The sequence below is a fragment of the Limimaricola cinnabarinus genome, from assembly GCF_047631075.1.
Lineage (GTDB): Bacteria > Pseudomonadota > Alphaproteobacteria > Rhodobacterales > Rhodobacteraceae > Limimaricola > Limimaricola cinnabarinus.
Genome location: NZ_JBLHYX010000024.1, coordinates 1 through 41,770, shown reverse-complemented (window position 1 = coordinate 41,770; position 41,770 = coordinate 1). Strand labels below are relative to the sequence as shown.

The window sequence follows — 41,770 nt, the reverse complement described above, 5'->3', positions numbered from 1 at the left end:
CTCTATAACCAGCAGCTTCCTCAATCAGCCTTGGGAAGCAAGACGCCCTTGCAGGCGATGAAGGACTGGCACAATCTCAAGCCAAAGCTGTTCAAGAAACAACCATACTACCTGCCGGGATGTGACACTTGAGCACCAAGCTATGGCAGGAGGTTGCTGCTTTAGCTTTCCCTGAGGACTCAAATTGGAGATGAGTTATTTCGCGCTGCAAAACCTCATCCCTTGGACTGGTTGCTGACTGCTGTGTCGCCACCTGATTGTTGAAACAAGATTGACAGGCAACTGCGAGCGTCGCGCCTATGCGCACCGCTCGCAGATGTAGAACCAAGGGAAAACATACTCGTGAGTGACTGGTCTTGCCCCCGTTTCACCGGACACTCAGGCGGTTGCGGTTTGAGTTGAGATGAATTCGCGGGGCGAGCTCATCTTCAGCCCTGAGTGTGGGTGATGGCTGTTGTAGTCCTCGAACCAGTCGGCGAGCAACTCGAGGACAGTAACGGCATCCGGCAGCGGCGTGACATGGACGTAGTCGCGCTTCAGCGTCTTCACGAAGGCCTCCGCGATGCCATTGCTCTGCGGGCTTTTTACCGGCGTGTAGCAGGGCTTCAGGCCCAACTGCCGGGCGAAGATGCGGGTGTCCTTGGCGACGTAGGGCGAGCCGTTGTCGCTGAGCATCTCGAGAGGGTGAGGCGTGCGGTAGCTCCCGAAACGGGCCTCGACGGCCTCCAGCATCATGTCGCGGATGTCCGAGCCGCTGATGCCGGCGTTCACCACGGCCCGCCAGGCGATGATCTCCCGGTCATGCGCGTCGATGATGAAGGCCCCTCGGACGACATCGCCGTTCCAGCAGGTGAACTCGAAGCCGTCCGAGCACCAGCGTATGTTCGAGCGCAGGGTGATGACCTTGCCCTCATGCGTCTGCTCCGGCCGGTCGGTGTATCTGCGCGCCAGCAGTAGGTCGTGCGCCTGCATGATGCGGTAGACCCGTTTGTGGTTCACAGGCGCGGCGCCATCGGCCCGAAGCCGTCGGTTCAGAACCGCCGCGATGCGCCTGTAGCCGTAGGTCAGTCGTGCTGCCACGAGCGCCGAGATCAGCGGAAGCACCACCGCGTCTTGCGCTTTGTGATAGCGCCGACGCGGCTTCGCACTCCCGTTCAGCCGGGCATTCAGGTTCGAGTGGGAGACGCCCAGCGTCTCGGCCACGGCCTTCACCGGGAACCGCCTTTCGGCTGCGACTGCGCGAGCCAGATCGGCTTTTTTGAGCGCGACTTGTCCAAGGCTTCCTTGAGGATCTCGACCTCGAGCGCCTTGCGCCCGAGCTGCCGCTCCAACTCGCGGATGCGCTCCTTCATCTGCCGGACGGCGCGGTTGCTGGTGACGTCGTCATCTCCGGACACGGCCACGGCTCCCCCATCCAGCATCAGGCGCCGCCAACGATACAGCAGGTTCGCCGCCACGCCATTGCGGCGCGCGACCACCGAGATGCTGGCGCCATCTTCCAGCGTCTCCTCGACAATCCGAAGCTTCTCGGCCGAGGACCAGCGGCGCCTGCGGCCGCCATCGGTGATGATCTCGTAGTCAGACATAAGCACGTGCTTAGGCATATGCCTAAGCCTCCATGGTTATGCCTGAGTGTCCGGTCGAAACGGGGCCAGTTCAATGACCACCTAAGCAGGGGTGGCCCATGGCGACTGGCACCGCCTTGGCCGAATGGCTTCAGTTGTCCCTCCGGGTCGCGACAGCTGGATGCTTTCCCGAGTTTCACAAATCGATGCCAAGGCGTCTGCCAGTAGGTTTACCGCAACACGCTCGCGATCGACAGCGTCGTTCAGGATCTTTGTGTCGATCATGTAGTTCGGCGCCGCCGACGAGACCTGCTCCCGGTTATAGGGATTTAAGTGGCAAAGAAGGGTGTCGGTGACAGCCGGCTTGACCCCAAGTTGTCCCAAGATGGTCGCCGCGGTCCGCCGGAGATCATGGCGATGCCAATCAGAAGTTCCGCTGGCGCAATTGATGGCGCCCTGTGTCCGATTCCAGTTGCAGAGAGGGCCATTGCCCGAGGACGGAAAGACGAGGTTTTCCGGTCCGCCGTTCATGAAGCTCGGAAGTGTCAGCAAAAGGTCAATTGCCGCGTCTGACAACGGAACCGTCACTTTACGGCGCTGCACGGGGGCATGGGAGCCGGACTGTCGTTTGGTTTTCACAAACTTCGTCCAAGTGCGAGCGGACAAGTTAATATCCTTGCAACAGGCGTCGGTAACCTCTTCGCGACGGGACAATGTAAGGAACAAGAAGCGGAATGCCACAGGACCGTAGTCATCATGGGCGTCGAGCTTCTCGCGCAGCCCTGCCGGAGCTGGATAGACCAAGAGAGGCATAACACGGGTGAGTTCATCCTGAGTAAGCACCCGGTCCCGCTTCCCTTCCAAGGTCGGATCATCGATCGACGGATCGTGGATGAGGCCCAGGTCCGGCAGCTCCAGCTTCGCATCGCGTCCGGCGCCTTCTTTCCGGAAACGGCCGCGTCCAGTGGCCCAGTCGAATACCGGCCGGAGATAGGTCAGGGCCCGCGCCGCCGAGCCATTGGCGCTGGTTTTGCCCTTCCGTGGCCGCAGCGGCTTATAGCCGTTCACTGCTTTCGCGAGATCCGACAGACTGACCTTGTTCAGTGGCCTTTTCAGAAGCGCGTTAAAGACGTTCTCGATGGCAGCCCGTGCTTCCGTCTTCTTGCGACCACGGCGACTCTCGGCGCGCCAGACCGACTTGGTGAGGGCAAAGATCGGTTCGACCTCATCAAGCAGGTCGGCCAGAGTCAGGCTCCGCGCTTCGACCAGCGCCTTGGCGAGACGGGCCTGCTCCCGGGGGTCATGGCCGCGCCGAATGTCGGCAAGATGGTTCATCGCAATCGCGCGCGCGTCTTTCAGCGAAATGGCGGGGTAGGTCCCGATCGTGATCTGCACCTTGTCGCCTACGGCGGTGCGGGTGTGTAGAGTGAAGGTCTTCTTATTCTTCGGCGTCACCCGCATCACCAACCCGGTGATCCTGAGGTCCCGAATCTCGACACGCTTGCCAGAGGCGTTCTTGTAGCCGCGGACGAAGACATCGGTAAAATCGCGGGGGGCGGTGTCATTGTCGGTTGTCATGGTCGTGCTCCTCGTTGTTAGCGAGGAGGAAGTCGGTCCGTGTGAATTCGCCGGGAAGGAATTTCCTTTGGGGTGGCGCTGGGGTGGCGAAATCGCTGCGCTGGGATGCGATTTTCCGAGGTCGGATGAGGCCGGATGAGACACAGGGTGCGGCGGCCATATAATTGGAAACAGGAAGTATTTCCGTCTTGCAGCGTCTCACCCTATATTATTGAGTAGCGCGCCGTCGAACCGATTTTGCTGCATCATAATCCGCGTGTCGGGGGTTCAAGTCCCTCCTCCGCTACCAAGCCCCCCTTCAAACGACATTCTGGGCCGCAAAGTTGCCATGCTGCGAAGTCCGGCGTTCCGTGCCGCATCGGGTCGCGCCGTCTTGCGTTCCGCCCTGACGGGATGGTTATCTCGACCTGACCTCCGCTCGGGCAACATGCCCCGACCCGGAGCGCGGCATGCCTGATGCGTGTCCACCTTAGCCGATGGAGCCCGCCGATGACCAAGCTTTCGAACTCGCTCGCGCAGGCGGACATCGCCACCGCTCTGCACCCCTACACCAACGCCCGCCGCCACGAGGAGCGCGGCCCGCTGGTGATCTCACGCGGCGAGGGGATCCATGTCTATGACGAAGTGGGCAAGCAGTACATCGAGGGGTTGTCAGGGCTGTGGTCCGTGGGCGTCGGCTTCTCCGAGCCGCGGCTCGTCGAGGCGGCGCATAAACAGATGCAGGCCCTGCCCTATTACCACAGCTTTGCGCACAAAGCCCATGAGCCGTCGATCCGGCTGGCCGAGAAGCTCGTCGAGATGACGCCCGAGGGACTCGACCGGGTATTCTTTACCTCGTCCGGTTCGGAGGCCAACGACACCGTCGTGAAGATGGTCTGGTTCATGAACAATGCGCTGGGGCGGCCCGAGAAGAAGAAGTTCCTCGCCCGGACCAAGGGCTATCACGGCATCACCGTGGCTTCGGGTTCGCTCACCGGGCTGCCCTACAACCACATGCACTTCGACCTTCCGGCGATCCCGGTCATGCATCTGACCTGCCCGCATCACTACCGCTTTGGTCAGGAGGACGAGAGCGAAGCCGACTTCACCGCGCGGCTCCTCAAGGAAGCCGAGGAGGTGATCGAGCGAGAGGGGCCCGAGACCATCGCCGCCTTCATCGGTGAGCCGCTGATGGCCGCGGGCGGCGTCATGCCGCCCCCCGAAGGCTACTGGCCCGGCATCGAGGCACTGTGCCGCAAGCACGACATCCTGCTGGTCTCCGACGAGGTGATCTGCGGCTTCGGACGGTTGGGGTCGTCCTTCGGCTGCGTGCATTACGGCTTCACGCCCGACATCATGGTGACCTCCAAGCAGCTCACCTCCTCCTACATGCCGCTGGCCGCGATCGTGTTTTCGGAGAAGGTCTATGATGCCATCGCCGACAACACCGCGCGGATCGGCACCTTCGGTCATGGCTTCACCGCCTCGGGACATCCGGTGGCGACGGCCGTGGGGCTTGAGAACCTGCATATCATCGAGGAACGCGACCTGATCGGCAACGCGGCCCGCATGGGCGCGCGGATGCAGGACGGGCTCAGGGCCTATGCCGATCACCCGCTGGTGGGCGAGGTGCGTGGCGCAGGGCTGATCGCGGGGTTGGAGCTGGTGGCGGACAAGGCGACGAAGCGGCCCTTCGACCCGGTGGGCCGGGTCGGCCTCATGGCCTTCGAGACCGGCCATGAAGAGGGTCTGATCTGCCGCAACGTGGGCGACACACTGGCGCTTTGCCCGCCGATGATCGTGACCGAGACCGACGTCGACGAGATCGTCGCGCGGATGGGCCGTATCCTCGACCGGACCGCCGAGCGGCTGGCGCGCGAAGGCTGAGCCGGAGCCCAGCCCGCTTGCAAATCGGGTGCCGCCCGAGGCCATCATAGGATGGCCGGGCGGCAGCCGTTCGGCACCGCCCCGCAAGACAGCCCGTCAAACGAAGGCCATGGCGCCTTCATTCATGAAGGTGATGTCGGCAAGGTCGTCCACGAACTTCACGAAGATCTCGTCCCTGTCGCCCGCCAGCTCGATCTTGAGATGATTGCCGGTCGTGCGCGCCCCGGCGATCCGGGCGCCGCCAAGGTCGATCACGTCGAGGCCGACCTCGTAGTCGATGATCATCTCCCGCTCGCGCATGCCGTTCGAGGTTTCGGTCCCGAAAACGAAGCGATCCGCGCCGGCACCGCCCGTCACCTTGTCGAGCCGCCCCGCTCCGCTGGCGATCAGGTCACGCCCGTCGGTGCCCGACAGCTTGTCGTTCCTGTCGCTGCCGCCCGCCACGATGTTGAAGGTCGGCGCGAGATCGAGCCCGACCAGGATCGGATCGTGATCCGAGGCGCGGAAGGCGTTGGCCTCGTAGAGGTCGTTGCCGGAGGGCTCCTCTTCGAAGCTGCGCTCGCTGGGGTCGCGGATATCGTCATTGTAGTCGAACAGCGGCACCTCGTCGGCGTTGATGTGCCAAGCTGTCGCGCCCGTGACCTGCGTGGCGAGGCCGGTGTTGGCCATCGCGTAATCAAGCGTGCCGAGCTGCCCGTCGAAGAGATAGCTGTAGGCGGCATCGCCCGCGCGGGCCGCAAGCAGGTCGACAAAATCGTCGGAGGTGCCGGCCATGCCGTCGGCCCCCTGACGGATCGTCTCGATCGGGTCCTCCATCGCATAGGAGTTCAGATCGCCCAGGATCAGCTGATCGGCGTCGCCCGAGCCGGTCGGATCGGTGGCGAGCCAATCGACGAGAGCAGCGGCGGCATCGGTGCGGATCTGGTCGTTGTTGCCCGCGCCATCCCCCGAGGCGGCGTCGCCCTCGAAGATCGACCCCTTGGACTTCAGGTGATTGACGGTGGCGGTGAAAATGCCGGTGGTTTCGATTTCCTCGAAGGTCTGCGCCAGAGCGGGCCGGTTCGCCCCGTCGCGGAACCGCGCGTCGACGGATTCGTCGAGGATCGCATAATCGCCGACGGGCCGCACCTTGGTCTGGTCGTAGATCAGCGCCACCTTGATCGCGTCGGTGCCGATCAGCCCGGTATCGACATAGGCATAGGTCTCGGTACCCAGACGGGCGTTGACCGCCTCGACCAGCGCGGCGGTGGCCGCCCCGTCGTCGTTCTCGATCTCGATCAGGCCCACGACCTGCGCGTCGAGCTTGACCAGCGCCTCGACGATCTTGTCGGTCTGCCGTTCCAGCTCTGCGGCACTGTCGGCGCCGCGCGGGTCGAGGCCGGTGGCGGTGGTGTTCGATCCGTCGTCGAGCGTGGTGAAGTAGTTCAGTACGTTGAACGACGCGGCCTTGAGAGAGCCGCCGACATCCTCGGGCGTCTCGCTGCGTTCGTTGACGGGGGTGAAGGTCACCGGGTCGGCCTCGGTCGGGCGCAGGCGCCACGCATCGGTGCCGAACTGGCCTGCATAGGACCAGTGCAGCACGCCGTTGAGGTCGGTGACCACGTCGCCGCCGCGGAAGAAGTCTTCGCCTTGGGTGCCGGTCGAGAAGCCGCCCGGTTGCGGATGGAAGATCTCGCCATCCGGCGTCGCCGCGTTCTGGGTGTTGTTGCCGTCGTCGAGGATGATACGCCGGGTGGCGAGCTCGTCGAGATAGGCTTGATAGCCTGCCTCGTCCGGGGCGTTGAGTTGGGTATATTGGTACGGGCGCGCGCCTTCGTAGAGGGTGACCTGCCCGTATCGCGCCAGCTCGAAATACTCCGAGACGACCATCTCCTGAGCGAAGCCGATCTTCATGCCCTCGAACTGCTCCAGCGCGGTCAGCTCCTCGTTCCCGCCAAACTGCGCGCGGTCTATGACCGGCACGTCGATAAGATCGAGGTTGTTGCCGTCGTCGAGCGTTTCGATGGTTGCTCCGCCATCCTCGGCCCGGATCTGGGTCATGCCGAAGTTCTCGCTCACCGTGCCGGTGACCGACACGCTGTAGCCTTCGGCGACGGTGAACCCGCCGGGCGCATAGACGAAGATGCCTTCGGAGGAACGCAGGTCGCCGTCGCTGTCGGCGGCCTCTTCCTGCACGAAGAAGCCGCGCAGATCAGGGAAGGTCGCGGTGACGATGCCCTCGATCCGCACCTCCTCGCCATCGAGCGGCGAGGAGCCTTCATCCCCGAACCGGTTCATGATCTGGGTATCCGGGGTGCCCTGAATGGTCGAGATGAACACCAGCTCGGCCTTTTCGGGCTCGGGCGGCGGTGGCGTGCCGAGCGTGGTTCCGGTCAGTTGGATGTTGTCGAAGCGGTTGTTGCCCGAGGGCGAGGTCGCCCCATCGAGGGTGAAGCGAATGATCGCATCCGAGGCCCCGTCGAGCAGGGTGCTCGCGTCCGCCGTCTCGATCGCCCAACTGCTGGTCAGGGTGCCGCTGTCGGCGAATATCTCGGTAAAGGTCACGCCGCCATCGGTCGAGACCGAGACGATGCGGCTGTCGAAGCCCGAGGAGCTGCCCCGGTTGGCCCAAGTGATGTCGACATTGCTCCAGTCGCCGAGATCGGCGTGGATATCAAAATACGCCTCGTTGTTAGCCTCGCCCGTGACGGTCAGCGATCCACCGGGAAACGCGCCATCGGGCCGGTTCAGTCCGGTGCCGCCGAACGAGCCCCAGTTGTTCGAGGAGGAGGTCGCGAAGTTGTCGCCCGCAAGGGCCGTCACATCGAGATAGGCCCCGTAGCCAGCCACTTCGGGCAGATCGCCGATGTCGGGATCGGGCGAACCGATCAGCACGCCTTCGCCCGCGCTTGCCACCGGAAACAGCGCATCGATGCCCAAAAGCTGTGGCACGATGCCCGACATCGGCTCGGCGGGATCAAGAAACCCGTCGTCGAAACCGTTGTTGTCCAGCATGTGGCCGTATCGCGACCGCGCGTCGGCATCGTCCAAGGTCGCGTTCAGCAGATCGCCGTCATCGTCGCTGTTGTTGAAGCTCCACCAGGCCAGAAGGGTCTGTTCGCTCATGTCTCGGTTCTCCGTGAACATCTCGGACCCTGCGCGGTCCCTCGATAGGGGCGAGTAAAGGGGCGGGAGTCCGGTGCGGCAAGAAAACTCGCTTGGCACTTACTCGACGTCAGCCCGAGAAAGGTGCAAGCTTGGAAGGGGAATTTCCGGGCGGCACTGTGCTTTGAACAGCCGGATAGGACGAGGAAACCCAAGGACATTCCGGGGTGGATTGCCCCCAAGGCGCTTCTGCCCGTGGTGTATCCCCGGGCTGCCATTACGTTTGGCCAAACAAGCTGAGGAACGGCGAGGTCCCAGAACCTGACGGAGGAAGAACGACTGCCCGGCCATTAACCTCATAGCCATGTTTTTCAGCGAAAATCTTACGATTCCATGCAACAGTTCAGGGTTTTTCTCGAGCGCCGGTAGCCCCCGATACGATATCACCGGAGTATGCGTCGGTGCGGGACACCGCAGCCTTGGAATCACAGCGAGGATCCCGTCATGCGTTACCGCAACATGCGCTACCCTGCGGACAGCGAATGCCGCGTCGAATTGAACGGGTCGGTCAACCGCGCCCGCCTCGTGGACATCAGCCCTTCGGGCGCCCGCCTTAAGGGCCTGCCGGCGCTTCAAAGCAACAGCCGGATCATCATTTGTCACACTTACCGGCGTATCGCCGCGCAGGTCATCTGGTCGAATGATCGCTATACCGGCGTGCGCTTCTCGATGCCGCTCGGCACGCAGGAGGTCAACGATATCAGGGGCGTCGTGGCCTCTGGGGGCTTTGGCTCCCAAGGGAACCATGGCTTCCGTGAGATGACCTGACCACTGGCGGCCAAGCCGGTTTCATTGACTTCGCACGATCAGATATTGCCGTTCAGCCCTCGGGCTGAAACGGCGATTTTGCGCATGGCGATTGCACCCGGATTGGCGACAAAAGCACCATTTGCGCCATTATTCCGTCGAACTCCCCGGTCAATCCGAAACGAGGTAATCGGGGATTAAGATCATGTTCATGTCGCTCGTGCAGGGGCTGCTGCACACTCAGACCGAGTTCTTGGTGATGGCAGCCTTCGTCTGCACGGCCATGGCCGTGACGCTGGTGATCCTGATGCGCAACGTCGCCGTCACCGAAGGGCGGGCGCGGCTCGCCCCCCTCGCGTGGATCACAGTCGTGGCGGGTCTTGGCGTCTGGACTACGCATTTCATCGCCATGGTCGGATATCGCCCCGCAGCCTCGGTAAGCTATGCGCCCGGCACCACGGCGATTTCGGCGTTGGTCGGTATCTTGTTCGTCGGCCTGCCGCTGGCGGCGGCCTGCCTTCTGCGGCGGCGTTGGTCGCGGGCGGTGTTGGGCGCCGTGGCCGGGGCCGGCGTCGGGGCGATGCATTTCACCGGCATGATGGCGATGCAAAGCCCGATGCATCACCAGTCGGACACCACGCTCGTGGCGATCCTTCTGGGGATGGTGTTCTTCGCACCCGCCATGGCCGTCAGGGGGGTAAGCCGGCGCGCGAGATGGCTGCGCGGCACGGCCTTCGTGGCCGGTGTCTGCTCTTTGCACTTCACCGCCATGTCCGGGCTCTCGGTGATGGTCATCGGCCGGGGCGTCTTTGGTATCGACCGTCAAATCCTGTCGATTTTCACCGGCCTTGCCGCCTTGGGGCTGTGCTATGCGGCGATGACCGCAATGGCGAACCGCCATCGCCTCATGACTGCGCAAAAGGCGATCGAACGCAAGGAAGCCTCCTTTCTCGCGGCGCTGCAGAACATGTCCAACGCGCTGATCATGATCGACGCCGACCGGGTGATCACCGCGATCAACGAGCGCAGCTACGAGCTTTTCGCCATTGAGGAATCCGATGTCGGGGCGGGCGACACGCTCGACCATCTGCTCGATGCCATCGGACGCCAGCGCAACTGGGAGAGCGAACGCCTCGCCTCAACGATCGAGACCCATCTCAAGCGCCTGAGCAAGAACGCCATGCTGCGCGACGAGGAAGAGTTCGCCAACGGTAAGGTTCTGTGCATCTCTAGCCGCAAGGTGCCCGGAGGCGAGGTCGTGATCACCTTCGACGACTTCACCGAGCACCGCGCCGCGCAGGCCAAGATCGCGCATATGGCCTTTCACGACGCGCTCACCGGTCTGCCAAACCGCCGCAGCTTTCGCGACCACATGGCCACGCTCAACCCGGCGCGGCACCAGCGCGCGCTGCTGATGATCGACCTCGATCACTTCAAGGTGGTCAACGACACGCTGGGCCATCCCGTGGGGGACGGTCTTCTGGTACAGGTCGCGCGCCGCCTGCTCGACGCCGCCGGCTCCTCTGCCACGGTGTTCCGGCTGGGCGGCGACGAACTCGTGGCCGTCCTCAATGGCGCGGGCGAGGTCGAGGCGTTGGAAACCGGACGGAACATCATTGAAAGCATCGGCGCGCCCTACGACGTGGATGGCCACACCATCACCATCGGCTGCAGCATCGGCGCGAGCCTGACCGGCGACGGCATCGGCGCCTCCGAAGCGCTGCAGCGCGCCGATCTTGGCCTCTACCGGGCCAAGAACCTCGGCCGGAATCGCATCCAGTTCTACGAAGACGGCATGATGGAGCAGGCCCTTGAGCGTCGCCAGATGGAGAGCGATCTCGCGCAGGCGCTGAAATGCGAAGAGTTCGAACTCGACTACCAGCCGATCTTCCGCCTGTCCGACCGCTCGATCCTCGGCTTCGAGGCGCTGATCCGCTGGCGCCACCCGGTGCGCGGGCTCATCTCTCCGGCAGATTTCATCCCGCTGAGCGAAGAAAACGGCATGATCATTCAGATCGGTGAATGGGTGATCAACGAGGCCTGTCGCCAGCTTTCGGAATGGTCCACGGACATCCATATCGCGATCAATGTCTCGCCGCTGCAGATGCGCCTTCCGTCGATCGTCGAAGTGGTGCGCAAGGCACTGGAGCGGCATGGGCTGGCGGCCACGCGCCTGACGCTCGAGTTGACCGAGACTGCGTTGGTGCGCGACGGCGCGCATCTGGCGCGCAACCTGATCGCGCTGCGCAGCATGGGCGTGAAGATCGCGATGGATGATTTCGGGACCGGCTACTCCTCCTTCACACATCTGCGCGATTTCGAACTCGACCAGATCAAGATCGATCGCAGCTTCATCAACGTGTCGCAGACCGACCACAAGGCCTGGGCGGTGGCGCAGGCGGTGACGAACATGGCCCGCGAATTGTCGGTCGGCGCGGTGGGCGAAGGGGTGGAGACCTCCGAGCAGATCACGCGGTTGATGCAGCTCGGTTGCGACGTGGCGCAGGGCTTCCACCTGGGCAGGCCCGTCAATGGCGAAAAGGCGAGCCGCCTGCTCGCCGATGCGCAGGCGGCCGCGCGCGAGGTCTTTCTGGGCAAGGAAAACGTCGCGGCCGAGTGACGCCGGGGCGGCACGAGCAAGCGGTCCGGGTGACGGAGCCGGACCGATCTGGCATCATGGGACCATCCCGCCGGATGCTCCGTCTGGGCCTGATTGCGACGGGTTGAAAAAGGCCTCGCACCATCGGTCTCCTTGAGATCACGAGGCCGATCAGGTGTCGTCGATGGCCGTTCCGGCATGGCTTTCAGGCGGGGTCGAGGTCTGCTTCGCCGTTCGGTTTGCCCTGCGCACAATACAGTGCATGAAGCGTCTCCAGCACGGCGGCCACCTCGCGGCCCTTCACGCCGTAATAGATCGTTTGCCCGTCGCGCCGCCCGTCGACCAAGCCGGCCTCCTTGAGGCGTTTGAGCTGCTGCGACATGGTCGGCTGCGACATCCCACAGGCCTGTGCCAGATCCCCCACGGACCGTTCGCCATCAAGCAGCCGACATAGGATCTGCAGCCGCGCTTCCGAAGCCAGCATGCCCATCAGCGCCGCCGCGCCCGCGATGTCGCCGTCGAGGAAGTCGTCGGTGATTTTCATATGCGGCCCATTGAATATTCACAAAAGCAAATATATTGATGTTCTGAAACAAGACAAGCCCGCTGGCGTTGGGCGATGTATCACGGAGTCGAGAGATGGAAACCTCATTCACCCCATGGCTGTCGCTTGGCGGCGGCATGATGATCGGGGCCTCGGCGGTGCTGCTGATGGCCACCAATGGTCGCATCGCCGGGATCAGCGGTCTGACCTCGCGCCTCTTCGCGCGTTCCACCGACGGCGAGGCGCGCGGCGTCTCGGCGCTGTTCGTGGTGGGCCTGCTGCTGGCCGCGCCGATCTGGCTGCTGGTCTCGGGCGAATGGCCGCAGCAATGGGTGCCGTCGAGCCCGGCGCTGATGGCGGTCGCGGGCCTGCTGGTGGGCTTCGGCGCCACCTATGGCAATGGGTGCACCTCGGGCCACGGCGTCTGCGGTATCTCGCGCGGCTCGATGCGCTCGATCGTGGCAACGGCGACCTTCATGGCGGCGGCCTTCGTGACCGTCTTCATTACCCGCCATGTGATCGGAGGCTGAGATGAAACAGATCTTCGCACTTTTGTCGGGCCTGATCTTCGGCTTCGGTCTGATCGTCTCGGGCATGTCCGACCCGGCCAAGGTGCTGAACTTCCTCGACGTGTTCGGCACGTGGGATCCGAGCCTCGCCTTCGTCATGGGCGGCGCCATCGCGGTGACAGCACCGGGCTTTGCCTGGCTCACCCGCAGCCGCTCGCGTCCCTTTTTCGATACCGAGTTCCGAATTCCAGACCGAACCGACCTCGACCCCAAGCTCATGGCCGGCGCGGTGCTGTTCGGCACCGGTTGGGGGCTCGGCGGCTTCTGCCCCGGCCCGGCGCTGACCGCGCTGCCGATCATGGCGACCGGCACGCTGATCTTCGTGCCCTTCATGCTGGCGGGCATGTGGCTCGCCCGGCACACACCCGATCTCTCCCTGCCCTTTAGCAAAGGAGCCACTCAATGACCGATCCCCTGAAGAGCCGCGTCGTGCGCCATTCGCCTTCGACCGGCGAAGGCAGCCCCGATGTCTGGGGCATCTACGAGCCCGACACTGGGTCGATCCAGTACATCTGCGCCGACCCCAAGACCCGTCAGGCGGCGCTGATCGACGTGGTGTGGAACTTCGACCCCAAGAACTACCGCTTTTCGACCGAGAGCATGGACCAGGTGCTCGACATCGTGCGCGAGCATGACCTGAAGGTGCAGTGGGTGCTCGACACCCACCCCCACGCCGACCACGTCATGGCCTCGGCCCACCTCAAGGAGCGGACCGGTGCCCCCAACGCGATCGGCGCGCTGGTGCCCGAAATCGCCAATATGTGGGCGGATCTCTACAACCTGCCCGAGGCCTTCGCGCCCTCCCGCGATTTCGACCACCTGTTCGAGGAGAGCGAGACCTTCAAGATCGGTGAACTGGACGCGAAGGTCATGCTCTCGCCCGGTCACACGCTGGGTTCGATCACCTATGTCTGCGGCGACGCGGCCTTCGTGCATGACACGCTGATGCAGCCTGATGCTGGTACCTCGCGCTCGGATTTTCCGGGGGGCGGCACCGCCGAACTGTGGGACTCGATCCAAGCCATCCTCGCGCTGCCCGGCAACACCCGCCTCAACGTCGGCCACGACTACGGCACCAAGGAGCGCAAGGAGCCGATGTGGGAGGCCACGGTCGACGAGCACCGGGCGCACAACATCCACGTCAAGGACGGCACCGAGCGCGAAGCCTTCATCGAACGTCGGCAAAAGCGCGACAAGACACTGGCGCTGCCGAACCGCATCCTCGCGGCGTTGCAGATCAACCTGCGCGGCGGTCGGCTGCCCGCGGCCGAGGATGACGGCAACCACTATCTGAAGCTGCCGGTGAACCGCTTCGACTAGGACGATCTCGGGCGGCCTGCGAGCCGCCCGCTTTCCTTTCCCCCCTCAGACCGGACGGATTCGGATGACCCTGCCCCCGCTGTCGCGCTACCTGCCGATCCTTGACTGGGGGCGGCGCTACGACCGCTCGACCTTCACCGGCGACATGGTCGCCGCCGTCATCGTGACGATCATGCTGATCCCGCAATCGCTGGCCTACGCGCTGCTCGCGGGCATGCCGCCAGAGGCCGGGATCTATGCCTCGATCGCGCCGATCCTGCTCTATGCGATCTTCGGCACCTCGCGCGCGCTGGCCGTCGGCCCGGTCGCAGTGGTGTCGCTGATGACGGCGGCGGCGGTGGGCAACATCGCCGAGAGCGGCACGGCGGGCTACGTCGCTGCGGCTCTGACGCTCGCGTTCCTGTCAGGCGCGATGCTGCTGGCGCTGGGGCTGTTCCGGCTCGGGTTTCTGGCAAACTTCCTGTCGCACCCGGTGATCGCGGGCTTCATCACCGCATCCGGCATCCTGATTGCGGCGAGCCAGCTGCGCCACATCCTCGGCATCCAAGGCGAAGGCCACACGCTGCTCGAGATCGTGGGCAGCCTTCTTGCGCATCTGGGCGAGATCAACCTCATCACCGTGGGTCTGGGCGTCTCGGCCACCGCCTTCCTGTTCTGGGTGCGCAAGGGGCTGAAGCCGCTGTTGCGCCGTATCGGCCTCGGGCCGCGCATGTCCGATATCGGCGCCAAGACCGGCCCCGTGTTGGCCATCGTCGTCACCACCCTCGCGGTCTGGATCTTCGATCTGGGCGCACGCGGCGTCGCCATCGTCGGCGAAGTGCCACAAAGCCTGCCGCCGCTCACTCTGCCCTCCTTCTCGCCCGAGCTGCTGTCGCAGCTCTTCGTGCCCGCCCTGCTGATCTCGATCATCGGCTTCGTCGAGAGCATCTCGGTGGCGCAGACACTGGCTGCCAAGAAGCGCCAGCGCATCGACCCCGACCAGGAATTGATCGGCCTCGGCACCGCCAATCTCGGCGCGGCCTTCACCGGCGGCTTTCCGGTCACGGGGGGCTTTTCGCGCTCGGTGGTGAACTACGACGCGGGCGCCGAGACGCCCGCCGCCGGGGCCTTTACCGCCGCAGGCCTCGCGCTGGCCGCGCTGTTCCTGACGCCGCTGATCCACTTCCTGCCGAAAGCGACGCTGGCGGCGACGATCATCGTCGCCGTCCTGAGCCTCGTCGACTTCTCGATCCTCAAGCGCGCCTGGCACTTCAGCCGCGCCGATTTCGCCGCCGTTTCGACGACGATCCTGCTGACGCTGGTCTTCGGCGTCGAGGTGGGCGTCACGGCGGGGGTCGTCACCTCGATTTTCGTGCATCTCTACAAGACCTCGCGGCCGCATATGGCGGTGGTCGGTCGGGTGCCCGGCACCGAGCACTTTCGCAACGTGCTGCGCCACGAGGTCGAGACGCAGCCGCATGTGCTGACGCTGCGCATGGACGAGAGCCTCTACTTCCCGAACGCCCGCTACCTCGAGGACCAGCTGTCGAACTACGCCGCCGACAAGCCCGAGCTGACCGACGTGGTGCTGATGTTCCCGGCAGTGAACGAGATCGACCTCTCGGCGCTGGAATCGCTCGAGGCGATCAACACCCGGCTGCACGATGCGGGCGTGCGCCTGCACCTGAGCGAGGTGAAGGGCCCGGTGATGGACCGCCTCAAGCGCAGCCACTTCCTCGACGAACTGACCGGCGAAGTGTTCCTCAGCCAGCACGAGGCAGCGTGCAGGTTGGCGAAGGCCCTGCAAGCATGTGACGAAAGCGCGAACGCGCCATGAGATGTCCAATCCGTCCCTGAACGGTTACAGCACCCATGCCTCGTAAAGGACTGCCCTCGCCGCCCGGTCCTCTGCTCCGGTAGCCGCCATGGCGAGCGAGGCGCGACCTGCGCTTCGCCCGCTGGCATGACCGGGGTTTCCGGATTGGCATGCTCGAAACGCACCCTTCCTGGGGGAAGCCGTTTTCAGTCGAGGCTCCAGTTGAACCCGGTGTCCTTCTCCGACCTATCCCACAACCTGACCATGACTGCTTTGTCATGGGCGTGCGGCTCCAGCTTGCCTTGGCCAACCGGACCGCTGGTCTGCATCCGGCCCGTGGGACCGTGCAGGGCGCGCTGTTCCAGCCCGTCCTCAGTCGCGCACATGACCTCGGGATAGGCGCCTCTTTCGGCGGATTGCACGAAGGGGGTCTTGGTCATCAGCCACCAGGTAAAGCGCGTGAAACGCCCGCCGCTGGTGCTGATCAGCGAGGTCGCGGAGGCACCGGGGTGGCAGACATAGACCTCGACGTTCCTGCCCGCCGCCTTGACCCGGTCCTGAAGCTCGTAGGCGAACATCATCTGCGCCAGCTTGCTCTGGCTATAAACGGGGTTGGGGCTGTAGTTCCTGTCCCAGTTCATGTCGTCGAACTGGATCGTCTTGATCCCCATGTTGTAGCCGAGGCTGGCCATGACGACGATCCGGCCACGCGACTCCTCAATCCGGTCGAAGAGCATGCCGCACAAGGCGAAGTGGCCGTAATGGTTGGTGCCCAGCTGGCTCTCGAAGCCGTCTACGGTCAGCTTTTGCGTCGGCACCTGCGCGATCGCGGCGTTGCAGATCAGCGCGTCGATGCGCGGCACGGTCTTCAGCACCTCTTCGGCAGCGGCGCGCACCGAGGCCAGCTCGGACAGGTCCATGCGCACGAAGCTGACATCAGCTTTCGCGCCGAATTCCTGCTTCAGTTTGTTGACAGCCGCCGTCGATTTCTCGGCGCTGCGGTTCAGCATCACGACCTTGGCACCCTTGGAAAGAAGAATACGCGCGGCCTGAAAGCCCGCCCCTGCATTGGCGCCGGTGATGACATAGGTCTTGCCGGCAAGGTTGCCGAGACGCTCGGGCGTCCAGCCCTTGGGTCCGAATTGGGTCTGTTTCATGTCTCGTCCTCTGAATCGGAGGGGCACCCGGCAAGGCCGGGGCCCCCGAAGGTTGGGAAGGCTCAGCCGTTGCGCCGGGCGAACAGGCTGTCGCCGCGCCGCATCTGCGGCAAGTAGCCGGGATATTCGGGCTTGAGCGCGCTGACCTCGTCGAGCCGCGCCATCTCATCATCCCCGAGTGCGATGTCGGAAGCGCCGAGATTGTCGATCAGCTGCTCTTCCTTGCGCGCGCCGACGATCACGCTGGTGACGCCCGGCTTGTGCAGCAGCCAGGCCAAGGCGACCTGCGCGACCGAGGCGGTCTTCGCCTCGGCGATTTGCGCCAGCACGTCGATGATGTCGAAGCCCTGATCCTTGTCGACTGGGGGGAACTCGAACTTCGCGCGACGGCCCGCCGCTTCGCCGTTACGGGTGTATTTGCCGCTCAGGAAGCCACTCGCGAGCGGGCTCCAGATGAAGGTGCCGAGGCCGAGATCGCGCACTGCCGGGATCACATCGCGCTCCAGCTCGCGGCCCGCGAGGCTATAGTAGGACTGCGCCGAGGCGAAGCGTTCGGTGCCCAGCTGCCGCGCCAGCCCGTCGGCCTTGGCGATCTGCCAACCGGCAAAGTTCGACAGGCCGATATAGCGCACCTTGCCCTGCCGCACGAGATCGTCGAGCGCGCGCAGCGTCTCTTCGAGCGGGGTGGTGTAGTCGAAGCTGTGGACCTGATAGAGGTCGATGTAGTCGGTGCCGAGCCGCGACAGGCTCCCCTCCACCTCGCGCATGACGGCGAGCCGGCTGGTGCCGAAGTCGTTCGGCCCGGTGGTCAGGGTGCTGGCGAGCTTGGTGGCGATCAGCATGTCCTTGCGCCGGCCCCCCAGTGCACGGCCCAGCATCTCTTCGGAGACGCCGGAGCTGTAGACATTGGCGGTGTCGAAGATGTTGATCCCCGCCTCGATCGACAGATCCACCATGCGGGTGGCTAGGTCCTGACCCGTGGCCCCCATGAGGCCGGCATAGCTGCCGCCTTCGTCGTCGAAGGTCATGGTGCCCAGCGTCAGCTCCGAGACGTAAAGACCGGTATGTCCGAGTTGCTTGTATTTCATCGAAGAACCCTCCAGCGCCACAGCGCTTGTGTTTGTAAACTGTGATGTTTACATAGGGCGGCAAGGTGGCTGGTGTAAACCCCGTTGTTTACAAAATAGCAGCGCGATCAGGTGAAACAGATGAAACTTACTGAAAAAAAACGAAAAGATATTCTGGATGCGGCGATCTTGGAATTCCGGGAGCAGGGTTTCCCCGCCGCGCGGGTGAACCGGATCGCCGAGCTGGCCGAGGTGTCCAAGCGCACACTTTACAAGCACTTCGAGAGCAAAGAGGTGCTGTTCGCCGCCATCACCGACATCTTGCTACAAGAGATCGCGGCCATGCCGAAGCTGCGCCACGAGGCGGATGCGCCGCTGCGCGAGCAGCTGATCGCGGCGGTGCGGGACTACGTCGGCCATCTGACCGGGGAGCAGTATCTGGGGCTGAACCGGCTGGTGATGTCAGAGCTTCTGCGCGATCAGGATCTGGCGCAGGCTTTCTTCGCCAAGGCCGCGATGCAGGACGGCCCAATCTCGGGGATGATTGCCGACGGAATGCAGGCGGGCGCGCTACGCCGCGCCGAGCCCGGCTTCGCCGCGGGTCAGCTGCTGTCGATGATCAAGCACTTTCTGGTCTGGCCGCAGTTCCTGATGGGCACGAAGGCGGATGTCGACCCGGATGCCGTCATCGCCGACTGCGTGGACATGTTCCTCGCCCATTACGCCAAGTAGGGTGACGAGGCGGCCATCTGTCATATCCCGTTCCATCGACAGCGCGCGAGAGGCCCGGGCGTAGCGTTCTCATCGCGCTTCGTCGCCGCGCGAGCGCAATGGATGGGCGCCGAGGTCGACCGCTATGCGGCCAAACCCGCCATCTCGATCGAAATGACGAGGATTGCGGCTCCGGCTATCACTTCGATGACCGGAAGGACATAGGTCGCCTGCTTCGTTTCGCCGAAAGAGAAGAGCGTGCTTTCGCGGAAGAACACACTGCTCGCCGCGACGAAGACGGTGAGCGCGGCCGTGCCGAGGGACATCGCCAGCGTTCCGAATATCCCGGCCGTCAGGATATTCATGTGCCACGTGAGAACGAGCAGCAGGATCGCACCCGAACAGGGGCGGATGGCGATGCCCCCGATCAGCGCGAGCGCATCGCGCAGCCCACCCGCGCGGCGGATCTCGTCGATGCTCGGGCCGTGACGATGACCGCAGCCCGCGTGGCAGGCGTGGTCATGCGCCCCATGCGCCGCCCCGGCGGCATCGGACCGAAGCCGCCACAACCGGCGTAGCCCCCGGAACGCCAGCCAGGCGCCGATGAGGCCAATCGCGGCGGCGCTGAGCGGCAGCATGATGGTCTCGGCCGCGCCGGTCATCTGGCTGCGGGTCCAGCCCATCAGGAACAACCCCGTCATGACGAGCAGGATCGCGGTCACCGCCTGCCCGACCGAGGACAGGAGCGAGATAACCGACAGCCGGAGCAACGGCACCTGATGGCTTACGCCATAACCACCGATCAGGAACTTGCCATGCCCCGGCCCCAGCGCATGGAAGAAGCCATAGGCGAAGCACAGCCCCAGGAGCGCCGCAACGGCGCCCTGCTCCTCCGCCCTGAGCGCCCGCAGCCCGCCGGCGAGCGCGTTCTGGAACTCGCGCTGCCAGCCCGCGGCCCAGCGGGCCAGCTCCTGGTCCTGGCCGGTCGCCAAGGCCCAAACCCCGGCCGCCACCAGCAGAAGCGGGACGATCAGGAGGATGCGGCGCATGTCAGCACGAAGCTGTCGGCGAACAGCACGCCGATATCGGGCAGATCGATCTCCGCAAAGGGATCGGAACTCGCGTCGATCGCGGCCAGCTGCTCGCCATACTCCTCCTTCGCCTCGTCACGGTCGGCGACGTTGCGGCGTAGCGCACAGCCATCCCGGCCCGAGATGGTCGGCTCGACCGGCACATCGTAGGCGACGAAGTATGTGGGGTCGTAGGCGCGCGCAGTGACCACTTGGCCGGACACGTCGAATGGCGCGGCAAGCGGACGGACATGCGAGGTCACCAGCCGGCCGTCCTCGAACCGTGCCCGATGCTTCACCGGCCCGTCCAGAGCCACCGCCTCGCCGTCCCTCTCGATGACGAAATCGCCCGGAAAACCCGCGGCCCAGTCGACGTCGTGCCCAGCATAGGCATCGAGCGCCGCCTGCTCCGGTGTGCCGTCACCATCGGCGTCGAGCCCGTTCTCCTCGATCAGCATGAGCGAGTAGAACTCGTCATAGGCCCAGTCGATCCGCACCGCCGCGAGGTCTCCGGCCTCGTCGAAGACGAGTTCGAAGGCCGCGTCGATGAAGACATGCGGATGAGCGAGGGCCACGCCGGGAAGCGCGACCGACAGGGCGCATGCGGAAAGGAAAAGGCGCGAATCCATTCGGCTTGATAGGCGCGCCTCGGCGCTGCAGGCAAGCGCCGACACAGCCATGCGCGGAGTTGTGCCGCCTGCTGTACGACCGCCTCCACTTTGTGATGATCTTCGAGGACGGATGGCATGACCATGGGCTTTGAGTGCCGAGGATTTGCAATGGTCATGCAGCAAGGCAGATGCAGGGACGACGGCGCATGGGCTTGGCGGGCCATCTCAAGGACCCTCTTTCATCCGCCATCAGCAAAGCGCGGACACGGCAGATAGCAGCCTTCGAAGCTTGTGAAATGGCAGACGCCGCCGATACGATCCGATCACTTTCGCGTTGGATGATGGGCAGGCTATCGGATCGAAGGATGGTGATGGGAAAGACCGGACCGCCGGCGCCGGAGAGGCCATCACCATCAAGAAGGCCCAGTGACCTTCAGCCCGCGGCGCCAGGAGTGCAGCCGGTTGGTAAGCCTCGATATCGATACGGCTCTATCGGGACAATATATCTCAGGCCCAATAAATTTCTAATTTTAAACAGCTACTTAAGATACTTAAACAATATTTGGCCTGCCGAGATGATTGGCCGGATCTGCAGCAAATATGCCGTGACTCTCGATGCGGGCCACGGCGTGATCGGCTCTTTTCGCGCTGCGTGATGCGTGACGGCGCTTTCCTTTGTGGCTAGTTCTCGATCGCCCCACGGCCCGGTGAGGCATTGGATTGCGACGGCAAGATCACCGTCTGAACCGTCGGACATGCAGTTACGCCGCAACTTTCGGGTGAACCGATCCCATGACGCGTAGTTGGTGCAGCGTTTACCGAGTCTGCGAGAGGATCTCTCATGCACATGCTATTGAAAACGACCACGGCGAGCGCCGCCCTTGCGGCTGCTCTGACCGTTGCTCCCGCCAGCCTGCTGGCGCAGGAAGCCACGACGAACGAGGCTGAGACGACCGCCGAAACCGAAGCCTCCCCAACCTCCGGCGCCAGCGCCGAGATGGAGGCCAATGTCACCGCCGATGCCGGTGCCGTGGCCGATCCGCCCGCCACGCCCAACGAGGACATGCAGGCGGTGCTCGACAAGCTCGCCGAGCTCGGTGCCCAGCCGATTTCGGAGTTGTCGGTCGAGGATGCGCGCAGCCAGCCCACCCCAGCCGACGCCGTCATGGCGGTAATGGAGGAGCGTGGCATCGAGATGCCCGAGGATCTGGCCGGTGTCGCGACGCGTGACATCACTTATCCCGGCGCCGATGGCAGCCAGATCGACGCGCGGGTCTACACCCCCGCCGAAGGCGAAGGCCCGTTCCCTCTGATCGTCTATTACCATGGCGGCGGCTGGGTGATCGCCGGCATCGACGTCTATGACGCCTCGGCTCGTGCCTTGGCCACGGGTGCGAATGCGGTCGTGGTTTCGGCCACCTACCGGCAGGCCCCGGGTGCGACCTTTCCGACGCAACACGAGGACGCCAACGCGGCCTATGAGTGGATTGTCGAGAACTCGGGCGACTTCAACGCCGATGCCGAGCGGCTCGCCATCGCGGGCGAAAGCGCCGGCGGCAACCTCGCGCTGAACGTGGCCATGCATGCCCGTGACGCCGAACTGATCCAGCCCGATCACGTGCTGTCGGTCTATCCGATAGCTAGCGACGACATGCAGACGCCGTCCTACGAAGCCTATGCCGACGCGACGCCGTTGTCGCGTGCCGGCATGGAGTGGTTCTTCGACAAGGTCTTCGAAGATCCGTCGCAGGCCTCCGATCCACGCATCGACCTGATCGCACGCGATGACCTGCAGGGCCTGCCGCCGGTCACCATCGTCAACGCCGAGATCGACCCGCTCCAGAGCGAGGGTGAGATCATGGCCGAGCGTCTTTCGGAAGCGGGCGTCGAGGTCGAGCAGATGACATATGATGGCGTCACTCACGAATTCTTCGGTATGGGTACCGTCGTGCCGCAGGCGCAGGAGGCCGTAGACATGGCCGTCGCCAATCTGCGCGAGGCTTTTGGAAACGAGAATAATTCGGTCGACGAAGCGGCGATGGAGTCGGATGCAGCGTCCACTGACGGCACCGAAGCTATGCCGGTCGAAGGCGAGATGGACGAGGCAGCCGATAACGTCGAAGCCGAACCGGCAGAAGAAGACGCGACGACCACCGCAAACTGATCGTCGGATATCAAAAGTCGGGGGCGGGGTTCAAAACCCCGCCCCTCGTCATTTTCGTCGAGAGATATGCCGCCGGTATCGCCCGGGCTCAAAGCAAGCATGCAAGTTTGCGTTGCTATAAGGCGTTCGACTGCGGCTTGGTGCTCTTCGCACCTTACGATCCCCCATCAGCACATTACGATGCGGCCGAGATGAGCGTTTGGCCCATGCAGAAGGTTTTCAGCGCCATCCCTTACAGAACGTCGCGCTCTCTCATCCCGCCATCCGATAATCGGGATTCCTTTGATCGAGCGCGGCGATCGTCGTCGCCAGATCGGCGGAAGCCACCGGTCTGGCGAAATGAAAGCCTTGGAACAAGGAACAGCCGCCGGCACGCAGGAAGTCAACTTCCGCCGAAGTTTCAGTGCCTTCTGCCAGCACCTCCATTCCAAGCCCACGGCCGAGCGCGATCATTGCCGAACAGATGGCTTGCGACTGCGGCAGCCGATCAACATCGCTGACGAACTCACGATCTATCTTCAGCTTGTTGAAAGGCAACTTTCGAAGCGAACTCATGCTGGCATAGCCGGTCCCGAAATCGTCGATCGCGAGCTTGAGCCCCTGATCGCGCAGCTTCGTCAGCGTGGAACGGGAGTGGTCGTGATCCACCATGGCGACCGTTTCCGTCAGTTCGAGTTCCAGCCGGTCGGGCGACAGGCCGCTCTCCGACAGCGCCGCCGCGACATGGGCGTCGAGATCCTTGTCGAGGAACTGGCGGGCGCTCAGGTTGATCGCCACCCGCATGTCGCCCTCCCACGCCGCCGCCTGGCGGCAGGCATCGCGCATCACCCAAAGACCGATTTGGTCGATCAGCCCGGCCTCCTCGGCCATCGGGATGAACAGGCCGGGCGGGATCATGCCGCGATCGGGATGATTCCAGCGGATCAGGGCCTCGGCCCCCGACACGCGGCCCAGTTGGATATCCATGACGGGTTGGAAGTGCAGCACGAACTCGTCCTTCGCAATCGCACCGCGAAGCTCCTGCTCCAGTGCGAACCGCTTCTGGGCCTTGGCCCTCGCCTGTTCGGAATGCTGGACGATTCGGTCTGCAGCGCTGGCCTCGCCCGAGGCGGCGATTGCGTCGTCGAGACCCGCACCGACGTCGCCAGTGGCCTCGATCAGGGCCACGCCTGCCACCAGGGTCGGTTGGACCGCGAGGTCGCCTTGCAGGATGTCCGAAGCGATGTCCGCGACGATCCGCATTGCCTGATCGGTCGCGCCTTCCCATGCATCCGCACCGGTCACATCCATCGCGACCGCGAGGGCGAAACGGTCATCCGCCACCCGCGCCAGCAGCGCCGGGTTCGGCGCGACGAGGCCGAGCCGGTCGGCAAGGACCGACATCACGCCATGCATCACGTCCTGGTTGTAGCTGCCGCCGATCCTGCTCGCATCGAGAAGGCGAAGCGACATGATCGCGAAGCCGGTGCCGGTGTCGGCAGCGAGGGCACGTTGCAGACCATCCCGGTTGAGAAGCCCGGTCGCCTCGTCGATCGTCTCCAGCCGCAGCAACGACTCGTCGAGGCTCGTGATCATGTGCTGCGCATCGGCCATCAGCCGGCCCGCATCGTCGGTATGCGCGACAGGCAGATCCGGCAGTGCCCGGCGCGCCCGGTAGTCCCGCAGCGCCTGCGCGGTGTTGATCACCGGCCGCAACAGGTGATCGAGCACGAGGATCGTCGCGAAGGTGCCCAGAAGCGTGGCCAGAAGGGCAACCCCGAGAATCGTCAGGAAGCTCGACCATCCCTGCGCCGTCTGCATCGCGACATAAGCGATCAGCGCGATCAGAGGGACATGCGTTCCCACAAAGGCCATCAGCATGATCTTGCCGCGATATGGCAGCCGTGTCCGTCGCGACATCAATTCGTACAAGGCAATGTTCTTCACCGCAGTCCCTCTGCTCTGGAGCCGCCCCGGATAGGTGCGAGGCTTGTTTCGAATGCGATAATTCCTCCCCAACATGTCGCGAATACGGCCACTTTTTTGCCAGCCTGTGTCTTGGCGCAGCGGCAAGCGGGCCATGCCCGGTGCTATGTGATCGAAGTGGCTGTCAGCCCAATGTGCGCCAAGCAGGCGCTCCGGCGCGCCCCAAGGCAGTGCGCTCTCCTTGCCGGTCACGCTATGGCAAGGGGCATCGCTGGCCCGGAACACCACGGTGGTGAAAGGTCGGCCCGGTGGCAGGCGCAGGGTTCAGCCGCCCACCCCCGCGCCGAGGAACATCAGCGGCGCGAGCATGGCCGTCGTCCGGTGCAGGTTTCATCCCCTTCGCCACCGCCTCGCCCCAAGCCCCATCCAATCCCGAAAGGCAGCAAGCCAAAGACAAAGAACCACAGAAGATCCCAGAACAGCGGCACCTCGCTGTCGATCCTGATGCGATGGATACCGAGCAGCCAGTGCGAGAGCACGCTGTCGATAATGTGCCACAGACCGAAACCGGCGATCAGCGCGCCGAGCAGCGGCTGCCCCGTGATCCCTGCCCGCCTAACATGGGCGCGCCACAGGCCCCACAGGCCGAGACCGGCCAGCAGATACATGAACAGGTGGAAATAGCCGTCCCAGAGCACCTGCGCAGGCAGGTCGTCCACACCGGGCACGAGGTTGAGGAGATGATGCCATTGCAGGATCTGATGCAGCAGGATGCCATCGAAGAACCCACCCAAGGCGATGCCCAAGAGCAGTGCGTACCGGATCCAAGGCGTCTTCCATGTCATCACGCGCCCTCCCCATCGCCGTGCCAAGTGTGTCGCATCCGAATGCTCCTGCGGTCTGGTGTCCGGCCCGCCCGCTCTCTCCGAACGGCCTCAAGCCTCGGCGAGCAGCGGTCGCTCGCTCGCATGGTGGCCGCGCAGGAAAAGTACCGCTGCCGCCGGGAGCACCGCAGCCCCGAGAAACATCGCCATTGGCCCAGCGGCCCCCGATGCCAGCCCGGCGAGACCCGGCCCCAGAACGCTGCCCGCCGCCATGACCAACAGCACCGCCGTGAAGCTGAGCGACGGAAGCGCCGGGAACAGCCGCTCCGACCAGAAAGCCAGCACGGCGCTTGTCATCATCACGTGAACGCCCTGCAACCCGGCCGAAAGGACCACCCCAGCCCAGCGGTCCGGCATCATTGCCACGATCACGAGTGACAGCGTCCCGGCCCCCATCAGGAGGCGCAGGAGCCAAACGAGGCCGAGCGCCTCCTTTGCCCGGCTGGTCAGCAGGCCCGCCAGCCCGAACAACCCGTAGGAGATGAAAATCAACGCCGGGGCGGCGGCGGGCAGGCCGGGAACACCGCCGACCTCCCGAACCCGATCGGCGGCAAAAGAGATGTAGATCGCCGATGTCGTTCCGAGCACGAAGCCGATGCCGAACAAAGGCAAGGCCGATGCCTGCAGGACGCGGCGCCATTGGCCCTTCGTCCCTACGGGGCCTCTCTCGACCGGGCGTAACGCCAGCCAGTTGCCAACGAGCACAAGAGCGCCCGCCATGGCGAAGGCGGCCCAGCAATATCGCCACGAGAACCCCATCAGCACCATGGCCAGCGCCGTACCGCCGGCGACCACGATCCCTATACTGGTGCCGGTACTGATGTCCGAGAGGGCGGTGGGCCGGTCCGCATCGCGGACCTTACGATGAACCGCGTCGTTGAACGGCGTCCACGCAAAGCCGGCACTCGATGCAGCAAGGAACACGCCGATGGCAAGAACCGCGACATTCGGGGCAGCGGCGATGATGACCATGCCGAGAGTGGCGGCGCAAAGTCCCAGCAAAACCGGCGCCTCCGGCCCTCGCCGGGTCAGGAGAAGCTGTGCCGCGAGCAGTCCCAGAAAAAAGCCGAAGAAGCCCAAGCTCGAGACGAGACCAATGGTCGAGGTCGACATGGAGAAGGCGGTGCGGAAGTCCGGCACGAACAGCCCGAACCCCATGCGCGCCGGACCGTACCCGATGGCGGTGGCGGCGAAACCTGCCGCTGAAAGGCTCCGAAAATAAGTGATGGCACCGCCTCCTTCTGCCTGCAAACCGTTGGGCCCGGATCGGGTTTCCGTCCGGTGCGGTTGCGCACCGGGATGCTCTGGCAGATCATCAAGGACGCTTTGCCGGTCGCTGGCTTCACGAGGGGAAATGGGAACGGTTGATTTTCACGGAACGGCAAACCCGTGATCGACGCCGTTCGCAACAGCGACCTGTCGACCCAAGACATCGGTCGCCTCTTCCGCGAGGCAGATACGCCCTGAGCGAACATCGAACGGGCCACTTCGGCGGATGCCTGCCATTCAGGGCCGCTTGGACTGGCGAGGCTCCGCCCGTTCGTTCCTCGCATCGGAACCATTCGCCATTCGTCGTTGCACCGAGGATTGGCAGGGGTCAGATGTGGCGGACACCTTGGAACCATGACGGAAGGACCGGCTTGTGATCAAGTTGACCGCCACGCTTCGAACCCTTTTGACCGCAAGCTGCCTCTTGGCGACAGCACCACTGGCCTCCGCGCATTCCGGCAGTGTCACCAAGACCTTCGAGGGAGCTGCCTCCTGGTACGGGCCGGGCTTTCACGGGCGTCAGACTGCCAATGGTGAAATCTACGACATGAACAGCCTCACCGCCGCCCATCCCAGCCTGCCTTTCGGCACACGCGTGCGCGTCACGAACGAGGCTACCAACGAATCCGCCGTGGTGCGGATCAACGACCGTGGCCCCTATGCCAAGGGCCGCATCATCGACCTGTCCAAGGGCGCGGCGGAAGATATCGGCCTGCTGAGCAGCGGTGTCGCCCGCGTGACGGTCGAGGTCCTTTCCAACGCCTGAGCCGGCTCAGGGTGGCCTAGTCTTGGTCCAGCATGCGTAAGTTTTATCAAAGTGACCGCTTCCCGGCGGCATCTGATGAACCAAGGTGAGTCGTTGGCGGTCCCCGAAGAGGATGGTCACACCATCAACTCCCTAAGGCACACGAACCACTCGTACAAATCTGGAAACTACATCTCCGAGACGAACGTATAGCCGTCGCCGTTCTTCTCCACACGGCCCATTCCGCCGTCTGGGAGGTGGAAACCGATCAATGGCATGCCCCGTTCGACCAATTCCTGAAGCAGGACCAAACGAGTCCGGGCGGCCTGCTCCGGGGCCTGATCGGCGGCCATGGGCCATTCAGGGCGCGCGAAGGCCAGATGCGCGTTGCCGATGGCGTCGCCGACAACAAGCGCCTGGCCACTGCCGATCTCGAAGGACATGTGTCCGGGTGTATGTCCGAAGCTGGCCTGCGCTACGATGCCGGGCAGAACCTCGTCTTCATTCTCGAATGTCTCAAGCACGCCTTGTAAAAGTTCGATCCGGCGCGCGGCTCCGGCGGCAAAGCTCTGTCGTTCGGCGCCGATGGTCACCGGTGTCTCGGGGTCAGTCCAATAGTCCCGCTCGACCCGGCCGATGAGATGCCGCGCGTTCACGAACAGGGGTTCGTCGAAATCGTCGATAGCGCCCCAAAGATGATCCGGATGGCCATGGGTGAAGACGACATGGGTGACGTCCTCCGGCGACAGATCGAGAGCGGCGAGGGCCTCAGGCAGCCGCCCCGTGCTTTGCATGAAACCCGGCCCGGCGCCCGCATCGAACAGAACGACTTCCGCGCCTGAACGCAGCAGCGTCACGTTGCAGGGCGGCTCATACCCTCCCGCCGCGACGCCAGCCGCGTCGAGGATCGCGCGTGCCTCGCCCTGCGGCAGATCCCCGATCAGGAAGCTCTCCGGAAGCTGCAAGTACCCGTCGTTCAGTGTCGTGATCCGCCGTTCGCCGAGATCCATTTCCGTCGCGGCCCAAGCCCGGCCGAAGGCGAAGGTGGCGCCGAGCCCCGTGGCGCCCCGCAACACGCTGCGTCTGGTGATCCTCATCGTCCCTCCCCGAACAACACATTCGCATCATTGCATTCGAATCGTCGTGGCGTCGAGGGGGTCACTCGGCCATGGCAAAGCCGTCGATCAGCTGCCGCAGCCCGATCGCGGCACCCAGCGCGATCGCAGCCAGCGCCACCGGGGCACTGATCGCGAGAACGGAAAAGGCGGTAATGCCTTGGCCGATGCTGCATCCCGCCGCCGTCACCGCGCCCCAGCCCATGAGCCCCGCGCCGAGGATCTGACGCTTGAGTTCGCGCGGGTCCTCGCAAGCTTCCCAGCGGAAATGCCCCTTCCAGAGGCTGCCTGCAAAGGCGCCCGTCAACACACCGACCACCGATCCGACGCCGAAGCTCAGCGCCGCGCCGCTTGAGGTCATGGTGTAGAGCATCGTTTCGCCCAAGGGCGCCGAAAAGCTGTGTGACGCGACGGGCAACGCGTCGAAGCCTGTCGTAAACAGCCAAGCTGTTCCCGCCCATCCCATGGCAACGGCAAGCCCGACCGACGCGCCGCAGATGAGGGTACCCCGACCCAACGCCGCTCCACCCCGAAGCGACAGGACAAGGATGGCCGATCCGACAAGCATGCCGCATGCCCAGAGCGGGAGCCCCGTCGCCAGCGCGATCAAATGACCGATGCCCGGCGTCGGCCCGCCATGCGGAGCGAAGAGCGCCACCCGCAGTCCCGACAGTGGCCCGGACAAGGTGGCATAGGCCACGAGTCCCATGACCAATACGATCACGAAGGAACGCATGTCGCCACCGCCCAACCGCGCGAGCGCGCCGTAGCCGCAGTTTCCCGCAAGCGCCATGCCGTAGCCGAAGACCAGCCCGCCGAGGATCGCGCCAGGCAGGCTCCATCCCTGCGCGAGATAGAAGCTGTCCATCGGGTCGAACAGCCCCGCGCTCATCAGGCCGAAGGCCGCGATCACCGCGACGCCGATAGCGATGCCCCACATCCTGAGCCGGGTCAGGCTGCCCCCATAGAGCGCATCCTCGATGGCGCCGAGCGTGCAGAAACGCCCCAATCGCGCGGCCGCACCCAGAACCGCACCGCTGCCCATGCCAATGAGCGCGGCGATGGTCGGCTCGTCGAGCCAATCCAGCATATTGTGATCCTCCCCGCGCCCTCCCCGGCGCGCCTGTCAGCTTGAGCGGCAGAACAGCTCGTAGACAAGTTCCATGATCCGGCGTGGCCGGTCATCGGTCAAGCTGTAGTAGATGATCTTGCCGTCGCGGCGCGGCGTCACCAGCCCTTCGAGCCTGAGGCGCGCCAACTGCTGCGAGACGGCAGCCTGCCGCGCCGAGAGCAGCTGCTCGAGTTCGGTCACCGATTTCTCGCCGGTGACGAGATGGCACAGAATCATCAGCCGGCCCTCATGGCCCAAGGCCTTGAGGAAGTCCGAGGCTTCCTGCGCGTTGCGCATCATGAGGTCCATGTCGGCCTCGCTCATGTCGTCGGTAATCCTCGGCAGGGTCATGGCTGCGCTCCCCGTTTCGGCGGAGCGGCTCCGCCCGATGTCAGGCGGATCATTTATGAGCTCGCGCCCAATATCGCAATGCGACGCGATCATCCGGGCGGGTCCTGAGGCACCAAGGCGGCGTCCGGCGTCTCGCCCAGAAGGCGTGCCAGCAGACTCCAGAAGAAATCCTCGCCCGGGTAGCCCTCGATCCGGCCCAGATCGCGGCCGTCCTCGACCAGCAGGAAGGTCGGGGTGAAGACAACTTTTCCCCCAAGCTCCATCTCGCCCGGCAGAGCGCCTATGTCGATCCGGCGCAAGGGCGCGGCCTCGCCCTCCTCGGTCTTGGGATAGATCGGTCCGATCTCCTCGTTCCAACGCGCGCACCATGGGCAACCGGCCTGCTCGACCATGACAAGCTCCAGCGCCGCGGGCAGCGGACCGGGCTGGAGGGCCATGAACAGGCCGAGAAAGATGGCTGCGACGCGTGACATGCGGATCCTCGATCGAGGCCGATTGACCGGCCAATAGCTTCGAATAATAGTATTGCAATATGATATAAGCAATCGGAGGTGGCATGTTCGAGGTCACGCTGGGCAGCGCGATGCTGGCGAGGCTGCTGTCCTTCCTGTCTCCCTGCATCCTGCCGATGGTGCCGTTCTACCTCGGCTATCTTGCCGGCACCGGTGCGCGGCAGGCCGAAGCGGGTGGCACGCCGTCCGGACGCGGTCGGACGCTGCTCTTTACCGCCCTGTTCTCGGCCGGGATCATCACCGTCTTCGTGGCGCTCGGGGCCTCGGCGTCATTTGCCGGGCAGTTCCTGCGCGAATGGTTCGACCTGCTGCGCTGGATCGCGGCCGGGATCATTGTGCTGATGGGACTGCACTTTCTGGGCCTGCTGCCGATCGGCCTGCTCTACCGGCAGTTCCGACTCGATAGGGCGACAGGGCCTGCCCGCGAGATCGGGCTTGCGGGGGCCTATCTCATGGGGCTCGCCTTCGCCTTCGGCTGGACGCCCTGCGTGGGCCCCGTGCTCGGCGTGATCCTGTTCATCGCGGGCAGCCTGCAGACCGCCGCAGAAGGCGCATGGCTGCTGCTCGCCTATGGCGTCGGCATGACCCTGCCCTTCCTGCTGGCGGCGGTCTTCGTCGCCCCCTTCACCCGCCTGATGCGCCACTTTCGGCGCCATCTCGGAACGGTCGAGAAGCTGACCGGTGCGTTGCTCGTGGCCTTCGGGCTGCTGATCGCCACCGACTCGGTGAACCTGATCGCGCAGTGGATGCTCGACGAATTCGCCATCTTCAGCCGCTATGGATGACAGGAGCCCACCATGATCCGCCTCAGACACGCGTTCGCGCTGCTTTTCCTTTCCGTTCTGCCCGCAGCTGCGGAGATCGGCGATGACGGGCTGCACAAGGCGCCCTGGATGCGCCAGACCTTTCTCGACCTGCGCGAGGACCTTGCCGAGGCGAACGCCGCCGGGCAGCGGTTGATGCTGCTCGTGGAACAGCGCGGCTGCATCTATTGCCGCAAGATGCACGAGGACGTCTTCGTCCGGCCCGAGATCGCTCAGACACTGGATGAGGACTACTTCGTGGTGCAGTTCAACATGTTCGGCGACCTCGACATCACCGATTTCGACGGTACCACCCTGCCCGAGAAGGAGATGATCTCGCGCTGGGGTCTGCTCTTCACGCCGACGATGATGTTCCTGCCCGAAGAGGTACCGACCGAGACCATGGCGGCCGAGTCGGCGGTGGCGGTAATGCCGGGCGCGTTCGGCCCCGCGACCACCCGAAACCTGCTGAGCTGGGTGCTGGAACATGGCTACGCGGGCGATGAGCCGTTTCAGAAATACCATGCGAGAATGCTTGAAAGCCAAGCTGAATAGCGTCTCGGCCCTGAGCTGGACCGAGCCGTATTCAATAAATTAAATATGTTGTTGATTGGAACGCCTGGTCCGGAGTAACGTCGGTTTGGAGGACAAAATGCCGCAGGGAGGACTTATGTCGCGACAAATCACCCTTGCCGTGGCGCTCGCGTTCATTGGCGCGGCCGCGCAGGCCGAGGTCGCGCCGCAGCAGGTGGCCTACGGCGAATACGGCGCCATAGAGACCTCCCTGAGCGGCACCCCCGGTGATCCCAAGGCGGGCGCCGAGGTCATGGCCGATCGGGGCTTGGGCAACTGCGTGGCCTGCCACGCGGTGGGCGCGCTCGATGAGGTGCCGTTTCACGGCGAAGTCGGCCCGCCGCTCGACGGCGCGGCGGATCGCTGGGCCGAGGCGGATCTGCGCGGGATCGTGGCGAACGCCAAGATGACGTTCCCCGGTACGATCATGCCCGCCTTTTACAAGACCACGGGCTTCATCCGTCCGGGCGACGGCTTCACCGGCAAGGCCGGGACCGAGCCGCTCGATCCGCTGCTCACCGCGCAGCAGGTCGAGGACGTGGTCGCCTATCTTATGACGCTGCGCGAAGAGTGATCGTGCGGCAGGAGAGGAGAGAAATGAGCTTTTCACGCAGACAGACGCTGGCCATCATGGCCAGCAGCGGGCTCTCGGTGATGCTGGGCGGGCGCATGGCGCTGGCCACGCCGACCGAGGAGCTGATCGCCAACTTCACCGGCGGTGCCGAGATCACCGGCGAGGGGCTGACCCTTACCGCACCCGAGATCGCCGAGAACGGCAACACCGTGCCGGTCGAGGTCGACGCCCCCGGCGCCGAGTCGATCATCCTGCTGGCCACCGGCAACCCCAACCCCGATGTGGGCGTGTTCCATTTCGGCCCGCTGGCGGGCGCGCAGATGGCCTCGACCCGGATCCGCCTCGCCGGCACCCAGGAGGTCGTCGCCATCGCCAAGATGTCCGACGGCAGCTTCGCGCGTGCGGCGCAGGAGGTGAAGGTGACCATCGGCGGCTGCGGCGGCTGAGTTCGGGACAAGGAGCAAGAGACATGGCAGAGAACGTCACCCCCCGCGTCCGCGTCCCCAAGGAAGCCGCCGCTGGAGAGGTCATCACCATCAAGACCCTGATCAGCCACCCGATGGAATCGGGCCAGCGCAAGGACAAGGAGGGCAACCTCATCCCGCGCTCGATCATCAACCGCTTCACCTGCGCGTTCAACGGCGAGACCGTGATCGACGTGGCGATGGAGCCCGCGATCTCGACCAACCCCTATTTCGAGTTTCAGGCCAAGGTCCCCGAAAGCGGCACTTTCACTTTCACTTGGATCGACGATGACGGGTCGACCTACGAGGACACCAAGGAGATCGCCGTCGCCTGACGGCACGAAGAGGGCAAGGGAGGAGACCTTGATGAGACAGACGCTGAGGACCGGCGCTGCATGGGCGGCACTCGGGCTGGCCGGGTCGGCCGCCCTTGCCCCCGCCGCGATGGCGCAGGAGGCGAACCTCGTCATCGACGGCGAGATCGAGATCGTGACCCGGGCGCCCGCGCCCGAGCACATGGAATACGTCTCCGAGATTTTCTCGGGCTGGGAATACCGCTCGCCCGAGACGCAGGCGCTGCAAATGGATGATTTCGAGAATCCCGGCATGATCGGCGTCGACAACGCCCGTGCCGATTTCGAGACCGCCCTGGGCCCCGACGACCAGTCCTGCGCCTCGTGCCACGACAGCCCCAAGGCGCTTGAGGGCGTGCGCGCGGTCTATCCCAAATGGGACGAGGCCAAGGGCGAGGTGCAGACGCTGGAGATGCAGGTCAACGAATGCGTGACCGAGCGCGCCGGGGCCGAGCCGTGGGACTATACCGGCAACCGGATGACCGAGATGGTCGCGCTGATCTCCTCGGTTTCGCGCGGCATGCCCGTGGATGTGGCGATCGACGGCCCGGCCCAGGAGACTTGGGAGCAGGGCAAGGAGATCTACTACACCCGCTACGGCCAGCTCGAGCTCGCCTGCGCGAACTGCCACGAGGACAATTACGACAACATGATCCGCGCCGATCACCTGAGCCAAGGGCAGATCAACGGCTTCCCGACCTACCGGCTGAAGAACGGCAAGCTCAACGCGGTGCATGACCGGTTCAAGGGCTGCGTCCGCGACACCCGCGCCGAGACCTTCTCGCCGGGCAGCCCGGAATTCGTGGCACTGGAACTCTACGTCGCCTCGCGCGGCAACGGCCTCTCGGTCGAGGGCCCGTCCGTCCGCAACTGAACGACACCCCGCCCGGCTTCCGCCCGGCGGGGTGCTTTTGCCTTAACATATTCAAGAATACGCATCTGATGACAGGGAACCGCACATGATCGCCCGCCGCCACTTTCTTCAGGCCGGCCTCGCCGCCTCCGCTCTCTGGGGCGCCTCGGGTTTCGGCAACTGGTCCCGGCTCGCGGCCCAGCAGCGGCTCACCCAAGAGGACCTGATCGGCAGCGGCGGCCCGGGCAACGTCACGCTGATCCACATCACTGACATTCATGCCCAGACGCAGCCGATCTGGTTCCGCGAGCCCGAGATCAATCTCGGCGTCGGAGAGGCGCAGGGGCTCGTGCCCCATCTCACCGGCGCCGCCTTCCGCAAGCTCTACGGCATCGAGGACGGCTCGCTGCTCGACTACGCGCTAACCTATGACGACTTCGTCGCACTGGGCCGCGAATACGGCAAGATGGGCGGCCTCGACCGCGTCGCCACCGTGCTCAAGGCAATCCGCGCCGAGCGGCCCGACGCGCTGCTGCTCGATGGCGGCGACACATGGCAGGGGTCTCTGCCCGCGCTTAAGACCCAAGGCGCCGATATGGTGCGGCTGTTCAACGCGCTGGGCACAGACGCGATGACCTCGCATTGGGAGTTCACGCTGGGCATCGACCGGGTCAACGAGATCCTCGAAAACGAGCTCGACCCCGCCTTCCTCGGCGCCAACATCTTCGACGCGACCTGGGACGAGCCGGCCTTCGAGCCCTACAAGATGTTCGAGCGCGGAGGCACCTCGATCGCCGTGATCGGTCAGGCCTTCCCCTACCTGCCGATCGCCAACCCGAACTGGATGTTCCCCGATCTCAGCTTCGGCGTCCGCCAAGAGCGGATGGCCGAGGTGGTGCAGGAGGCGCGCGACGCCGGCGCCGAGGTCGTGGTGGTGCTGTCGCATAACGGCTTCGACGTGGACCGCAAGATGGCCGCGCAGGTGCCCGGCATCGACGTGATCCTGACCGGGCACACCCATGACGCCCTGCCCGAGCCGGTGCTGGTCGGCAGCACGCATCTGATCGCCTCCGGAAGCCACGGCAAGTTCGTCAGCCGCGTCGATCTCGATGTGCAGAACGGCGCGCTCAAGGGGCTGACGCACAGGCTGATCCCGATCTTTTCGGACGTGATCGCCCCCGATCCGGAGATGACCGTACTGGTCGAAGAGACCCGCGCGCCGTTCAAGGACGAGATGGCCGAGGTGCTGGGCACGACGGATTCACTCCTTTACCGGCGCGGCAACTTCAACGGCACTTGGGACGATTTGATCTGCAACGCGCTGATTTCCGAGCGCGAGGCCGATATCGCGCTGTCGCCCGGCTTTCGCTGGGGGGCCTCGCTGATGCCCGGTCAGGAGATCACCCGCGAGGACGTGTTCAACGCCACCGCGATGAGCTACCCGGCTGCCTACCGCTCGGAGATGACAGGCGAGACGCTGAAACTGATCATCGAAGACGTGGCCGACAACCTGTTCAACCCCGACCCTTATTACCAGCAGGGCGGCGACATGGTCCGCGTCGGCGGCATGGGCTACCGGATCGACATCGCCCAACCGCAGGGCAGCCGCGTCACCGAGATGACGCTGCTGTCGTCGGGCGAAAAGATCGACCCCGCGAAAACCTACGTCGTGGCCGGATGGGCCAGCGTCAACGAAGGCACCGAGGGTCCGGCGATCTGGGACGTGGTCGAAAGCCACATCCGCAATCAGGGCACCGTTTCCATCGATCCCAATAACAGCGTCGACGTGGTGGCCGGATGAGCCGCCCCGCCGACATGGACGACAAGAGGACCCCGAGCATGAGTAATCCCGCCACCTCGCGGCGCGGCTTCCTGGCAGGCGCGCTCGCCGCCGGCAGCGCGGTCGCAGGCAGTCGCGCGGCTGCCCAGACAGCCGACCCGGCGATCACCGAGCTGCAGCCCTGGATGCAGTATCTGGGCGACGGCGTCGATGCCCGCCCTTATGGCACACCCTCGCAATACGAGGCGCATGTCATCCGCCGCAATGTCGACTGGCTGACCGCCGATCCGGTCTCTTCGGTCAACTTCACGCCGCTGCACGAGCTCGACGGGATCATCACCCCGAACGGGCTGTGCTTCGAGCGGCACCATGCCGGCATCGCCGAGGTCGACCCGGCGGCGCACCGGCTGATGATCAACGGCCTCGTCGACAAGCCGCTGGTCTTCACGATGCAGGATCTGATGCGCTTCCCGCGCGAGAACCGGGTCTATTTCCTCGAATGCGCGGCGAACTCGGGCATGGAATGGGCGGGCGCGCAGCTCAATGGCTGCCAGTACACCCATGGCATGATCCACAACGTCATGTATACGGGCATCCCGTTGCGGCTGCTGCTCGATGAGGCGGGGGTCAAAACCAACGGCAAATGGATCATGCCCGAAGGTGCCGATGCTTCTGCCATGACCCGGTCGATCCCGATCGAGAAGGCGATGGACGACTGCCTCGTCGCCTTCAAGATGAACGGCGAGGCGCTGCGCCCCGAGCAGGGCTACCCGGTCCGGCTCGTCGTGCCGGGCTGGGAAGGCAACATGTGGATCAAATGGCTGCGCCGGATCGAGGTCGGCGACCAGCCATGGCACCACCGCGAGGAAACGTCGAAATACACCGACCTACTGGATAACGGCATCGCCCGCCGCTTCACCTGGGAGATGGATGCCAAGTCGGTCATCACGAACCCCAGCCCGCAGACGCCGATCCTGCATTCCAAGGGGCCGACCGTGCTCACCGGCGTCGCCTGGTCGGGCCGCGGCACCATCCCGCGCGTCGACGTGACGCTTGATGGCGGCAAGAACTGGCAGGAGGCGCGCATGTCGGGGCCGAGCTTCGACAAGTCGATGCATCGCTTCTACTTCGAGTTCGACTGGGACGGAAAACCGCTGCTGCTGCAGAGCCGCGCACATGATTCCACCGGCTATGTGCAGCCCACCAAGAACGATCTGCGGGCGATCCGCGGCGAGAACTCGATCTACCACAACAACGGCATCCAGACCTGGCATGTCAACGAACGCGGCGAGGCGGAAAATGTCGAAGTTTCTTAAGATCCTCGCACCCGCCTCCGCCGGCACGGTGGGCGTGCTGACCTTGGCCTATGTGCTGGCCGACCAATTCGTGGTCGACATGCCTGCCCCGGCACGCGTGTCCTTCGTGTCCGTTGCCAATGCGCAGGAGAGCGAGGCCCCGGAACCTGTAGCCGAGACCGTTGCGCAGGCCGATGCCGAGCCCCTCGCTCCGGCCCGCGACGGCGGCTACGGGCTGGGCCGCGAGGCGCTGCCCGAGGAGATCGCCGCTTGGGACATCGATATCCGCCCCGACGGGCAGGGCCTGCCGGTGGGATCGGGCGACGTCTGGACCGGCGAGGAGGTCTTCGTCGCGCAATGCGCCTCCTGCCACGGCGACTTCGGCGAGGCGGTCGGCCGCTGGCCGCAACTTGCCGGCGGTCAGGGAACGCTGGAGCGCAAGGACCCGGTCAAGACCATCGGCTCCTACTGGCCCTATCTCTCGACCGTCTGGGACTATGTGCATCGCGCGATGCCGTTTGGCGATGCGCAGTCGCTCACGCCGGACGAGGTATACGCGATCACCGCCTATCTCCTCTATCTCAACAACGTGGTCGAGGATGACTTCGAGCTGTCGAACGAGAGCTTTGCCAAGGTCGAGATGCCCAATGCCGATGGTTTCAAGCCCGACGACCGGCCCGAGACCGAGCTGACTGCCTTCTCTGGCGAGGTCTGCATGGAAGGCTGCAAGGACGATGTCGAGATTACCATGCGCGCTGCCGTGCTCGACGTGACGCCCGGCTCGGACGAAGACGACGCCGAGGTTGTCGAGACCGCCGTCGAGGTCGAGGAGCAGGCCGAGGCGCAGCCCGCGGATGCGGAACCCGCCGAAGAGGCGGTGGCGGGCGACCAGCCCACGACGCCGGAAGACGCGGCTGCTGAAAACGAGGCAGGGGATGCCTCCGCCGAAGGTGCCGACGCGGAAGCGGCCCCGGCGGAGGCGGCCGAGGAGGCCAGCGCTGCGCCCGATCCGGAACTGGTCGCAGCAGGCGAACGTGTCTTCAAGAAGTGCTCGGCCTGCCACCAAGTCGGCAGTAACGCCAAGAACCGCAGCGGCCCGCAGCTCAACGGCATCGTCGGACGCACCGCCGGCGCGGTCGAGGGCTTCCGCTACTCGGGCGCGATGGAAGAGGCTGGGGCGGACGGTCTAGTGTGGGATCACGAAAGCCTCGCGGGCTTCCTCGCCGATCCGCGCGCCTATCTGAAGGGCACCAAGATGTCCTTCGCGGGCCTGCGCAGCGACGAGGACATCACCGCCATCACCGCCTTTCTCGAAGCGCAGGCTGAGTGAGCCATTCCGGGCGGCCCGCGCAGGGCCGCCCGCATCGCCGCCATGGCGGCACGGGAGAGAGGCCGGATCATGTCTGGCCCGACCCACAACAGGGGAGGAGTAAGGCGATGAGACGGATCCTTTTGGCGGCTGTGGCCGCGATTGCGGGCGGCACTGCCTCGGCGCAGGAGGTGGTCACCTATCCCTTCGACGGCAGCTTCGAGGACGCCACCTTCAGCGTCGAGAGCGCCATCATCGGCGAGGGGCTGGTGGTCGACTACGTCAGCCGCGTCGGCGACATGCTCAACCGCACCGGCGAGGACGTAGGCAGCGACGTGACGATCTTCGACGCCGCGGACGTGTTCCTGTTCTGCTCGGCGGTGGTGTCGCGCAAGGTGATGGAGGCCGATCCGTCCAACATCGCGCATTGCCCCTACGGGATCTTCGTGACCGACAAGGAAGGCGCGGTCGAGATCGGCTATCGGGCAATGCCCGACGGCCCGATGCAGGAGGTGCAGTCGCTGCTCGACGGCATCGCGAAAGAGGCAGCGGGGCAGTAACGGGTGGCCTTCGACAGCTTCTTCACCGCCGAATTGAACCGCCTGCGCGACGAGGGCAACTACCGCCGTTTCGCCGAGCTGGAGCGTCATCGCGGCGCCTTTCCCGCCGCCACCCGCCATGACGGGCCTGTACCCTCCGAGGTGGCGGTCTGGTGCTCGAACGACTATCTCGGCATGGGTCAGCACCCGGACGTGCTGGCTGCAATGCACGCGGCCATCGACGAGGTCGGTGCCGGCGCGGGCGGCACCCGCAACATCTCGGGCACGACGCGCCACCATGTCGCGCTGGAGCGCGAATTGGCCGATCTGCACGGCAAGGAGGCGGCGCTTCTCTTCACCTCGGGCTACGTGTCGAACTGGGCGTCGCTGGGCACGCTGGCCTCGCGCATCCCCGGCTGCGTCGTGCTGTCGGATGCGGGCAACCACGCCAGCATGATCGAGGGCATCCGCCACAGCCGCGCCGAGAAGGTCATCTGGAAGCACAACGATCTCGCCGATCTCGAAGCTAAGCTCGCCGCCTTGCCCGCCAACGCACCCAAGATCGTGGCGTTTGAGAGTGTCTATTCGATGGATGGCGACATCGCCCCCATTGCAGGCATCTGTGATCTGGCCGAACGCTACAATGCCTTGACCTATCTCGACGAGGTGCATGGCGTCGGTCTCTATGGCCCGCGCGGCGGCGGTGTTGCCGAGCGCGAGGGGCTGATGGGCCGTATTGATGTGATCGAGGGCACATTGGGCAAGGCCTACGGCGTGATGGGCGGCTATATCGCGGCCTCGGCCGCGCTGTGCGACTTCGTGCGCAGCTTTGCCTCGGGCTTCATCTTCACGACCGCCCTGCCCCCTGCGGTCGCTGCGGGTGCGCAGGCCGCCGTGCGGCATCTCAAGACCTCCGATGCCGAACGCCGGTTGCAGGCCGAGCGAGTTGCGGTACTGCGTGCCCGGCTCGACGCGGCGGGCATTCCGCATCTGTCGAACCCGAGCCACATCGTGCCGGTCATGGTGGGCGATCCGGTCAAGTGCCGCTGGCTGTCGGATCTGCTGCTCGACGAGTTCGACATCTACATCCAGCCGATCAACTATCCCACCGTGCCGCGCGGCACCGAGCGGCTGCGCATCACGCCGTCGCCGGTGCATTCCGAGGCCGATCTCGACCGCCTTGCAAAGGCGCTGGAGACGCTATGGGACCGCTGCCGCATCGCCCGCGTGCCGATGGCCGCGCAATAAGGAAGACCGCCATGATCCGCCTCGCCGCCGCCTTCACTCTTCTCGCCGCACCGGCTCTGGCCGAGCCGGTCGGCATCGATGCCGAGCGCATGTCGGTCACGGTGGAAACGCCGGACGGGCCGGTCGAGATCATGCGCGGGCAGGACAACGACGCCGTCATCACCGGCGATTTTACCCGCACCTCGCGCGCCTGCCCGCCCTTCTGCATCCAGCCGATGACCCCCGCCGAGGGCGTAAACACGATCGGCGAGCTGGAGCTTCTGGAGATGCTGGAGAATCCGGAGGCGGTGGTGATCGACAGCCGCACCCGCGACTGGTTCGAAGGCGGCACCATCCCCGGCGCGGTTCACATGCCGTGGGACCGGATCACGGACAGGCTGGGCGAGCTGGGCTGCGAGCCGGATTTCGAAGGCTGGGACTGTTCGGATGCGCCCGAGGTGGCATTGTTCTGCAACGGGCCGTGGTGCGGCCAGTCACCCACCGCGATCCGAGCGATGATCGGCGCGGGCTACCCGGCGGAGAAGATCAACTACTATCGTGGCGGTATGCAGATCTGGCGGCTTCTCGGCCTCACCGTCGCCGAGGGGCGCTGAGCCGCGATATGCGGCCCAGCCTCACGGTCACGGCTTGACGTAGGTATAGCCCTGCCCCTGCAGGTAGCTCAGTTCGGCCACGCCCGATGGCACGATCTGCTCCTCGAAGACCTCGAACAGATCCGTCTCGTAATCGATGTCGCGCCCGGTCAGCGTGTTGTTGCAGACCACGAACTCGACGTTCTGGCCGCGGAGACTGGTCACGTCCATCTGCAGCTGCTCGTTCGCCATGGCGTTCTGCAACAGGCCCACGCCGTTGCCGTGCAGCACAACCTTGACCTCGATGTTGTCGCGGCCCACCGCATTGATATGGTTCTGCACGTTGCGCAGCGCCCCACGATAGGCATTGTCCCCTTCGCCGCCATTGCCGTTGATGTGGTAGACCACCTTCTGCTGGCCGTAGCGATCGCTGTCCTGCGCCAAGGCCCCCCCGGCCATCAGCGTCAGCACCGCGAGCCCCGCTGCAATCGTACTGCGTATCTGTTTGAGTATCGTCATCATGTCCTCCCGCGATGAGGCATGGATGGCATGCCTCCATTTGAACCGGCCTGCCGCGCAGCTCCCTCCGCACGGCTCCCCGCTGCGCCAGATTGACGCATTCATATATTCATCTACGTATTCCCTATCATGTCCACCCCCGGTCGTTGCCGTGCGGATTCAAACCATGGTCCAAGCGGCCGAACTGGGGTGAATACCACTCGTTGGCACCTTGAAGGAGGACCCGCCATGACCCTGCGCTTCGAACAAATCCTGGCCGACGGCGTCGCCGAGTGCTCCTACCTTTTGGGCGATGACGCAGCACATGTCTGCGCCATCGTTAATCCGCGCCCGGACGTCGAGATCTGCCTCGCGGCGGCGCCTTGAATAGCCCCGCGTTTCTTAGACGCCCTCGTGCCTCAGTTTCTGCTGCCGCTCGAACTCGAGGGGCGACAGCATTCCGTTTCGCGCGTGCTTGCGCTTCGGGTTGTAGAACATTTCGATGTAGTC

General features: G+C 64.7%; 40 protein-coding genes and 1 pseudogene. 24 read left to right on the top strand and 17 right to left on the bottom strand.

Annotation, left to right across the window (positions count from 1 at the left end):
• Positions 1-132, top strand: a pseudogene (locus ACJASC_RS15625) (IS481 family transposase); the annotation flags it as partial.
• Positions 133-378: 246 nt separating this feature from the next.
• Here the strand turns inward: ACJASC_RS15625 and ACJASC_RS15620 are convergent.
• Both ACJASC_RS15620 and ACJASC_RS15615 read right to left on the bottom strand, forming a co-directional pair.
• A protein-coding gene (locus ACJASC_RS15620) for an IS3 family transposase (protein WP_415146819.1) occupies positions 379-1,604 on the bottom strand; the annotation gives its coding sequence in 2 pieces (ribosomal slippage) (positions 379-1,262 and positions 1,262-1,604; 1,227 coding nt in all).
• A 63-nt stretch (positions 1,605-1,667) separates the two neighbouring features.
• Positions 1,668-3,143, bottom strand: coding sequence for a tyrosine-type recombinase/integrase (locus ACJASC_RS15615; protein WP_415146818.1), 1,476 nt, complete (start codon positions 3,141-3,143; stop codon positions 1,668-1,670).
• A gap of 489 nt (positions 3,144-3,632) precedes the next feature.
• Here ACJASC_RS15615 and ACJASC_RS15610 point away from each other — a divergent pair, with 489 nt between their 5' ends.
• The gene (locus ACJASC_RS15610; protein ID WP_415146817.1) at positions 3,633-5,009 is read left to right on the top strand and encodes an aspartate aminotransferase family protein; all 1,377 of its coding nucleotides are present in this window, start codon (positions 3,633-3,635) and stop codon (positions 5,007-5,009) included.
• A gap of 96 nt (positions 5,010-5,105) precedes the next feature.
• On the opposite strand, the gene ACJASC_RS15605 is transcribed toward ACJASC_RS15610, so the two are convergent.
• The gene (locus ACJASC_RS15605) at positions 5,106-8,114 is read right to left on the bottom strand and encodes an ExeM/NucH family extracellular endonuclease (protein ID WP_415146816.1); all 3,009 of its coding nucleotides are present in this window, start codon (positions 8,112-8,114) and stop codon (positions 5,106-5,108) included.
• Between the two features lie 483 nt (positions 8,115-8,597).
• Between ACJASC_RS15605 and ACJASC_RS15600 the strand changes: the two genes are divergently transcribed.
• A complete protein-coding gene (locus ACJASC_RS15600; protein WP_415146815.1) occupies positions 8,598-8,921 on the top strand; it encodes a PilZ domain-containing protein in 324 nt (107 codons plus the stop codon).
• 184 nt (positions 8,922-9,105) lie between these two features.
• A complete protein-coding gene (locus ACJASC_RS15595) occupies positions 9,106-11,520 on the top strand; it encodes a bifunctional diguanylate cyclase/phosphodiesterase (RefSeq protein ID WP_415146814.1) in 2,415 nt (804 codons plus the stop codon).
• 184 nt (positions 11,521-11,704) lie between these two features.
• On the opposite strand, the gene ACJASC_RS15590 is transcribed toward ACJASC_RS15595, so the two are convergent.
• Positions 11,705-12,043 (bottom strand): ArsR/SmtB family transcription factor, encoded by a 339-nt coding sequence (locus ACJASC_RS15590; RefSeq protein WP_415146813.1) that lies wholly within the window; start codon positions 12,041-12,043, stop codon positions 11,705-11,707.
• Between the two features lie 95 nt (positions 12,044-12,138).
• On the opposite strand from ACJASC_RS15590, the gene ACJASC_RS15585 reads away from it, so the two are divergent.
• The 4 genes from ACJASC_RS15585 to ACJASC_RS15570 all read left to right on the top strand — a co-directional run bounded on the left by ACJASC_RS15585 (position 12,139) and on the right by ACJASC_RS15570 (position 15,748).
• Complete coding sequence (locus ACJASC_RS15585; protein WP_415146812.1) at positions 12,139-12,573, top strand: YeeE/YedE family protein; 435 nt, start codon at positions 12,139-12,141, stop codon at positions 12,571-12,573.
• Position 12,574: 1 nt separating this feature from the next.
• The gene (locus tag ACJASC_RS15580) at positions 12,575-13,018 is read left to right on the top strand and encodes a DUF6691 family protein (RefSeq protein WP_415146811.1); all 444 of its coding nucleotides are present in this window, start codon (positions 12,575-12,577) and stop codon (positions 13,016-13,018) included.
• Positions 13,015-13,932 (top strand): MBL fold metallo-hydrolase, encoded by a 918-nt coding sequence (locus tag ACJASC_RS15575; RefSeq protein ID WP_415146810.1) that lies wholly within the window; start codon positions 13,015-13,017, stop codon positions 13,930-13,932. The genes ACJASC_RS15580 and ACJASC_RS15575 overlap by 4 nt, the downstream gene beginning before the upstream one ends.
• Before the next feature lie 64 nt (positions 13,933-13,996).
• On the top strand, positions 13,997-15,748 hold the full coding sequence (locus ACJASC_RS15570; RefSeq protein ID WP_415146809.1) for a SulP family inorganic anion transporter: 1,752 nt from the start codon (positions 13,997-13,999) through the stop codon (positions 15,746-15,748).
• Between the two features lie 185 nt (positions 15,749-15,933).
• On the opposite strand, the gene ACJASC_RS15565 is transcribed toward ACJASC_RS15570, so the two are convergent.
• Both ACJASC_RS15565 and ACJASC_RS15560 read right to left on the bottom strand, forming a co-directional pair.
• On the bottom strand, positions 15,934-16,884 hold the full coding sequence (locus ACJASC_RS15565; protein WP_415146808.1) for an SDR family oxidoreductase: 951 nt from the start codon (positions 16,882-16,884) through the stop codon (positions 15,934-15,936).
• A 62-nt stretch (positions 16,885-16,946) separates the two neighbouring features.
• The gene (locus tag ACJASC_RS15560; RefSeq protein ID WP_021692678.1) at positions 16,947-17,972 is read right to left on the bottom strand and encodes an aldo/keto reductase; all 1,026 of its coding nucleotides are present in this window, start codon (positions 17,970-17,972) and stop codon (positions 16,947-16,949) included.
• 120 nt (positions 17,973-18,092) lie between these two features.
• Between ACJASC_RS15560 and ACJASC_RS15555 the strand changes: the two genes are divergently transcribed.
• On the top strand, positions 18,093-18,683 hold the full coding sequence (locus ACJASC_RS15555) for a TetR/AcrR family transcriptional regulator (RefSeq protein WP_415146807.1): 591 nt from the start codon (positions 18,093-18,095) through the stop codon (positions 18,681-18,683).
• Between the two features lie 122 nt (positions 18,684-18,805).
• On the opposite strand, the gene ACJASC_RS15550 is transcribed toward ACJASC_RS15555, so the two are convergent.
• Together ACJASC_RS15550 and ACJASC_RS15545 are read right to left on the bottom strand one after the other, a co-directional pair.
• Complete coding sequence (locus ACJASC_RS15550) at positions 18,806-19,711, bottom strand: nickel/cobalt transporter (protein WP_415146806.1); 906 nt, start codon at positions 19,709-19,711, stop codon at positions 18,806-18,808.
• Positions 19,693-20,361, bottom strand: coding sequence for a DUF1007 family protein (locus tag ACJASC_RS15545; RefSeq protein ID WP_415146805.1), 669 nt, complete (start codon positions 20,359-20,361; stop codon positions 19,693-19,695). Before ACJASC_RS15545 ends, ACJASC_RS15550 begins: the two co-directional genes overlap by 19 nt.
• An 823-nt stretch (positions 20,362-21,184) precedes the next feature.
• Here ACJASC_RS15545 and ACJASC_RS15540 point away from each other — a divergent pair.
• Positions 21,185-22,507, top strand: coding sequence for an alpha/beta hydrolase (locus ACJASC_RS15540; protein ID WP_415146804.1), 1,323 nt, complete (start codon positions 21,185-21,187; stop codon positions 22,505-22,507).
• 252 nt (positions 22,508-22,759) lie between these two features.
• Here ACJASC_RS15540 and ACJASC_RS15535 read toward each other — a convergent pair whose 3' ends face one another.
• From ACJASC_RS15535 to ACJASC_RS15525, 3 genes are all read right to left on the bottom strand, one after another.
• The gene (locus tag ACJASC_RS15535; RefSeq protein ID WP_415146803.1) at positions 22,760-24,664 is read right to left on the bottom strand and encodes a putative bifunctional diguanylate cyclase/phosphodiesterase; all 1,905 of its coding nucleotides are present in this window, start codon (positions 24,662-24,664) and stop codon (positions 22,760-22,762) included.
• A 101-nt stretch (positions 24,665-24,765) separates the two neighbouring features.
• On the bottom strand, positions 24,766-25,257 hold the full coding sequence (locus ACJASC_RS15530) for a DUF2243 domain-containing protein (RefSeq protein ID WP_415146802.1): 492 nt from the start codon (positions 25,255-25,257) through the stop codon (positions 24,766-24,768).
• A gap of 90 nt (positions 25,258-25,347) precedes the next feature.
• On the bottom strand, positions 25,348-26,547 hold the full coding sequence (locus ACJASC_RS15525; protein WP_415146801.1) for an MFS transporter: 1,200 nt from the start codon (positions 26,545-26,547) through the stop codon (positions 25,348-25,350).
• Between the two features lie 391 nt (positions 26,548-26,938).
• Between ACJASC_RS15525 and ACJASC_RS15520 the strand changes: the two genes are divergently transcribed.
• Positions 26,939-27,331, top strand: a complete 393-nt coding sequence (locus ACJASC_RS15520; RefSeq protein ID WP_415146800.1) for a septal ring lytic transglycosylase RlpA family protein — start codon at positions 26,939-26,941, stop codon at positions 27,329-27,331.
• Positions 27,332-27,498: 167 nt separating this feature from the next.
• Here the strand turns inward: ACJASC_RS15520 and ACJASC_RS15515 are convergent, their stop codons facing one another.
• The 4 genes from ACJASC_RS15515 to ACJASC_RS15500 form a co-directional block, all read right to left on the bottom strand.
• Positions 27,499-28,407 (bottom strand): MBL fold metallo-hydrolase, encoded by a 909-nt coding sequence (locus tag ACJASC_RS15515; RefSeq protein WP_415146799.1) that lies wholly within the window; start codon positions 28,405-28,407, stop codon positions 27,499-27,501.
• Positions 28,408-28,468: 61 nt separating this feature from the next.
• Complete coding sequence (locus tag ACJASC_RS15510; RefSeq protein ID WP_415146798.1) at positions 28,469-29,515, bottom strand: YeeE/YedE family protein; 1,047 nt, start codon at positions 29,513-29,515, stop codon at positions 28,469-28,471.
• A gap of 36 nt (positions 29,516-29,551) precedes the next feature.
• Entirely contained in the window at positions 29,552-29,887 is a 336-nt protein-coding gene (locus ACJASC_RS15505) for an ArsR/SmtB family transcription factor (protein WP_415146797.1), read from the bottom strand.
• An 89-nt stretch (positions 29,888-29,976) separates the two neighbouring features.
• The gene (locus ACJASC_RS15500) at positions 29,977-30,360 is read right to left on the bottom strand and encodes a thioredoxin family protein (RefSeq protein ID WP_415146796.1); all 384 of its coding nucleotides are present in this window, start codon (positions 30,358-30,360) and stop codon (positions 29,977-29,979) included.
• An 83-nt stretch (positions 30,361-30,443) separates the two neighbouring features.
• Between ACJASC_RS15500 and ACJASC_RS15495 the strand changes: the two genes are divergently transcribed.
• The 12 genes from ACJASC_RS15495 to ACJASC_RS15440 all read left to right on the top strand — a co-directional run bounded on the left by ACJASC_RS15495 (position 30,444) and on the right by ACJASC_RS15440 (position 40,783).
• On the top strand, positions 30,444-31,184 hold the full coding sequence (locus ACJASC_RS15495) for a cytochrome c biogenesis CcdA family protein (protein ID WP_415146795.1): 741 nt from the start codon (positions 30,444-30,446) through the stop codon (positions 31,182-31,184).
• A gap of 12 nt (positions 31,185-31,196) precedes the next feature.
• Positions 31,197-31,757, top strand: coding sequence for a thioredoxin family protein (locus ACJASC_RS15490; protein ID WP_415146794.1), 561 nt, complete (start codon positions 31,197-31,199; stop codon positions 31,755-31,757).
• 115 nt (positions 31,758-31,872) lie between these two features.
• Positions 31,873-32,349: a sulfur oxidation c-type cytochrome SoxX gene (gene soxX, locus ACJASC_RS15485; RefSeq protein ID WP_415146793.1), complete on the top strand. Its 477-nt coding sequence runs from the start codon at positions 31,873-31,875 to the stop codon at positions 32,347-32,349.
• 23 nt (positions 32,350-32,372) lie between these two features.
• A complete protein-coding gene (gene soxY, locus ACJASC_RS15480; RefSeq protein ID WP_021695550.1) occupies positions 32,373-32,795 on the top strand; it encodes a thiosulfate oxidation carrier protein SoxY in 423 nt (140 codons plus the stop codon).
• A gap of 23 nt (positions 32,796-32,818) precedes the next feature.
• Positions 32,819-33,148 (top strand): thiosulfate oxidation carrier complex protein SoxZ, encoded by a 330-nt coding sequence (soxZ, locus tag ACJASC_RS15475; protein WP_021695549.1) that lies wholly within the window; start codon positions 32,819-32,821, stop codon positions 33,146-33,148.
• 31 nt (positions 33,149-33,179) lie between these two features.
• Positions 33,180-34,040: a sulfur oxidation c-type cytochrome SoxA gene (gene soxA, locus ACJASC_RS15470; RefSeq protein WP_415146792.1), complete on the top strand. Its 861-nt coding sequence runs from the start codon at positions 33,180-33,182 to the stop codon at positions 34,038-34,040.
• Positions 34,041-34,125: 85 nt separating this feature from the next.
• A complete protein-coding gene (gene soxB, locus ACJASC_RS15465) occupies positions 34,126-35,820 on the top strand; it encodes a thiosulfohydrolase SoxB (protein WP_415146791.1) in 1,695 nt (564 codons plus the stop codon).
• A 38-nt stretch (positions 35,821-35,858) separates the two neighbouring features.
• The gene (soxC, locus tag ACJASC_RS15460) at positions 35,859-37,115 is read left to right on the top strand and encodes a sulfite dehydrogenase (RefSeq protein ID WP_415146790.1); all 1,257 of its coding nucleotides are present in this window, start codon (positions 35,859-35,861) and stop codon (positions 37,113-37,115) included.
• Complete coding sequence (locus ACJASC_RS15455) at positions 37,099-38,424, top strand: c-type cytochrome (RefSeq protein WP_415146789.1); 1,326 nt, start codon at positions 37,099-37,101, stop codon at positions 38,422-38,424. Before soxC ends, ACJASC_RS15455 begins: the two co-directional genes overlap by 17 nt.
• 107 nt (positions 38,425-38,531) lie before the next feature.
• Positions 38,532-38,963, top strand: coding sequence for a DUF302 domain-containing protein (locus tag ACJASC_RS15450; protein ID WP_415146788.1), 432 nt, complete (start codon positions 38,532-38,534; stop codon positions 38,961-38,963).
• Between the two features lie 3 nt (positions 38,964-38,966).
• The gene (gene hemA / locus ACJASC_RS15445; RefSeq protein ID WP_415146787.1) at positions 38,967-40,190 is read left to right on the top strand and encodes a 5-aminolevulinate synthase; all 1,224 of its coding nucleotides are present in this window, start codon (positions 38,967-38,969) and stop codon (positions 40,188-40,190) included.
• 11 nt (positions 40,191-40,201) lie between these two features.
• The gene (locus tag ACJASC_RS15440) at positions 40,202-40,783 is read left to right on the top strand and encodes a rhodanese-like domain-containing protein (protein ID WP_415146786.1); all 582 of its coding nucleotides are present in this window, start codon (positions 40,202-40,204) and stop codon (positions 40,781-40,783) included.
• A 27-nt stretch (positions 40,784-40,810) separates the two neighbouring features.
• Here ACJASC_RS15440 and ACJASC_RS15435 read toward each other — a convergent pair whose 3' ends face one another.
• Positions 40,811-41,281: a DsrE family protein gene (locus ACJASC_RS15435; RefSeq protein ID WP_415146785.1), complete on the bottom strand. Its 471-nt coding sequence runs from the start codon at positions 41,279-41,281 to the stop codon at positions 40,811-40,813.
• 228 nt (positions 41,282-41,509) lie between these two features.
• On the opposite strand from ACJASC_RS15435, the gene ACJASC_RS15430 reads away from it, so the two are divergent.
• On the top strand, positions 41,510-41,647 hold the full coding sequence (locus tag ACJASC_RS15430) for an MBL fold metallo-hydrolase (RefSeq protein WP_415146784.1): 138 nt from the start codon (positions 41,510-41,512) through the stop codon (positions 41,645-41,647).
• Between the two features lie 15 nt (positions 41,648-41,662).
• Here ACJASC_RS15430 and ACJASC_RS15425 read toward each other — a convergent pair.
• A partial coding sequence (locus ACJASC_RS15425; protein ID WP_370318198.1) for an IS3 family transposase occupies positions 41,663-41,770 on the bottom strand: 108 nt, incomplete at its 5' end.

What these genes read in the sequence shown, in the direction of transcription:
- ACJASC_RS15550 (WP_415146806.1), bottom strand. Translation starts at nt 19,711, where the DNA reads ATGCGCCGCATCCTCCTGATCGTCCCGCTTCTGCTGGTGGCGGCCGGG.
- ACJASC_RS15565 (WP_415146808.1), bottom strand. Translation starts at nt 16,884, where the DNA reads ATGAAACAGACCCAATTCGGACCCAAGGGCTGGACGCCCGAGCGTCTC.
- ACJASC_RS15505 (WP_415146797.1), bottom strand. Translation starts at nt 29,887, where the DNA reads ATGACCCTGCCGAGGATTACCGACGACATGAGCGAGGCCGACATGGAC.
- ACJASC_RS15490 (WP_415146794.1), top strand. Translation starts at nt 31,197, where the DNA reads ATGATCCGCCTCAGACACGCGTTCGCGCTGCTTTTCCTTTCCGTTCTG.
- soxX (WP_415146793.1), top strand. Translation starts at nt 31,873, where the DNA reads ATGTCGCGACAAATCACCCTTGCCGTGGCGCTCGCGTTCATTGGCGCG.
- ACJASC_RS15510 (WP_415146798.1), bottom strand. Translation starts at nt 29,515, where the DNA reads ATGCTGGATTGGCTCGACGAGCCGACCATCGCCGCGCTCATTGGCATG.
- ACJASC_RS15585 (WP_415146812.1), top strand. Translation starts at nt 12,139, where the DNA reads ATGGAAACCTCATTCACCCCATGGCTGTCGCTTGGCGGCGGCATGATG.
- ACJASC_RS15590 (WP_415146813.1), bottom strand. Translation starts at nt 12,043, where the DNA reads ATGAAAATCACCGACGACTTCCTCGACGGCGACATCGCGGGCGCGGCG.
- ACJASC_RS15610 (WP_415146817.1), top strand. Translation starts at nt 3,633, where the DNA reads ATGACCAAGCTTTCGAACTCGCTCGCGCAGGCGGACATCGCCACCGCT.
- soxZ (WP_021695549.1), top strand. Translation starts at nt 32,819, where the DNA reads ATGGCAGAGAACGTCACCCCCCGCGTCCGCGTCCCCAAGGAAGCCGCC.
- ACJASC_RS15555 (WP_415146807.1), top strand. Translation starts at nt 18,093, where the DNA reads ATGAAACTTACTGAAAAAAAACGAAAAGATATTCTGGATGCGGCGATC.
- soxA (WP_415146792.1), top strand. Translation starts at nt 33,180, where the DNA reads ATGAGACAGACGCTGAGGACCGGCGCTGCATGGGCGGCACTCGGGCTG.
- ACJASC_RS15570 (WP_415146809.1), top strand. Translation starts at nt 13,997, where the DNA reads ATGACCCTGCCCCCGCTGTCGCGCTACCTGCCGATCCTTGACTGGGGG.
- ACJASC_RS15615 (WP_415146818.1), bottom strand. Translation starts at nt 3,143, where the DNA reads ATGACAACCGACAATGACACCGCCCCCCGCGATTTTACCGATGTCTTC.
- ACJASC_RS15435 (WP_415146785.1), bottom strand. Translation starts at nt 41,281, where the DNA reads ATGACGATACTCAAACAGATACGCAGTACGATTGCAGCGGGGCTCGCG.
- soxB (WP_415146791.1), top strand. Translation starts at nt 34,126, where the DNA reads ATGATCGCCCGCCGCCACTTTCTTCAGGCCGGCCTCGCCGCCTCCGCT.
- ACJASC_RS15595 (WP_415146814.1), top strand. Translation starts at nt 9,106, where the DNA reads ATGTTCATGTCGCTCGTGCAGGGGCTGCTGCACACTCAGACCGAGTTC.
- ACJASC_RS15500 (WP_415146796.1), bottom strand. Translation starts at nt 30,360, where the DNA reads ATGTCACGCGTCGCAGCCATCTTTCTCGGCCTGTTCATGGCCCTCCAG.
- ACJASC_RS15530 (WP_415146802.1), bottom strand. Translation starts at nt 25,257, where the DNA reads ATGACATGGAAGACGCCTTGGATCCGGTACGCACTGCTCTTGGGCATC.
- ACJASC_RS15440 (WP_415146786.1), top strand. Translation starts at nt 40,202, where the DNA reads ATGATCCGCCTCGCCGCCGCCTTCACTCTTCTCGCCGCACCGGCTCTG.
- ACJASC_RS15560 (WP_021692678.1), bottom strand. Translation starts at nt 17,972, where the DNA reads ATGAAATACAAGCAACTCGGACATACCGGTCTTTACGTCTCGGAGCTG.
- ACJASC_RS15605 (WP_415146816.1), bottom strand. Translation starts at nt 8,114, where the DNA reads ATGAGCGAACAGACCCTTCTGGCCTGGTGGAGCTTCAACAACAGCGAC.
- ACJASC_RS15430 (WP_415146784.1), top strand. Translation starts at nt 41,510, where the DNA reads ATGACCCTGCGCTTCGAACAAATCCTGGCCGACGGCGTCGCCGAGTGC.
- ACJASC_RS15600 (WP_415146815.1), top strand. Translation starts at nt 8,598, where the DNA reads ATGCGTTACCGCAACATGCGCTACCCTGCGGACAGCGAATGCCGCGTC.
- soxC (WP_415146790.1), top strand. Translation starts at nt 35,859, where the DNA reads ATGAGTAATCCCGCCACCTCGCGGCGCGGCTTCCTGGCAGGCGCGCTC.
- ACJASC_RS15455 (WP_415146789.1), top strand. Translation starts at nt 37,099, where the DNA reads ATGTCGAAGTTTCTTAAGATCCTCGCACCCGCCTCCGCCGGCACGGTG.
- ACJASC_RS15575 (WP_415146810.1), top strand. Translation starts at nt 13,015, where the DNA reads ATGACCGATCCCCTGAAGAGCCGCGTCGTGCGCCATTCGCCTTCGACC.
- ACJASC_RS15450 (WP_415146788.1), top strand. Translation starts at nt 38,532, where the DNA reads ATGAGACGGATCCTTTTGGCGGCTGTGGCCGCGATTGCGGGCGGCACT.
- ACJASC_RS15580 (WP_415146811.1), top strand. Translation starts at nt 12,575, where the DNA reads ATGAAACAGATCTTCGCACTTTTGTCGGGCCTGATCTTCGGCTTCGGT.
- ACJASC_RS15495 (WP_415146795.1), top strand. Translation starts at nt 30,444, where the DNA reads ATGTTCGAGGTCACGCTGGGCAGCGCGATGCTGGCGAGGCTGCTGTCC.
- soxY (WP_021695550.1), top strand. Translation starts at nt 32,373, where the DNA reads ATGAGCTTTTCACGCAGACAGACGCTGGCCATCATGGCCAGCAGCGGG.
- ACJASC_RS15545 (WP_415146805.1), bottom strand. Translation starts at nt 20,361, where the DNA reads ATGGATTCGCGCCTTTTCCTTTCCGCATGCGCCCTGTCGGTCGCGCTT.
- ACJASC_RS15515 (WP_415146799.1), bottom strand. Translation starts at nt 28,407, where the DNA reads ATGAGGATCACCAGACGCAGCGTGTTGCGGGGCGCCACGGGGCTCGGC.
- ACJASC_RS15540 (WP_415146804.1), top strand. Translation starts at nt 21,185, where the DNA reads ATGCACATGCTATTGAAAACGACCACGGCGAGCGCCGCCCTTGCGGCT.